43 protein-coding genes, 1 pseudogene and 2 riboswitches (1 of these 46 running past the window's edge) are annotated in these 57,671 nt (G+C 63.9%); of the genes and pseudogenes, 14 read left to right on the top strand and 30 right to left on the bottom strand.

What is annotated here, in order from left to right; translation table 11 throughout:
* The 3 genes in view from ACYVL5_RS12080 to ACYVL5_RS12070 are tightly spaced (at most 11 nt apart) and all read right to left on the bottom strand, a layout consistent with a single transcriptional unit that may run on beyond the window.
* Positions 1 to 915 carry the 5' portion of a caspase family protein gene (locus tag ACYVL5_RS12080; protein ID WP_460595829.1) on the bottom strand. The gene continues 252 nt to the left of window position 1, outside the view, so only the first 915 of its 1,167 coding nucleotides appear in the window; the start codon lies at positions 913 to 915; its stop codon lies off the left edge, out of view.
* A 9-nt stretch (positions 916 to 924) separates the two neighbouring features.
* Positions 925 to 1,992, bottom strand: coding sequence for a formylglycine-generating enzyme family protein (locus ACYVL5_RS12075; protein WP_460595828.1), 1,068 nt, complete (start codon positions 1,990 to 1,992; stop codon positions 925 to 927).
* 11 nt (positions 1,993 to 2,003) lie between these two features.
* Positions 2,004 to 2,378: a hypothetical protein gene (locus tag ACYVL5_RS12070; RefSeq protein WP_460595827.1), complete on the bottom strand. Its 375-nt coding sequence runs from the start codon at positions 2,376 to 2,378 to the stop codon at positions 2,004 to 2,006.
* 711 nt (positions 2,379 to 3,089) lie between these two features.
* Between ACYVL5_RS12070 and ACYVL5_RS12065 the strand changes: the two genes are divergently transcribed.
* Positions 3,090 to 3,911 carry a hypothetical protein gene (locus ACYVL5_RS12065; protein ID WP_460595826.1) on the top strand — a complete coding sequence of 274 codons (822 nt, stop codon included), beginning with the start codon at positions 3,090 to 3,092 and terminating at the stop codon, positions 3,909 to 3,911.
* Positions 3,912 to 4,064: 153 nt separating this feature from the next.
* Here the strand turns inward: ACYVL5_RS12065 and ACYVL5_RS12060 are convergent, their stop codons facing one another.
* The 5 genes from ACYVL5_RS12060 to ACYVL5_RS12040 form a co-directional block, all read right to left on the bottom strand.
* Positions 4,065 to 4,691 (bottom strand): response regulator, encoded by a 627-nt coding sequence (locus ACYVL5_RS12060; RefSeq protein ID WP_460595825.1) that lies wholly within the window; start codon positions 4,689 to 4,691, stop codon positions 4,065 to 4,067.
* 7 nt (positions 4,692 to 4,698) lie between these two features.
* Positions 4,699 to 8,637, bottom strand: a complete 3,939-nt coding sequence (locus tag ACYVL5_RS12055; RefSeq protein ID WP_460595824.1) for an ATP-binding protein — start codon at positions 8,635 to 8,637, stop codon at positions 4,699 to 4,701.
* A gap of 309 nt (positions 8,638 to 8,946) precedes the next feature.
* Entirely contained in the window at positions 8,947 to 9,558 is a 612-nt protein-coding gene (locus tag ACYVL5_RS12050; protein ID WP_460595823.1) for a TetR/AcrR family transcriptional regulator, read from the bottom strand.
* Positions 9,558 to 10,916, bottom strand: coding sequence for a B12-binding domain-containing radical SAM protein (locus ACYVL5_RS12045; RefSeq protein ID WP_460595822.1), 1,359 nt, complete (start codon positions 10,914 to 10,916; stop codon positions 9,558 to 9,560). The genes ACYVL5_RS12050 and ACYVL5_RS12045 overlap by 1 nt, the downstream gene beginning before the upstream one ends.
* A 132-nt stretch (positions 10,917 to 11,048) precedes the next feature.
* The gene (locus ACYVL5_RS12040) at positions 11,049 to 12,008 is read right to left on the bottom strand and encodes an HD-GYP domain-containing protein (RefSeq protein WP_460595821.1); all 960 of its coding nucleotides are present in this window, start codon (positions 12,006 to 12,008) and stop codon (positions 11,049 to 11,051) included.
* 265 nt (positions 12,009 to 12,273) lie between these two features.
* On the opposite strand from ACYVL5_RS12040, the gene ACYVL5_RS12035 reads away from it, so the two are divergent.
* Together ACYVL5_RS12035 and ACYVL5_RS12030 are read left to right on the top strand one after the other, a co-directional pair.
* Positions 12,274 to 13,755 (top strand): tetratricopeptide repeat protein, encoded by a 1,482-nt coding sequence (locus ACYVL5_RS12035; RefSeq protein WP_460595820.1) that lies wholly within the window; start codon positions 12,274 to 12,276, stop codon positions 13,753 to 13,755.
* Between the two features lie 184 nt (positions 13,756 to 13,939).
* On the top strand, positions 13,940 to 15,568 hold the full coding sequence (locus ACYVL5_RS12030; protein ID WP_460595819.1) for a methyl-accepting chemotaxis protein: 1,629 nt from the start codon (positions 13,940 to 13,942) through the stop codon (positions 15,566 to 15,568).
* 235 nt (positions 15,569 to 15,803) lie between these two features.
* Here ACYVL5_RS12030 and ACYVL5_RS12025 read toward each other — a convergent pair whose 3' ends face one another.
* The 3 genes from ACYVL5_RS12025 to ACYVL5_RS12015 all read right to left on the bottom strand — a co-directional run bounded on the left by ACYVL5_RS12025 (position 15,804) and on the right by ACYVL5_RS12015 (position 18,028).
* Positions 15,804 to 16,121 carry a hypothetical protein gene (locus ACYVL5_RS12025; protein WP_460595818.1) on the bottom strand — a complete coding sequence of 106 codons (318 nt, stop codon included), beginning with the start codon at positions 16,119 to 16,121 and terminating at the stop codon, positions 15,804 to 15,806.
* Between the two features lie 235 nt (positions 16,122 to 16,356).
* Positions 16,357 to 17,610, bottom strand: coding sequence for a hypothetical protein (locus ACYVL5_RS12020; RefSeq protein WP_460595817.1), 1,254 nt, complete (start codon positions 17,608 to 17,610; stop codon positions 16,357 to 16,359).
* Positions 17,611 to 17,656: 46 nt separating this feature from the next.
* Positions 17,657 to 18,028, bottom strand: a complete 372-nt coding sequence (locus ACYVL5_RS12015) for a VOC family protein (protein ID WP_460595816.1) — start codon at positions 18,026 to 18,028, stop codon at positions 17,657 to 17,659.
* A 239-nt stretch (positions 18,029 to 18,267) separates the two neighbouring features.
* Here ACYVL5_RS12015 and mscL point away from each other — a divergent pair, with 239 nt between their 5' ends.
* Entirely contained in the window at positions 18,268 to 18,657 is a 390-nt protein-coding gene (gene mscL, locus ACYVL5_RS12010) for a large-conductance mechanosensitive channel protein MscL (RefSeq protein WP_460595889.1), read from the top strand.
* Between the two features lie 4 nt (positions 18,658 to 18,661).
* Positions 18,662 to 19,252, top strand: a complete 591-nt coding sequence (locus ACYVL5_RS12005) for an HD domain-containing protein (protein ID WP_460595815.1) — start codon at positions 18,662 to 18,664, stop codon at positions 19,250 to 19,252.
* On the opposite strand, the gene ACYVL5_RS12000 is transcribed toward ACYVL5_RS12005, so the two are convergent.
* On the bottom strand, positions 19,230 to 20,699 hold the full coding sequence (locus ACYVL5_RS12000; RefSeq protein WP_460595814.1) for a GAF domain-containing protein: 1,470 nt from the start codon (positions 20,697 to 20,699) through the stop codon (positions 19,230 to 19,232). The genes ACYVL5_RS12005 and ACYVL5_RS12000 overlap by 23 nt on opposite strands.
* A gap of 317 nt (positions 20,700 to 21,016) precedes the next feature.
* Here ACYVL5_RS12000 and ACYVL5_RS11995 point away from each other — a divergent pair, with 317 nt between their 5' ends.
* Positions 21,017 to 21,952 carry a GGDEF domain-containing protein gene (locus tag ACYVL5_RS11995; protein WP_460595813.1) on the top strand — a complete coding sequence of 312 codons (936 nt, stop codon included), beginning with the start codon at positions 21,017 to 21,019 and terminating at the stop codon, positions 21,950 to 21,952.
* On the opposite strand, the gene ACYVL5_RS11990 is transcribed toward ACYVL5_RS11995, so the two are convergent.
* Positions 21,937 to 22,872, bottom strand: coding sequence for an HhH-GPD family protein (locus ACYVL5_RS11990; protein WP_460595812.1), 936 nt, complete (start codon positions 22,870 to 22,872; stop codon positions 21,937 to 21,939). The genes ACYVL5_RS11995 and ACYVL5_RS11990 overlap by 16 nt on opposite strands.
* A 210-nt stretch (positions 22,873 to 23,082) precedes the next feature.
* Here ACYVL5_RS11990 and ACYVL5_RS11985 point away from each other — a divergent pair, with 210 nt between their 5' ends.
* On the top strand, positions 23,083 to 24,951 hold the full coding sequence (locus tag ACYVL5_RS11985) for a PAS domain-containing sensor histidine kinase (RefSeq protein WP_460595811.1): 1,869 nt from the start codon (positions 23,083 to 23,085) through the stop codon (positions 24,949 to 24,951).
* 59 nt (positions 24,952 to 25,010) lie between these two features.
* On the opposite strand, the gene ACYVL5_RS11980 is transcribed toward ACYVL5_RS11985, so the two are convergent.
* The 4 genes from ACYVL5_RS11980 to ACYVL5_RS11965 form a co-directional block, all read right to left on the bottom strand.
* Complete coding sequence (locus tag ACYVL5_RS11980; protein ID WP_460595810.1) at positions 25,011 to 25,484, bottom strand: hypothetical protein; 474 nt, start codon at positions 25,482 to 25,484, stop codon at positions 25,011 to 25,013.
* Between the two features lie 120 nt (positions 25,485 to 25,604).
* Positions 25,605 to 28,196 (bottom strand): ATP-binding protein, encoded by a 2,592-nt coding sequence (locus ACYVL5_RS11975; RefSeq protein WP_460595809.1) that lies wholly within the window; start codon positions 28,194 to 28,196, stop codon positions 25,605 to 25,607.
* Positions 28,197 to 28,202: 6 nt separating this feature from the next.
* The gene (locus tag ACYVL5_RS11970) at positions 28,203 to 29,063 is read right to left on the bottom strand and encodes a phosphate/phosphite/phosphonate ABC transporter substrate-binding protein (RefSeq protein ID WP_460595808.1); all 861 of its coding nucleotides are present in this window, start codon (positions 29,061 to 29,063) and stop codon (positions 28,203 to 28,205) included.
* 146 nt (positions 29,064 to 29,209) lie between these two features.
* Entirely contained in the window at positions 29,210 to 30,427 is a 1,218-nt protein-coding gene (locus ACYVL5_RS11965) for a PDC sensor domain-containing protein (protein WP_460595807.1), read from the bottom strand.
* Positions 30,428 to 30,998: 571 nt separating this feature from the next.
* On the opposite strand from ACYVL5_RS11965, the gene ACYVL5_RS11960 reads away from it, so the two are divergent.
* The gene (locus ACYVL5_RS11960) at positions 30,999 to 31,637 is read left to right on the top strand and encodes a hypothetical protein (protein WP_460595806.1); all 639 of its coding nucleotides are present in this window, start codon (positions 30,999 to 31,001) and stop codon (positions 31,635 to 31,637) included.
* A 97-nt stretch (positions 31,638 to 31,734) separates the two neighbouring features.
* On the opposite strand, the gene ACYVL5_RS11955 is transcribed toward ACYVL5_RS11960, so the two are convergent.
* A complete protein-coding gene (locus ACYVL5_RS11955; RefSeq protein ID WP_460595805.1) occupies positions 31,735 to 32,346 on the bottom strand; it encodes an OmpW/AlkL family protein in 612 nt (203 codons plus the stop codon).
* Between the two features lie 364 nt (positions 32,347 to 32,710).
* A riboswitch (cyclic di-GMP riboswitch) is annotated at positions 32,711 to 32,844 on the top strand.
* Positions 32,845 to 32,945: 101 nt separating this feature from the next.
* Here ACYVL5_RS11955 and ACYVL5_RS11950 point away from each other — a divergent pair.
* Both ACYVL5_RS11950 and ACYVL5_RS11945 read left to right on the top strand, forming a co-directional pair.
* Positions 32,946 to 35,384 (top strand): Ig-like domain-containing protein, encoded by a 2,439-nt coding sequence (locus ACYVL5_RS11950; RefSeq protein WP_460595804.1) that lies wholly within the window; start codon positions 32,946 to 32,948, stop codon positions 35,382 to 35,384.
* A gap of 322 nt (positions 35,385 to 35,706) precedes the next feature.
* Entirely contained in the window at positions 35,707 to 38,961 is a 3,255-nt protein-coding gene (locus ACYVL5_RS11945) for a cache domain-containing protein (RefSeq protein WP_460595803.1), read from the top strand.
* Positions 38,962 to 39,094: 133 nt separating this feature from the next.
* Here ACYVL5_RS11945 and ACYVL5_RS11940 read toward each other — a convergent pair whose 3' ends face one another.
* From ACYVL5_RS11940 to ACYVL5_RS11915, 6 genes are all read right to left on the bottom strand, one after another.
* Complete coding sequence (locus ACYVL5_RS11940) at positions 39,095 to 39,859, bottom strand: glycosyltransferase family 2 protein (RefSeq protein WP_460595802.1); 765 nt, start codon at positions 39,857 to 39,859, stop codon at positions 39,095 to 39,097.
* Positions 39,860 to 40,173: 314 nt separating this feature from the next.
* The gene (locus ACYVL5_RS11935; RefSeq protein WP_460595801.1) at positions 40,174 to 40,488 is read right to left on the bottom strand and encodes a hypothetical protein; all 315 of its coding nucleotides are present in this window, start codon (positions 40,486 to 40,488) and stop codon (positions 40,174 to 40,176) included.
* A gap of 18 nt (positions 40,489 to 40,506) precedes the next feature.
* Positions 40,507 to 41,097, bottom strand: coding sequence for an outer membrane beta-barrel protein (locus ACYVL5_RS11930; RefSeq protein ID WP_460595800.1), 591 nt, complete (start codon positions 41,095 to 41,097; stop codon positions 40,507 to 40,509).
* 126 nt (positions 41,098 to 41,223) lie between these two features.
* A riboswitch (cyclic di-GMP riboswitch) is annotated at positions 41,224 to 41,300 on the bottom strand.
* Positions 41,301 to 41,406: 106 nt separating this feature from the next.
* Entirely contained in the window at positions 41,407 to 41,745 is a 339-nt protein-coding gene (locus ACYVL5_RS11925; protein WP_460595799.1) for a tRNA-binding protein, read from the bottom strand.
* Entirely contained in the window at positions 41,742 to 42,674 is a 933-nt protein-coding gene (yddG, locus tag ACYVL5_RS11920) for a DMT family transporter (RefSeq protein WP_460595798.1), read from the bottom strand. Before yddG ends, ACYVL5_RS11925 begins: the two co-directional genes overlap by 4 nt.
* Before the next feature lie 65 nt (positions 42,675 to 42,739).
* Complete coding sequence (locus tag ACYVL5_RS11915) at positions 42,740 to 43,564, bottom strand: AraC family transcriptional regulator (protein ID WP_460595797.1); 825 nt, start codon at positions 43,562 to 43,564, stop codon at positions 42,740 to 42,742.
* Positions 43,565 to 44,023: 459 nt separating this feature from the next.
* On the opposite strand from ACYVL5_RS11915, the gene pdxR reads away from it, so the two are divergent.
* The gene (gene pdxR / locus ACYVL5_RS11910) at positions 44,024 to 45,424 is read left to right on the top strand and encodes an aminotransferase-like domain-containing protein (protein ID WP_460595796.1); all 1,401 of its coding nucleotides are present in this window, start codon (positions 44,024 to 44,026) and stop codon (positions 45,422 to 45,424) included.
* A gap of 23 nt (positions 45,425 to 45,447) precedes the next feature.
* Here pdxR and ACYVL5_RS11905 read toward each other — a convergent pair whose 3' ends face one another.
* Positions 45,448 to 46,656, bottom strand: a complete 1,209-nt coding sequence (locus ACYVL5_RS11905) for a hypothetical protein (RefSeq protein WP_460595795.1) — start codon at positions 46,654 to 46,656, stop codon at positions 45,448 to 45,450.
* 415 nt (positions 46,657 to 47,071) lie between these two features.
* On the opposite strand from ACYVL5_RS11905, the gene ACYVL5_RS11900 reads away from it, so the two are divergent.
* Positions 47,072 to 49,549 (top strand): M6 family metalloprotease domain-containing protein, encoded by a 2,478-nt coding sequence (locus ACYVL5_RS11900; protein WP_460595794.1) that lies wholly within the window; start codon positions 47,072 to 47,074, stop codon positions 49,547 to 49,549.
* Positions 49,550 to 49,606: 57 nt separating this feature from the next.
* Positions 49,607 to 51,589, top strand: coding sequence for an alpha-amylase family glycosyl hydrolase (locus ACYVL5_RS11895; protein ID WP_460595793.1), 1,983 nt, complete (start codon positions 49,607 to 49,609; stop codon positions 51,587 to 51,589).
* A 49-nt stretch (positions 51,590 to 51,638) separates the two neighbouring features.
* Here the strand turns inward: ACYVL5_RS11895 and ACYVL5_RS11890 are convergent, their stop codons facing one another.
* From ACYVL5_RS11890 to ACYVL5_RS11880, 3 genes are all read right to left on the bottom strand, one after another.
* A complete protein-coding gene (locus ACYVL5_RS11890; protein WP_460595792.1) occupies positions 51,639 to 51,908 on the bottom strand; it encodes a DUF2917 domain-containing protein in 270 nt (89 codons plus the stop codon).
* Positions 51,905 to 52,921 carry a GlxA family transcriptional regulator gene (locus ACYVL5_RS11885; protein ID WP_460595791.1) on the bottom strand — a complete coding sequence of 339 codons (1,017 nt, stop codon included), beginning with the start codon at positions 52,919 to 52,921 and terminating at the stop codon, positions 51,905 to 51,907. The genes ACYVL5_RS11890 and ACYVL5_RS11885 overlap by 4 nt, the downstream gene beginning before the upstream one ends.
* Positions 52,922 to 53,326: 405 nt before the next feature.
* Complete coding sequence (locus tag ACYVL5_RS11880; RefSeq protein WP_460595790.1) at positions 53,327 to 54,811, bottom strand: PAS domain S-box protein; 1,485 nt, start codon at positions 54,809 to 54,811, stop codon at positions 53,327 to 53,329.
* Between the two features lie 491 nt (positions 54,812 to 55,302).
* On the opposite strand from ACYVL5_RS11880, the gene ACYVL5_RS11875 reads away from it, so the two are divergent.
* Positions 55,303 to 56,808: a B12-binding domain-containing radical SAM protein gene (locus tag ACYVL5_RS11875; RefSeq protein ID WP_460595789.1), complete on the top strand. Its 1,506-nt coding sequence runs from the start codon at positions 55,303 to 55,305 to the stop codon at positions 56,806 to 56,808.
* Between the two features lie 160 nt (positions 56,809 to 56,968).
* Here ACYVL5_RS11875 and ACYVL5_RS11870 read toward each other — a convergent pair whose 3' ends face one another.
* Together ACYVL5_RS11870 and ACYVL5_RS11865 are read right to left on the bottom strand one after the other, a co-directional pair.
* A complete protein-coding gene (locus ACYVL5_RS11870) occupies positions 56,969 to 57,532 on the bottom strand; it encodes an AI-2E family transporter (protein WP_460595888.1) in 564 nt (187 codons plus the stop codon).
* A 16-nt stretch (positions 57,533 to 57,548) separates the two neighbouring features.
* Positions 57,549 to 57,671 (bottom strand): annotated as a pseudogene (locus ACYVL5_RS11865) (IS1595 family transposase); the annotation flags it as partial.

Genomic DNA, 57,671 nt, shown 5'->3' with positions numbered 1-57,671 from the left:
CCGGTGGGACATCAGCCGCTTCAGGTAACCCTCCCGGTTCCCCCCCTCGGCCGCCAGCGACGGCTCGAACGCGCGGCTGATGGTGCCCGAGTAGCAGGAATCCGCCACCACCAGGACCTGGCGGGCCGGGGCGCGTTTCAGCTGGTCGGTGACCGTCTTGGCCTCCAGCCAGTTGCTGGGATCCCCCTTGTCGGCATCGACCGGGAGCCAGTAGGAGGTCTCGGTCTCCTTGTCCAGGAATCCGTGCCCGGCATAGTAGACCAGCAGGCTGTCGCCCGGATTGACCCGGTTCTTCAGGGCGTTGAGCTCCTTGATGATGGCGGCGCGGGTGGCCTTCTCATCCAAAAGCACGGTGGTCTGGAAGCCGTACTCCTCCTCCAGCACCTTGGCGACCTCTTTGGCGTCCCCGGCTGCCGTCCGCAGTTGGGGGATCTGGCGGTAGGCGTTGATCCCGATCACCAGGGCGTACCTTTTGCCGTTTGCCGCCTCGTCGGTCCCGGCGGCCACCGCGGGCGCCACCTCGTCTCCCTGCCTGCTCATGGTGAACTTCTCGAATCCCTCGTTGCCGGCGGTATCGACCGCCACCACGACGATGTCGTTGCTCCCGGGCTTGAGGAGGATGTCGGCGGAGAAATCCCCCTTGTCGTTGAGGCGGGCGGCGACGCCGTTGACGGTCACCGTGGAGACACCTTTCGGATGGGTGGCGCGGCCGGTCACCGTCAGCTTGGCCTCCCGGGTGACCACCTTGACTCCGCGGGTCACCTGCGGGGAGCTGAGGACGATGACCGGGGCGACCGGGTCGGCCTGCCCCGACTGGGGAACGATCAGCAGCCTCGAGGTGGAGCGGACCGCTTCCGACCGGGTGGCGGTGACGGCAAGGAGGATGACGACGGCGAAAAGTAGTGAGCGAAGCATCTCTTTCTCCTATTTCCCGTCCGGTTCGTCGGGGAGGAGCACCCGGAAACCGATGGTGCTGGACTTGACCGAAGGGTTCAGTTCGCTGCGTGCGCTGGTGCGGAGCTCCCCGGCCGGGCTCAGCCAGGAGCCGCCGCGGAGCACCCGGCTTCTCCCGCTCTCGGGCCCCTTGGGGGCGTTCTGGGGGGCGGCCTGGTAGTCGTCCTTGAAGTCCTGTACCCATTCGGCGACGTTGCCGGACAGGTCGTGGATGCCGAAGACGTTGGGCTTTTTCAGCCCCGCCGGGTGGACCTTCCCCCCGGAGTTGGTCATCTCCCAGGCGAGCTCGGAAGGGCGGGTGCCGGAGCCCGGATAGGTGGTGTGGCGCTCGCCGCCCCCGGCCGCGTATTCCCACTCGGCCTCGGTCGGGAGCCGGTACCTTTTCCCGGTCCTCTTGTTGAGCTTCTCCAGGAAGGACTGGATGTCGTTCCAGGAGACGCTCTCCACCGGGCAGTTCTTGCCGCACTGCTTGAAATAGGAGGGATTGTTCCCCATCACCGTGTGCCACTGTGCCTGGGTGACCTCGAACTTGCCGAGGTGGAAGGGGTCGAGGCAGACCTGGTGGACCGGTTTTTCGTCGCCGTCACCGTCCCCCGAGCCGTCCCCCATGGTGAAGCAGCCGCCGGGAACCGGGAGCAGGGTGATGCCGGTCCAGGGGTCGGTGATCTCCCCCGCTATTCCCGGGGAGGCGGGCGCCCTGGGCGCTACCGCGTCGACGTCCCAGGTGACCTCGCCGTCGAACCCGGCCGGCATGTCCTTGAGGAGATCCCATTCGATCCTCCTCCCGACCCCGACCTTGACCCCCTTGCCGAGGTCCCCCCGCAGGGTGAGCCGGTCGGAGGTGTACTTCTCGCCTCCCACCTCGATGACGACCTTCACCTCCGCGTCGAGCTCCCCCGGTTTGCCGGCCAGGTCGTAGACGGCGAAGGCCTTGTTCCCCTGCTGGCCGCTGCGGAGATTCTTCACCTCGGCGGCCCGGGCCGGCACGGCCAGAGACAGGGCGGCCGCCGCTATTAAAAAGATCCTGGAATGAGTCATAAGCTGCGCCTTCATTGACATTGGAGCCCGATGGAGACCGTCGCCTCCTGGCAGACGAAGCAGGCCCCCTTGGTCGGCTCGCTGCACTTTTTACCGCATCCCCAGCTGGCGTTTTTCAGCCAGGAGCCGAAGCAGATCTCTTTGCCGGCTTCGCAGGAGAGAGTGGTGCTCAAGGGCTCGTTGTAGTACTTGAGCCAGAAGGTGCCCCAGTAGCGGCTGGGATTCTCCTTCAGGTAGAAGTCGATCTCCGGGCTGTAGCCGTCGTCGCAGGCGTCCACGAACTCGAAGGTCATCTTGACCATGCGCCCGCGCTCGGCCGCCTGCGCGGGAGTGCCGGCGAACAGCAGCAACGAGAGGACCAGTAGTAGAGCTGATGCTTTACCCATAGCTGTTTTTCTTCCTGGCGTGGAATGGTTGCTTCAAGGGGGGACGATACCTTCCATTAGACGGACACAATCTGCGGACCCCTCACCGGTGAGGCCCGGTTTGCCCGGTGGCGTGATGAGGAGCCCGTCATTTTCCGTAGAAGAGGACCTTGCTTGCTTTGATCCCTCCGAAGGTTCCTTTGTCGGAACTTCCGGTGCAGCTCTTGATCCCTTCTTTGTCTTTCTTGACGAACTCGAAACCGTCCACCGTGGAGATATTCGTGCCCCAAACTATCCCTTGACTGTGGTTACTTCATCAAGCCGCAAAAACTAGCATGAAGGAAGTGACGATACAAGCCAATTAATGTGTCTTATCTCAGCTCTTGTGGCGGCGCTCATGCCAGATACTGGAGCCTCACCGCGTATATTTTCGTACTCTGTGCAGAATGAAGCGCGGCAAGTACGGTGGATCCTTCACCAACGCCCTGTCGGTTGCCGAAACGGTCAGCGCGCGGATCACCGGGAACTTCTCTGTCAGGAAGAACGAGAGGTCGAATGGGAGGTCATTACGAAGGCGAGCGAGGAGTTACTCGATGGATTATGTCATGGGCATCTTTCTCTCTTAATATGGTTGCCTCGCCAGACACTTTTCTGGTAATTTCTGCTAATTATGGCAGTGATAAACCTGTTGTGTCAGCAGGTAAGGCTGCATTTCCATGTAGGAGGGTCTGTATGAAAGCAAAAATCGCGGTGGTTATGACCGCACTGGTACTGTCTGCCGGATGTGCTACTACCGAGCAGAAGGTCCAGGAAGGGACCGTTGCCCCCGCTGAGAGTGTGCACCAGCAGGAAGTGAAGAGCTCGAAGGAAATGGTGCAGTCTTTCGTCGGGGCTCACGAGAAGGTGATGGTGGGAGCCGACGAGGTCAAGGCCGGCACCGCCCAGGTCGCCAGCGACATCAAGAACGCCAGCCAGCAGACCATGGCCGAGCTGGGTGACATCAAGAAAACGACCCGCGACATCCAGGGCCAGCTCGGTGAGGTGAAGGACACCACCCGCCAGACCCGGAGCGACGTCGCCGACATTAAGGCGACCGAGCGTCAGCTCCTGGAGACCGCCCAGCGCACCCTCCAGGCCATCGAGGAGGCCTCCAAGCGGCAGGGGACCGGGGAGATCACCATCTTCTACCCGATGGGCTCCGCCACGCTGGTGCCGAACTCCCTCGAGTTCCAGCGCCTGGTCCAGTACGTCGACTACCTTTCCCGGGAGGCAAAGGGGCGCAAGATCATCTTCCTCTCCATCGGGAGCGCCTCGTCTCTGGGCAACAAGAAAAAGAACCTGAGCCTCGCCAAGAAGCGCTCCGAAGCGCCCCTCGAGGTGCTCGACAAGTACCTGGTGAACGTTCCCCACGAGTTCCACAAGGTGTACGGGACCGGGGACCTCTACAGCCCGAAGGGAATCACCTGGAAGGAGCACCAGCGTTACCAGAACACCCGCATCATCGCCCTCTTCGACACCGCCCAGGCTCCCGCCGTCAATCAAGAGGTCAAGTAGGGGATAGCCCCGTGGCCGAAGGCGCTCGATAGCTTACCCTCGCCCCTTTAGGGGAGAGGGTTGATAGAGGAAACCCCGCCCCTGTAAAGGGCGGGGGGAGATAGGGGGGCCGCCGGGGACGCGGCGCGAGTCATCGCCATGCCCCGCTTCTCCTCACTGGCGCCCGCTGCGGGCGGCGAGGGAGCTTGCCAGTTCCTCCTTCATCCTGGCCCCGCATTCCGGGCAGTAGCCGTGGCTGAAGAGCGCCTCCGAGTGCTGGCTTATGTAGGTCTCCAGCTGGGTCCAGCTCCCGTCGTCGCTCCTGATCTTCTTGCAGTTCATGCAGATCGGCAAAAGCCCGGAGAGCACCTTGATCCGGTCCAGTGCTTCCTTGAGCTCGCGGTTCGCCGCCTCGAGCTGGTTCCTCTTCTGCTGCAGCTCCAGGTGGGTCGCCACCCGGCGCCTGACCACCACCGCCTTGAACGGCTTGACGATGAAGTCCACCGCCCCCATCTCGAACCCCTTCACCTCGTCCGCCTCCTCGTGCAGCGCGGTCAAAAAGATCACCGGTATCTCCCTTAGCCGGTCGTCGCGCTTGAGCGCCTCGCAGACCTGGTAGCCGTCCATCTCCGGCATCATGATGTCCAAAAGGATCAGGTCCGGGAGGAGGGTCCCCGTCAGCCGGAGTGCTTCGCTCCCCGAGGTCGCCGAGAAGATCTCGTACTCCCCCTTCAGGGTCTGATAGAGAAGCTGCAGGTTTTCGGGTGCATCGTCCACCAGGAGAAGCTTCTTGTCTGCCATCTCGTCCTCACTCGCCAAAGGGGATGCCGTACCTCCGGTACACCCCCCCGAGCTGTCGCAGCGCCGAGGCAAAATCGCACCGCTTCACCGACCGCTTGAACCGGTCCCATTCCGAAGACGGGTACAGTGAACCGTTCAGCTCGGCAAGCAGGTCGATCACCTGCATGTTGCTGGTTTCCAGGAGCGAACCGATCCGCGCGAGGTACGAGGCGACCTTCTCGGTGTCGATGACCGCTTCCTCCCGGGGGGCACCGGTTTCCTCGGCCGCGACAGCGAAGAACCGCCCTATCGCCTCCGCGAGCTCCTGCTGCCGGACCGGCTTGGTCACCACGGCGTCGAATCCCTCCTCCCGCAGCCGGTCGATCCTCTCCTGGAGGGCGTGGGCGGTGACCGCCACCACCGGGATATGCCTCCCGGTCTCCCGTTCCCGCTCGCGGATCACCCGGGTCGCCTGCACGCCGTCCATCCCCGGCATGCTGACGTCCATCAGGATCAGGTCGAATTCCCCGCGCTCCCACATCTCCACCGCCTCCCGCCCGTCGCCCGCCACCTCGACCAGGTGGTTCATCCGGGTCAGCATCCCCTCCTCGACCTTCACGTTGATCAGGTCGTCCTCGGCCAGGAGCACCCGCAGTTTCCGCTGCTCCACGGGGGGCGGTGGCTCCTCCCCCTCCTTCTCCGATGCGGTGTCGCGCAAAAGCGGAACCTGCACGGTGAAGGTGCTCCCCACCCCTTCCCGGCTCTCGACCGTGATGGTCCCTCTCATCAGGCGGGCAAGCTTTCCACAGATGGCGAGGCCGAGCCCCGATCCGCCGTACTTGCGGGTGGTGGAGCTGTCCGCCTGGCTGAAGGGATCGAAGATGCGGGAGAGGTCCTCAGGGTTGATCCCGATCCCGGTGTCGGAGACGGAAATCTTCACCGTCAGCTCCTGGTTCCCCTCGGCAGCGTCAGGGTTAACCCCATCCTCACCCCGCCCCTCCCCTTGAAGGGGAGGGAGTGTTGGGGCCGGGAGGGGGACGGCGGGCGCGGCGGCCACCGTGGCGGAGACGGTGATCGCCCCGGCGTGGGTGAACTTGACGGCATTGGAGAGGAAGTTGAGGACGATCTGCTTGAGCCTCAGTTGGTCCCCCGCCACCCGTTCCGGCACCTCGTCGGCGATCTCGATCGAGATCGTGAGCCCTTTCTGCTGGATGAGCGACAGCTGGTTGTTCACCACGTCCCGGATGCTGTCGCGGAAGCTGAAGGGGTGGGTTTCTACCTCCATGTGGCCGGACTCGATCTTGGAGAGGTCGAGGATGTCGTTCAGCAGGGCCATCAGGTTGGTGGCCGCCGAATCGACGGTGTCGAGGCAATCCTTCTGCTGGTCGTCGAGCCTGGTCGACCTGAGGAGCTGGGCCATCCCCAGGATCCCGTTCATCGGGGTGCGGATCTCGTGGCTCATGTTTGCGAGGAACTCGCTCTTGGCCCGGTTCGCCTTCTCGGCCGCCTCCTTGGCCACCACCAGCTCGCTCTCGATCTTCTTGAGATTGCTGATGTCGAGGTGCTGGACCACCACGTTGGTCACCACCCCGTCGCTGATCACCGGCGACATGGTGACCTCCAGCACCTTCCGGGTCGGCACGTGCACCTCGACCCCGCTGCGGGTGGTGTCGTAGCTGATGGTGAAGCGGACCGTCTCCCCCCTGGTGAACACCTCCCTCACCAGCGGCAGGAATCCCTGCTCCCTGACCTGGGGGTCGGTCAGGATGTTGTAGCGGCCGACGATCTCCTCGTCGGTCACCTTGAGGCACTCCTTCAGGGCCTCGTTGGCCCGCAGAAGCGTCCCGTTGGGGTCCGAGATCCACATGTTCACCGGGCTCTTCTCGATGATCCCTTCGAGAAAGGCCTGCGAGCTTTTGATCGCCTGCTCGGCCCGGACCCGTTCGGTGAGGTCGTGCATCATCACCAGGAACTCCCCGGCGAACTCGTCACCCAGGGGAGCTGCGGTGGCCACCACGGTCTTGACCGTCCCGTCCTTGCAGCGGACCAGGAGTTCGATCGGCTCGAACGGCTCGCGCAGCTCCCTCGCCTTTTGCAGGTTGGCCGTCCACTGGGCGGAAACCTTTTCGCGATAGGCGGGATCCGGGTAGGCCCTCTCCCGCCATGCATCGACGGTGGGGATCTCGTCGAGGAAGTAGCCGAAGGTGCTGATAAAGGAGTCGTTGATGAAGGTGATCCGGTTCTTGCCGTCGTTGAGGGCGTAGGGGACCGGGGTGACGTCGATGATGGTGCGGAGCTTGTGCTCGCTCTTCAGCAGTTCGCGGGTCCGTTCCTCGACCTTGGCCTCCAGGCTCGCGTTGAGTTTGTTGATCTCCTCGAAGCGCTGCCGGAGGGCGTCGGACATGTCCCGGAAGTTCTCCATCAGGAGGTTGGCCTCCTCGATGATGCTCCGGTCCCAGCGGAGCGTTTCCCGCTGGCCGATCTTGGCCGGGAGGTCGGCGGTGACCGAGCGCAGATGCTGGAAGGAGGATATGAGCCGGTTGCTGAAGATGTGGGCGAGCCCCATGGCCAGAAGGAGGACCACCAGCAGGTCGGTGAGCGATCGGGAGTAGTCGGTGAACATCTGCTGCTGGAACGGCCCGACCGGGACCTCCAGGATGAGGCGCCATTCCGAGAGCATCCCCACCCCGGTCTCGGCGACGTAGACCGCGTTCTTCCACTGATCGGCCACCGAGATGTTCTTTCTCGCCTGCGGCATCCACTGGTGGAACCCCTCCTGGAGCCTGATCAGGGTCCCCGGCTTGCGCCGGAACGGCTTCATGGTCTGCAGCTCGGGGACGTTGGAGATCACCACCTTGTTGTTCTTGTCGACCAGGATGTAACGGAGGTTGGGGAGGTTCTGGTTCTTGATGTCGATCTCTATGAAACTCCGCAGGGTGGCGAGGTCGACGATCCCGGAGATGTACCCGTCGTAGCTGCCGTCTTTGATGACCGGTGCCAGCAGCGGGACCATCGGCTTGGGACGCCCGATCCTGGCCATCACCACCTCGCCGACCAAGGGTTTCATCCGCTTCTTGAGGAGGGGAAGGTACGGCCGGTCGGCGAAGCTCCTGCCGATGTTGGACTGTCCCAGCTCGTCCACCGCCGGGGCAAAGGCGACCGAGATGGCGTTGCGGTCCTGCAGCCCCACGCGGAGGAACTCGTTGTTGGAGGCCAGTGTCTCTTCCAGGGACTGCTGGATCTTGGCGACCGGGTGGCGGGTGGCCAACTCGGCCAGGAAGGTCACCTCCGTCATGGCGCTGTTGAGCCAGTGCTCGAGGTGAGAAACGGTGCGGAGGCTGCTGACGAGGGTGGCCTGGCGGATCCGGCGGTCGATCTCGGCCTGGTCCCTCCTGCTGTTGAAGGCCATGATGACCAGGAAGGGAAGGAGTACGAACAGGACCAGGGTATTGAAGATCATCTCCCGCATCGGGAAGAAGGAGCGGCGGGAGCAGTAGGAGATGGCGATGAAGGCGAAGCGGGAGAGGAGGGCGTTGGTGACGCCGTTGACCGCCTGCTTGAGCGCGGTGACCTCCACGGTGCCGGACGGCAGCTGCATCACCACGGAGTAGAAGAGGAAAACCAGCGGGATGCCGATCACGCTCCAGAAGAGGCCGTCGGCGATCACGAAGTGCAGTCTGCGGCCGGAGGTGAGGAAGGAGACGGCCCCGGCCTCGAGGACCAGGATGAAGGTGGCGTAGGGGTGGTTCCAGAGGACGTAGGTATAGCTCCCGGCGACGAAGGCGGCGATCACCCCGGCCCGCCCCCCCAGCATCTGCAGGGCGAGCATGGTGAAGATGCTGCCGAACAGGAAGTCCATGCCGTAGAAGATCGGGTAGCGAAAATAGTTACCGGCGATCCCGAGGATGGTCAGGAGAACGAGTCTGCCGGCATCCTTCAGCCTGGTAGAATCCGACAATTCTCCCACGTACGCCTCCGGATTTCCGTGCAATCTGTATGTTCCAACATCCTCACTTATAACAGTGTCTGAATGAACTTCAAGTAATCCAATGTGAGAGATTTTCTTATAGGGATCGACGATTTATCCTGAGAGTGCCGCGGCGAGGCTATGTCAGTAAGTGCTTTCCTGATACCCTCGCCCCTTGAGGCGAGAGAGCGGCCGAACTATACCCTCGCCCCCTTGGGGGAGAGGGTGGCCGAAGCACTCTACTATCCCCTCTCCCCTAAAGGGGCGAGGGGAGATAGGGAAGGGGAGCATGCCGGGTGAGGGTGGATTTTAAACGGGGGAGGGGGGAGTGGCGAGGTAGGGGAGGAGCATGTTCCTGAGGATCTCGCTGCCGCGCTTGAGCGCCGCCTCGTCGACCTCTTCGCCCCCCACCTCCAGGTAGTTAAGCCAGAAAAGGGCCATCATCCAGATCTGTTCGGCCAAAAGGTCCCGCTGCTCCTGCGGCATCTCCCGCAAGAACCCCTGGGCCATGCTGAGATCGAGCGCCCCCCGCACCACCGTCAGGTTGAGCCGGTGCGAGACCACGAACATCTCCTTAAGCTCGGGATCGCTCTGCACGAGGGCGGCCAGCTCCCTCTTGAAGAAGCGGTAGCGCCAGTTGAAGCGCTGGATCATCAGGAAGGTCTCCTCCATGGAGGCCGCCGTCCCGGGGCCGGGACCGTCGTTGATCTCCTGGTACTCCCGGAGCCCTACCTCGTGCATCTGGGCGAAGATGGCCCGGATGATCTCATCCTTGTTCCGGAAGTGGTAGTAGAGGTTCCCCGGGCTGATCCCCATGGCCGCGGCGATGTGGTTGGTGGTGACCGCCTTGGTCCCCTTCTCGTTGAAGAGCCCGATGGCCGTCTCGAGGATCCGGGCCTTGGTCTTTTCCGCTTTGGTCATCAGTACTCCAGGTGGAACTGTCGCACCCTCTTGAGGAAGGTCCCGAAGAGCCTGATCCTCAAGAGCATGCCGTGGAGCCCGAACTTCATGAGGGCCGGAAGCGAACGGTACAACGGAACCGCCTCCGTGTAAAGCTTTGCCATCTCCTCGTAGAAGTCGGCCAGCGGGAGCCGGGTGGGGACGAGGGCATGGAGCATGTCGTACATCTCCGGGCGCTCGGTCAAAAGGCGCCCCTTCACCGACTCGTGAAGCTCGGTCCCCGGCAGCGGGGTCATCACGGTGAAGGTGGCGTACTTGAGCTTGAGCTTTCTCACGTACGCCTTGAGGGAGACGAAGTCTTCCCTGCCGTAGTCGGGGTCCACCATGAAGGATGCGTACATCAGCACCCCGAGGCGGTCGAGGATCGCCGCCGCCTTCGCCTGCTGGGCCACGGTCACCCCCTTCTTCATCGCCTTGAGACGGGCGTCCGAGAAGTCCTCCATCCCCACGAAGACCTGTGCCAGGCCGATCCGGGCCCATTTCTCGAAGAGCTCCGGGTGGTCGACGATGGTGTCGACCCGGGCGTAGAGGAAGTACTTCTTCCTGATCCCCGCCTCCTCGATCAATCCGGCCAGGCGCTCCATCCGGCGCGTGTCGCACATCGACTCGTCGTCGCAGAAGAAGACGTTCTCCTCGGCGATCCCCTTCAGCTCCCGCACCACGAGCTCCGGGTCGCGGCGGAGGTACTTGCCGCCGGTAAGCCCCCAGAGCGCGCAGAAGCTGCAGCGGGCGGTGCACCCGAGCGAGGTCCTGATCGAGGCGAGCGGCTTGAACCATTCGCTGAAATAGTGGTCGCGGTACCGCGCGGTGAGCGTACGGTCCGGGAAGGGGAGCTCGTCGAGCGGCGTGTACGGCTTCGGCTGGGTGAAGAGCATCCCGTCCGTCGACGGTATGCCGAGCCCGGCGATCGCGCTGAGCGGCCTCCCGCCGGCGAGGGCGGAGAGGGTCTCGCGCAGGGTCCCGACCCCTTCCCCGATCACCACCAGGTCGATCTCCGGCACGTTTAAATCGGCGGGGCGCACGGTGGCGTGGTGACCGCCGACGATGACGGTGGCCTGCGGGGCGTGTTCGCGCGCCTGCCGGGCGATCTCCTTCACGATGTTGAGGTGGCTCGTGAAACCGGTGATGCCGACGATGTCGGGATGGAAGGAGGCGAGGGTCTCCTCGATGGTGCGCTCGATGCGGGCGTCGAGCAGGAGGACCGTGTGGCCGTCCGCGCGGGCCCCGGCCCCGAGGTACTCGAGTGCCAACGGCTCGAAAAGGTAAACCCGGTCCATCAGCTCCGACGAACTGTACGGCTGGATCAAGAGCACTTTCATCGCGTCCCCTCCCTGACGAATTTAGTGTTGCAGCTCTATTTAGACTCTTTGCACTAAAACGTCAAGGGGGAAAAACGGGTGAGGGAGATTTTGATCCGTTGCCGGAAGTGGCGTGTGCCGCAGGAGGCGCCCTCAGTCGTCCAGGACTTTCAATAGCTTCCCGACCAGGAAGGGGTCGAGGTTGCTGCCGGACATGGAGCGGATGATGGCCTTGGCATCGTGGAGGGTGAATCCCTTGCGGTAGGGGCGGTCCATGGTGAGGGCGTCGCAGATATCGGCGGCGGAGACGATCTGGGCCTCGATCGGGATCGCCTTCGACAGCAGCCCCGCCGGGTATCCCTTGCCGTCGAAGCGCTCGTGGTGGTAGAGCACGATCTCCTGGACGGTCCTGGAGAGGTTGGCCTTCTTGACCACGTCGCATCCCCATTCGGGGTGCTTGCGGATGATGGTCTGTTCCTCGTCGGTGAGGCTCCGCTCCGCGTTGAGGATGTGCTCGGGGACGCCGATCTTGCCGCAGTCATGGAGCCAGCTCCCGTACCTGATCTGGCGGCGGACGTCGTCCGGGATCCCGAGGGCCTCGGAGAGCTTCAGCGCCAGGGTGGCGACCCGGTCGCAGTGCCCCTTGGTGCTGGCGTCCTTCAACTCGATGGTCTGGGCGAGCGAGTGGAGGATGAACTCGTCCTCGCGCTTCAGGGACTGCTGGACCCGGAACCTCCTGAGCCCCTCCTTCACCGCGCGCAGCATATCCCCCTTCTTCCATGGCTTGAGGACGAAGCGGAAGACCTCGCCGCTGTTGATGGCGGCCAGGGCGGTGGCGAGGCTCGCGTGGCCGGTCACCATGATCTTCACGGTATCGGGGGAGAGCTTCTTGATCTCCGCCAGCAGCTCGACCCCCTGCATCCCGGGCATCTCGTTGTCAGAGACCACCACCGCCACCTGGTGCGCCCGGATGAGGTCGAGCGCCTCCAGCGCGGAGGAGGCCGTCAGCACATCGATCCCCCTGCCGGAGAAGAGGTCGCTCGTGTAGGTCAGGTAGCTCTTTTCGTCGTCTACGAACAGTACCGAATCAAGTTTTCTCTCAGGAAATGTCACAGAGCCTCCTGTCACGCAGGAGGTCGGCGGATCGACTCTGCTGCGTGGCTCACTGGGAGCCGGATACTCCTATCGGCACATCTTCGGGAAATCTTGAATCAGTTTCAAATATCCATGCCAAGGCACTGCGAAGGGAGGAGTGACTTTGGCCTTGCTTCGGACACCATTTTCCATTAATAACGGCTGCATGACAGTTTGAGTGATTACGGGGCGAGGTGCTCGATACATGGAGAGGGGAACGACGGTTTCAGTGTTGGGAGCCTGCTTGTTGTTGGCTATGGCCTCCCGTTCACTGGCCGAGATCTACGTCTGGGAGGACGAGCGCGGCTCCCACGCGGTGACCGATCCCCGCGAGGTCCCTCCCGCGGTGCTGCAGAAGTACGGAGTGGTGGCGGGGGAGGGGACCCCCGGCGACACCGCCTCCCCCCCGGCCTCCTTCTCGGCGCCGGCGGCCGCCGACGATACCGCCACCGTGATCGCCCGGGAGAAGTTCCAAGAGGCCCTTCCGTACCTGAAGGCCAAGGCCCCCCACCGGGACCTCAAGAAGGCCATGGAGCTCCTCCTTGCCTCCGCCACCGGAGGCAACCCCGAGGGGCAGTTCTACCTCGCTGCCCTCCACTACCTCGGGCTCGCCGCCCCCCGCAACGTTGGCGAAGCCTTCCGCTGGTTCAAGCAGGCGGCCGACCAGGGGAACCCCGGCGGCCAGTGCGGGCTGGCACTCCTCTACGAAAGCGGTGAAGGGGGCGTCACCCGGGACCCCTCCGAGGCGATACGGTTCTACCGGCTGGCGGGAGAACAGCAGCCGTCCCGCGAGCTGAAGCCCTACGCCCAGGTCATCCGGTACTCGGTGCTGCGGTACTACACCCTGACCGCCGAGCGGGGGAGGGTCTCCTCCCAGCTCTACCTGGGGAGCTTCCTCCTGCTCTGCAAAAGATACGAGGACGCCTACCGCTACCTCCACCTGGCCGCCGACCAGGGTGACGGCCGCGCGCAGCGGCTTCTCGGCCTCATGTTCCTCAAAGGGACCGGGGTCGGTATGAACCCGAGGGAGGCCGCCGCCTGGTTCCAGTTGAGCGCCCGCCAGAACGATCCCCTGGCCCAGAGGAACCTCGCCCTGCTCTACCGCACCGGCTCGGGTGTGCCCCGCAGTCCCCAGGACGCCTTCCGCTGGTACCTCGCCGCCGCGGAAAACGGCGACGTCGATTCCTTCCCGGAGGTGGCGCTCATGTACCTGGAGGGAACCGGGGTCGGCAAGGACACCACCCTGGGGCTCAAGTGGGTGAACCGGGCGGCGGATTACGGCTACGACCATGCCCAGGTCTGGCTGGGCGTCTTCTACTCCCGGGGCCGCTACGTGGAGCGTAACGACGTCGAGGCGCTCAAGTGGTTCACCATCGCGGCGGCCAAGGGGAACGCCACCGCGGCCAAGCTGAAGGGGGAGATGGAGTCGACGCTCAACTCGGTCGAGGTCGAGGAGGCGAGGGCGCTGGCCGCCCAGTGGGTGGCGCTGCCGAGGCCGTCGGGGGGGAGGGAGGCCGAGTTGCGCGAAGAGGCGGACCTCGGGCTGAACCTGGCCGAGACCCCGGAGACCGTCGCCCTCCTGAATGAGACCTTGCCTCCGCTGGACCTCTATGGCGCCGGTCCCGCCCTCTCACCCAAACCGCAGTCTCGGGTTGCCACACCAACCGGACGGCCGGCCATCGACCGCAAGGTTCCGGCGGTGAGCGTCCCCTCCCAGCTCCGCTAGCCGATCTGTCATAGCATCACCTTCCCGCCTCCTTTTTTCTCTTAAGGTTGCCATATCCCATACCGATAACTGTCAAAGAAGAGCAGACGAGTGACATATCAACTCATCTGCCCTGTGTCGGCGAATCCTTGCACGAAGTACTGCCACAATAAGCAGGACCTTTTCGGTATAAAGGAGTACGGCCATGTCGATCTTTTTGAATCTCCGCCTTTTCTCAAAGTTCTCGGTCTTCGCCGCCCTTGTTTCAGCCATCATGCTGGTACTTCTGGGGATCTCCTACAGCGGACTGAAAGGGAGCGAGCGGCGGTTTTCCGAGTACACCGAGAGGTACCAGGGGGTGGGGCAGGCCCTCTTCAAGATCCAGGCCCAGGGGCTCCAGGCCGAGCAGGCGGTCCGCAACATCGTGCTCAATCCCGTGGACGACAAGGCGATGGCCAACTACCAGAAGGCGGTGGCGGACCTCCAGGCCCTGGAGGCGGACACCGTGAAGCTCTCGGTGGGGATGGAGGGGATCCCGGCGCTCATGGAGAAGCTGCAGGGACAGTTTGAGCAGCATACCGCGATGCAGAAGTCCATCATCGCCCTGGCGCGGGGGGGACAGGTGCCGGCGGCGGTGGAGGAGCTGAAGAGCAAGGAGACCCCGAGCTGGCGCGGGATAAAGGACATCATCCAGGCGCTGCAGGACACCTCCAAGCAGAACCTCCAGAAACAGAAGACGGCCCTCAACCAGTTCACCCGTTCCAACTTCACCGTCACCGTGGTGGCGCTCGTGCTCTCGCTGCTGGTCGCCAACCTGCTCCTCTTCATCCTCATGAAGGTCATCGAGAAGCCGATGAAGCAGCTCCTCTCCCGGCTGCGTGACATCTCCTCCGGCGAGGGGGACCTGAGCAAGAGGCTCACGGTGGAGGGCTCCGACGAGTTCGCCGATACCGCCGCCGCCCTCAACGAGTTCATCGAGAAGATCGCCCGTACCGTGTCGGCGGTGCAGGAGACCACCGCGTCGCTCACCCAGGCCGCCCACCAGCTCAACAACGCCTCCGAAAAGGTGGCGGGGAGCTCGGAGCAGGTGGCCGGGGAGGCCACCAGCGTGGCCAACGCCAGCGAGGAGATGGCCGCCACCAGCATGGAGATCGCCAACAACTGCCACCTGGCGGCCACCAGCGCCAGGGAGGCCGCCTCGCTCACCGAGAGGGGATTCGATACCGTGCGCCACACGGTGGAAGGGATCAAGGCGCGGGGCGGGTTGACCAGGAAGAGCGCGGAGGCGATCGCCTCCCTGGGGGAGCGTTCCGACAAGATCGGCGACATCGTCTCCACCATCGAGGACATCGCCGACCAGACCAACCTTTTGGCGCTCAACGCCGCCATCGAGGCGGCCCGGGCCGGAGAGCAGGGACGGGGGTTCGCCGTGGTGGCCGACGAGGTGCGGGCCTTGGCGGAGAGGACCACCCGCGCCACCCGCGAGATCGGGGAGATGATCAAGGGGATCCAGCAGGAGACCCGCTCGGCCATCGCCTCCATGGAGGAAGGGGTGCGCGGCACCGAACAGGAGGCGGCCGAGGCGGAGCTTCTCGAGCGCAGCCTGAAAGACATCATGGACAAGGTCCAGGCGGTGACCGGGCAGGTGAACCAGATAGCCTGCGCGATCGAGGAACAGACCGCCACCACCAACGACATATCGGGGAACATCCTCCGCATCTCGGAGGCGACCCAGGAGACCTCCCGCGGCGCGCAGGACACCGCCGGCGCCTCCGCGACCCTGACCCGCCTGAGCGACGACATGAAGGGGCTCATGGTGCACTTCAAACTGTAGGGTGGGCACGCCGTGCCCACGCGGGTTGGAAGGACGATGGGGGCTTGCCCCCGCCCCGGCAAGGCAACCCGCTCACTTCCCGCCTGAAAAACGAGACGGCGGGTCGAACCTCTCAAAGGCCCGACCCGCCGTCTCCGTCTCACCGTATGTTCCCACAAAAAGGGGGGGCTGATTGGCAAGCCCCCCGCGTCCACAATCCCCTCAATCAGGGGCAGACAACTCTAGGCGCGGCCGCTTAGGCTCCCCCTTCGGTCATGTTGTTGAACATGTCGGTGTCTTCCCTGAGCTCCTGTTTGAGGTAGTTCAGTTCCGCCGGGGTGTACACCGCGGTCCCCTTGTTGATCTCGCGTTGCAGCTTTTCGATCCGCTGCGGCAGGTCATAGACGGTGCCGTTGCAGTTATGGGCTACCAGCAGGCATTCGTTCTTCTGGACCTGATTGCCACTGGTCCCCGTGTCCGTCCCCGACCATCCCATGTCACCGGCAAAGGCCGGCAAGGCAGAGAGGAGCGTCGTGACGGTGAAAATGGCTATTTTCTTGGATATGCTTTTCATGGGGTGACCTCCATTGTGTCAATAGGAAGTGGTATCGGCATACTAGAAGTATAGTCCCTCTGCACTTTGATGCAAGTGAAAATTATTATCATAGAGATATCCTATGCAGATTAGCCTGTTGTGCATGTTTTGAGAGAGGTTTTTGTGCCCGCCTTAACGTTGTGAGGGAAGGTTTGCGCCTTTTGAGTGTGGGAGGATGTTGCCGAGTCTTGCCGGGGGAGGGCTATGACAGAGGTCAGAACGACTTCGACCACAGGACGAGGGCGCTTCCTCCGCTGGTTCCGTGCCTGAGCATCCCCGAGTCGTAGGAGTACTCGAGGTAGATCTCGGACTGAAAGAGGAAACCGCTGGTGATGCCGACCGAGAGGGCGTCCCCTTCCCCCTCGTCGAAGTTGCGCGAGGGGTCGGAGAAGAGCTCGCGCCGGACCCAGGCGTGGGTGCCGCGCAGGTGGAGATAGAGGAAGGAGAAGATCTCCCGCCGGTACTCGAGGGCCCCCATCAGGTAGTCCGAGGCGGGGTACTGGCCGAAGACCGCTCCCGGGTAGACGAGCCGGTCGAGGTCGTCGGCCTCGGAGGGGATGGGGCCGCCGCCGATCCGGTAGGCGGAGAAGCGGTCGAGGGTGCCGTAGGGGGTGAAGCCGCCGTTGAAGCTCGCCAGGAGCCGGTTCTTCTCGGAGAGGAAGGGGATGCCGGTGGCGGCGAGGAGGTAGCCGGAGAGCTTCAGGTAGTGGCGGGTCTGGTTTTCGGAGAGGGTGGGGCCCCCGTAGGAGGCGTCCGACCAGCGCGCCCGCTGGGAGATCTCGGTGTCGAGCCCACCGGCTATCCCCTCGTGGGGGAGCTCCATGAGGTTTCGGCGCAGCCCGTCGTAGCGGACCCTGACCAGGGGGCCGTGCACGATGGTATCGGGGGGAAGCTTCACCCCCGGCGCTGTCTCCCCGACCCTTTGCGAGTAGAGGTAGCCGACCTGGTAGAAGAACTGCAGGCGGAGGTCGTTGTCGACCTGGGAGGGGGCCACCGGAAGGCGGAGCCCCACCCCGAACCTTCCCGCCAGGTTTCCCCACTTGAGCGCACTCCCCCCCACCTCGCCGCCGTTGTCGATCTCCTTGCGGGTGAAGGGGATGGTGGTGTTTTCGAAATGCCAGAGAAACTGCAGGTCGTCCCGGCTCTTCGCAAGGTTGATGTCGTTGACGAACCCGCTGAAGGTCCCCCTAAGGCGCGTATCGTCCCAGCGGTGCTTCCAGTAGACGGCCCCGATCGGGCTGAACTCGTGGCCTCCTAAGTCGGGGAGAAAGAGCGATCCCCCGAGCACCACCGCGCCGGTGTTGTCGCGGTCGCGGGTGGCGACCAGGTAGTGTTTCCCGAAGCACTCGATATCGCACTGCTCTCCCGCGAGCGGCGTGCGGTACGGTGCGGGATCCTCGGCGCGGGCGGCTGCGGGGGCAAGCGCCAGTACGAGCAAGAGGGTTGCCGCGGCTATTTTCCCTTCCATCGAGTCCCGCCTGAACATGCCGAGGGACCTTCGCTCACCGCCACCCCTAGGCAAGGGAGTGGAGCCCGATCATGTTTCCCTCGCTGTCATAGACGAGGGAGATGAAACCGTACTTGCCGATCGACATCTTCGGCTTCTCGACCCTCCCCCCGGCACCCGCCACCCGGCTCTCCTCCACCGCGCAGTCCTGGCAGCTGAAGTAGACGATGGTGGAGTTGCCCCCCGAGGCGACCCCGGGCATCTTCACCAGCGCTCCCCCTGCGCCGTAGCTCTCCATGTCGCTCGGGAAGGACCAGAGCTCGAGGCCGGGCATGGGGCCCAGCTGCTGAAATTCCACCTGGAAGACGGTGCCGTAGAATCTCTTGGCCCGCTCCATGTCCTGGACGTAGATCTCGAACCATCCGGCCGGATTTTTCATGGCGCACTCCTCTATCTGAAGTCGATTGAATTCCCGCTCAAAAGCATAGCCGAGATGGCCGGTGCCGCAACAGGCGCTCCAGGACGCGGCTTAACTGAAGAATAAAGAATTGTGGGGTACAATTGAGAGGTTCGCGGGGCCTTGCCGCGATAGGCTCATCCAGGCGACGCCGCGCCGCTGACTTGTACGGAGGCACCAGAAACAGTGACCATGAAGCCGTCAAAGGAGGACGTATGGGGATGATGAAGGAGTTCAAGGAATTCGCCGTCAAGGGGAACGTGGTTGACCTGGCCGTCGGTGTCATCATCGGGGCCGCCTTCGGAAAGATCGTCTCGTCGCTCGTGGCCGACGTGGTGATGCCGCCCGTCGGGGTGCTCCTCGGCGGGGTCGATTTCACCCACCTCGCGGTGGTGGTCAAGGAGGGGGTGGGGACCAAGCCGCCGGTGCTGATCAGCTACGGCAAGTTCATCAACACGATTATCGATTTCGTCATCATCGCTTTCGTGGTATTCCTGGCGGTCAAGGGGATCAACCGGCTCAGAAGGCAGGAGCCCCCCCCGCCTCCCGGCCCCACCAAGGACCAGGAGCTCCTGGCCGAGATCAGGGATCTATTGAAAGAGGGGAGATGACGGCGTGCAGCAGGTGGTCGATTTCATACTGGAGTTGGACAAGCTCAAGGGGGTGACCAGGAAGAACAAGCCCCTTGGGCTTGCGCGTTTCGAGAACTCGGCGGAGCACAGCTGGCAGATCGCCATGCTCGCCTGGTCGCTGGAGCGGTACGCGGCCGAGCCGGTCGACATCCGCCGGGTGATCGGCATGCTCCTGGTCCACGACATCGGGGAGATCGACACCGGCGACGTCATCGTCTACGCGGTGGGGGGATGGGAGGAGCGCATGGAGGCGGAAAGGCGTGCGGTGGAGCGGATCTTCGGCCTGCTCGACGAGCCGCACCGCTCCCACTTCTTAGGGCTCTGGCTCGAGTTCGACGAGGAGGCGACTCCCGAGGCGGTCTTCGCCCACGCGGCCGACCGGGCCATGCCGGCCCTTTTGAACCTGGCCCAAAACGGCCAGAGCTGGCGCGAAAACGGCATCGGATACGATCAGGTCATCAACCGGATCGGCCCCCCGATCAGGAAGGGGTGCCCGGCGCTTTGGGAGTACCTGGAGGGGCGGCTCGCGGAGGAGCGGGAAAAGGGATGGTTCACGACGCCGGGTGAAGGGTGAAGGAGAAGGTCGCCCCCTCCCCCTCGGCCCCCTCGGCCCAGATCCGGCCGCCGTGGCGCTCGATGATCCGGTGGGCGGTGGCCAGCCCGATCCCCTCCCCCTCGAACTCGGCGCCGTGCAGCCGCTCGAAGGCCTTGAAGAGGTTCGCGCGGTAGCTCATGTCGAAGCCGGCGCCGTTGTCCTTCACGTAGCAGACCGGCTCGCCGTCGAGCATCCTCCGGCCGAACTCGATGCGGGGGGACTCCGTGCGGGAGGTGTACTTCCAGGCGTTCTCCAAAAGGTTCACCAGGAGCTGGCTCAACAGGTGCTGGTCCCCCTGCACGACCACCCCCGGTTCGATGACGGTTTCCACCCTCCGGCCGGGCTCGGTCTCCCCGAGCATCCGGAGGACGTCGGCCGCCACCGCGCTCAGGTCGACCGGGACCGGCTTGAGCTCGACCCTCGCCACCCGGGAGAGCTCCAGGAGGTGATCGATGAGCGATCCCATCCGGCTGGAGGCGGCGGTGATCCGGGCCAGGTAGTCGCGAGCCCCGGCCGGGATGGCCTCCCCGAATTCCTCCATGAGGAGGGAGCCGTAACTGTTGATGTGGCGAAGCGGCGCCCTGAGGTCGTGGGAGACCGAGTAGCTGAAGGATTCCTGCTCCCGGATGGCCATCCGCAGGTCCGCCGTCCTCTCGTTTACCCGCTGCTCCAAAAGCTCGTTGGCCAGCCTCAACTCCTCCCTGCTCGCCAGTAACTCCCTCTGCATGAGCATCTGCTCGGCGATATCCCAGGTCAGATCCGCGAAGAGCGAAACGGTCCAGACGTCGGCCGCCACGTAATCGGTCGGCTTGTTGCCGGTTCCCAAAAGGGCCACGATCCTCCCGTTGCGTTTCACCGGGACCACCAGCTCCCTCACCACCGGCGCGTGCCCGGCCGGAAGTCCGCGGCGGTGCGGAAGGGTCGCGTAGTCGTTGTGGATGGAGGGGCGGCCGTTCCGCAGGCAGTCCACCCAGACCCCGGCCCGTTCCACGCCGTAGTGTCCCCCCTGGTGCTCGCTCTTGCAGAAGGTATCGGTGGTCCTGGTGGACCAGGCCTTCAGGGTGACGAAGCGGGAGGCATCGTCGAAGAAGTGGTAGAAGCCGATCTGGCTCCCGGTCAGCCGTTCCACCTCGTCGAGCGCCTCGACGAGGAGCTCCTCAAGGGTGTGGCTCGCCGCGAAGCGCATCAGCCTTATCCGGGCGAGGTGGACTTCGTTCATCTGTCTGAGCTGGGAGATGTCGTGCAGCGTGTCGGGGCCGATCTCATAACAATCGGCAGGGCGGGGGCCTTGCGCCAGGACTTGGTCCCGGCTCAGCACGAGGCTTTCGAGGGCGGCGGCGTCGACGTCGGCCACGGTGGCGCCAGAGAATGCTCCCTGGGCCATGTCGCCGAACATGACGCGGTACTTGTTGGGGGCGTCGTCCATGGCGCTGCGGTTCCTGTCTCGGGGCCGTGCAGGCGTTGAAGATCGATGGCAACGTGGATATCGGTACTGTCACAGCAGCTTCATTGGACCTTCACGCTGAGGCAAAGGCCGTCCGGGATACTAGCACAATGGTTGAGTTAAATGAAAGGATTTCCATGTGTAGTGGGTGGGATTTTCTCTGATACAGAACCAGGGAACTCCTGTCCGGTTTGATCGCGCGATTTCTCTTCAGATCGTGGCCGCTGTTGCCGAATAGATGAAGTGGCGCAAAGTGTATGAGTATCGTGCTCCTCGAACTGTCACAAGGGGGTGGGATAATGCTGAGCACCGTGTCTCCGGATATGCTTCTCGAGTGTCTCTTCGAAGGGGTCTATTTCGTCGACAAGGACCGGCAGATCGCCTACTGGAATGCCGGGGCGGAGAGGATCGCCGGCTTCTCCCGCGACGAGATGATCGGCTCGTGCTGTGCGGACAATCTCCTTTGCCACATCAACGGGGAGGGGACCGAGCTTTGCCTAAGCGGCTGTCCGCTGGCCGCCACCATGGTCGACGGGGGGCAGCGCGAGAGCCGGGTCTTTCTCCGCCACAAGCTCGGCCATCGGGTGCCGATCCTGGTCCGCACCTCGCCGGTGCGTGACGGGGAGGGGAACATCGTGGGGGCGGTCGAGGTCTTCAGCGACAACTCCACCTCGCTGCAGATACTCCAGGAGTACGAGAAGCTTAAAAAGGAAGTCTACCTCGACCAGTTGACCGGGGTGGGGAACCGCCGGTACGGCGAGATGACCCTGGTCAACCGGCTCTTCAACCTCACCACCAACGGACTCCCCTTCTCCGTCCTTTTCATGGACATCGACCACTTCAAGAGGTTCAACGACGAGTACGGCCATCGGACCGGCGACCAGTTTCTCACCATGGTGGCCCGCTCGGTCGCCCTCTGCCTGCGCAGGGTCGACGTGGTCGCCCGGTGGGGAGGCGAGGAGTTCGTGGCCATCCTGCCCGGGGCGGCCGGTGAGGTACTGGCCATGGTGGCGGAGCGGATGCGCGCGGTGGTGGAGAAGAGCTTCGTGGTGGTGAACGGCGAGCGGGTGAGCGTCACCGTCTCGATCGGGGCCACCGTGGCCCGGCCGGACGACGACCTGGAGTCGGTGGTGAACCGGGCCGACGAGCTGATGTACCGGAGCAAGCGGGGCGGGAGGAACCGGGTCACCCTGGACCAGTCCGACCAGTCCGACGGTGATCAGCAGACGCGGTAGCCGCCGTCCAGCCGGCGGATGAACCCTTCCCGCTCGAGCTGGAGCAGGTTCCGCTCCAGCGAGACCATGGCCTCCGGAACGGTGCGGCCGATCTCCGCGGCGGTGATGCCGGGGGTGGCCAGGATCGCCTTCAGGATCAGGCTCCGCTTTTCGCGGTTGGAGCCCCGGAAGGGGGACTGGCGGGTGTGGTGGGCGCTGCGGCGGCTCGGGTTCTCCCCCGTCCTCTTCAGCTGCGACCCGTAGTCCATCAGTCCGTAGTACCACCCGCGCGGATCTCCCCGGTCCAAGGTGGCCTCCACCAGCGGCAGGATGAGGGCGTCGGGAACCTTTTCCTTCCCGGGGAAGAAGTGGTGGAGATAGACGGAGCGGATGTTGGTCTCGATGAACGGGGTCGGCTCGCCGAAGGCGAAGAGGGCGACCGCCCGCGCGGTGTAGGGGCCGATCCCCGGCAGCGCCTCGAGTGCGGCGATCTCGCCCGGAAGCCTTCCCCCGCACCGCTCGACCACCGCCTCGGCGCAGAGCTTGAGCGAGATGGCCCGGCGGTTGTAGCCAAGCCCCTGCCAGAGGGAGAGGACGTCGGCCAGCGGGGCCCGGGCCAGCTCGGCGAACCCGGGGAAGGCGGCCAGAAACGCCCGGTACTTCTCCCGGACCCGGTCCACCTGGGTCTGCTGGAGCATGATCTCCGAGACCAGGATGGCGTAGGGATCGCGGGTCTCCCGCCAGGGAAGCGAACGGGCGTGGGCGCGGTAGTGGGCGCGGATCCCTTCCTGGAAGGCATGCACCTCCTCTTCGCTCAGGCCGATGGCGCTCGCGCCGTCGGCCCCCTTCCCCCGCCTTCCGCTCGTCTCCCCGGCCGCCGCCTCCGGCCCCCCGCCGTTACTTCCCCGGGCGCGGGCCCCATGACCGTTTTCCCCTCTCACCCTCATCCTCCTCCCTCTGCGCCTTTCCCCTGCCGGTGCCTCGACGGGCTCCCCTGCGAGCCGCACCGATGGTAGCCGTTTTGCCCCGGCCGGCAACAGCAAAAAGGGGCGGGGGGCGTCCTCCTAACCCGGCCTAATAACAATAAATTTTGTAAATTAGTTTATTTTATGATATTGCTTCCCCTCAGCCCATGGGGCAGGGAGGATCGGATGGGGAACGAGTGCGTCGGTGCCGAACATTGGCGGGAGATCCTGGAGGTCGCCGCGGAGGGGTTCTGGGACTGGGACCTTGAGAACGATATCGCCTACCTGAGCGACAACTTCTGCGACCTGATCGGGTACACCCCGCAGAGCACCGTCTTCAATTTCGCCTTCCTCGCCGGTACCCTCATCCATCCCGACGACCGCGGCCGGGTACTGACCAGCGTGCAGGAGCGTATTGAGGGGCTCCGCAGCGATCCGGCGATGGAGTACCGGATGATCTGCCGGGACGGCAGGACGGTCTGGGTGGAGGCGCGGGCACGGATCATTGCCCGGGACGCCCGGGGGAGGGGGACCCGTATGGTCGGGACCATCCTCGACATCACCCACCGCAAGGCGACCGAGGAGGCGCTGTGGGCCGGGCAGGTCCGCTACCGGGCCATGGTGGACGCCTTCGACGGCTACATGTACATCTGCTCCCAGGAGTGCCGGATCGAATACCTCAACGAGGCGATGAAGCGCCGCATCGGTTTCGATGCCGTCGGCCATTACTGCTACAAGGTGCTCAACGGACTCGATCACCAGTGCCCCTGGTGCCGAAACGAAGAGGTCTTCGCCGGCGACACGGTCCGGGTGGAGATGCTCAACCAGCGCGACGGCCGCTGGTACGACCTCACCAACAGCCCCATCTACAACGCCGACGGCAGCGTCTCCAAGCAGTCCCTCTTCGTGGACATCACCGACCGCAAGCAGGCCGAGAACGCGCTTCGGGAGAGCGAGAGCCGGTACCGCTCGCTGGTGGAGGGGACCCACGATGCGGTCGTCGTCCACATCGACGGGGACTTCGTCTACCTAAACAGCGCGGCCGTCACCCTGTTGGGTGCCCGCACCTGTGACGAGGTGATCGGGAAGCCGGTGCTCTCCTTCGTACACCCCGACAGCCGGGCAGCGGTCAGTAGCGGGATCCGGAACGTCTATGAGAACGGGGGAGAATCCCCGCTCACCGAGACGCAGTTGGTGAGAGCGGACGGGAGCGTGCTCGACGTGGAGTCGGTCGGGATGCCGATCATCTATGACGGGCGGCCGGCGGTGATGGCGGTGCTGCGCGACATCACCGACCGCAAGAGAGCCAAGGCGGAGCTGGCCCTTTTGAACGCGGAGCTGGAGAGCCGGGTGTTGAAGAGGACCGCGGAGCTCACCCAGGCCATCCGGGACCACGAATCGTTCAGCTACTCGGTTTCCCACGACCTCAGGGCGCCCCTTCGCCACATCAACAGCTACAGCGCCATCCTTGCCGAGGATTACCAGGACCACCTCCCCCCGGAGGCGCGCGAGTACCTGGCCAGGATCAGGAGCTCCTCGCGGGTCATGGGTAACCTCATCGATCACCTGCTGGAGCTTTCCCGGGTTGCCAGGACCGACCTCCGCCGCCAGACCCTCGACTTAAGCTCGCTGGTGGAAACGACCCTCACCATGTTCGCCGAGACCGAGCCTGCCAGGCGGGTGGATACCGAGGTGGAGCAGAGGGTGCTGGTGGACGGTGACGCTCACCTCTTGAATCTCCTGGTCCAGAACCTGGTCGGCAACGCCTGGAAGTACACCGCGCGGCAGGAGGTGGGGCGCATCCAGTTCGGGACGGAGTACGAGGGGGGGCAGCGAATCTACTTCGTCAAGGACAACGGGGTGGGGTTCGACCCCTCCTATTCCGAAAAGCTCTTCACCCCCTTCGAGCGGCTGCACGGCTCCGAGTTCGAAGGGGCCGGCATCGGCCTCGCCTCGGCCAAGAGGATCGTCGAGCGCCACGGCGGGAGAATCTGGGGCGAAGGGGCGGTCGGCGGGGGCGCCGTCTTCTTCTTCACCCTCGCCACCTACCGCTGATTCCCCTTACCCCACCCTCACGCTCTCTCTTCCCCGGCAGGCCGCCGGCTTAACCGCCGCTAGTCGTTTCCTCCGCCGTGACCCTTGCCGTGCCCTTTTCCCTTACCCTTCCCCCTGCCGGGGCCGGCGTCGCCATCCCCGCCCGGTCTCCCGGTGAAGGAGAGGTTACCCGCCTTGAGTGCGTGGAACTCGGCGGAGCCGGGCCTGATCCCGAGCTCCTTGGCGATGGCGCCCCACCCCTTCTTCCTGTTCGGCTTGTAGACCGCCAGCACCCTCTCGGGGGGCTTGGAGGCCATCTGGCCAAGCTGGAAGACCATGAAGGCGTCGGCCGGCTCGGGAACCGAGCGGATCACCGCCTGCACCTGGGGAAGGGCGACCCCGAACTGGGCGCTGATCTTGGCGGAGAAGCCGTTCATGTCGGCGCGGGCCTCGATGTTGACCCGGGAAAGGAAGTCGTCCAGGCTCGCGAAGGCCGTGAGCGGGGCGAAGAGGAAGAGGGCGATGGCGAGGGTGCCGAGGATCAACCGTTTCATGCTGCCTCCTTTAACTTGAGAATCCCTGAATAGGCCCGCGGGGGGGCGCAACGGACGCACTTTAAAACGACGGTAACGCTAAGGCAACCAATAAAACAACACACATCCCTCGACGATCGTTCACGCCGTGTCCCGGTCGAGCGTCTCGCGCACCTTCTTCAACAGGTCGAGCGGCGAAACCGGCTTGACCACCATGGGGACCTTCTCGTCGATCAGCATCTTCTGTCGCACCATGTCGGGCGCGTAGCCGCTGGAGAAAAGGACCCGGACGCCGGGGTCGATCGCCCTGATCTCGTCGTAGGCGTCCTTCCCCGTCTTCCTCGGCATCACCAGGTCGAACAGCAAGAGCGCGATCCGGTCGCGGTTCTCCCGGTAGAGTTCGACCGCCTCCTGCCCGTCGGTGGCCACGATCACCCGGTAGCCGAACTCCGCCAGCACGCTGCTGGTCAGCGCCCGTACCGTCTCGTCGTCCTCCGCGAGCAGGATGGTCTCGGTGCCGCGTACCTCGAACTGCTCGGCCTGCGGCTTCTCCTCCTCGACGGGCGCCATCAGGTACGGGAGATAGAGCCGGAAGGTGGTCCCTTCTCCCAGCTCGCTGTAGACGTTCACGAAGCCGTCGTGGTCGCGGATGATCCCGTACACGACGGCGAGCCCCAGCCCGGTCCCCTTGCCGACCTCCTTGGTGGTGAAGAAGGGATCGAAGATCTGCTCGCGCGTCTCCCGGTCCATACCGCGCCCGGTGTCGGAGACCGTCACCAGCACGTACTCTCCCGCCCGGCCGTAGCCGTGGGCGGCGACGAACTCCTCGTCGAAGTGGACCCGGCCGGTGGCGATGGTGAAGAGCCCGCCCCCCTCCATGGCATCGCGGGCGTTGGTCGCGAAGTTCATCAGCACCTGCTCGAGCTGGTGGGGATCTCCCATGACCGGGAGCGCCTCCGGGGCGAGCACGGCCCGGCACTCGATGTCCTCCCCGATCACCCGCTGCAGGAACTTTTCCGTCCCCCGGATGATGTCGTTCATGTCCACGAGCTTCTTCTCGCTCACCTGCTTGCGGCAGAAGAGGAGCAGGTCCTTGGTGAGATGGGCCGCCTTCTCGGTCGCCTCCAGCATCTGCTCGATGTCTCCTCGGCGCGGGTCTTCCGGCGCGCTCTTCATGAGGGCGATGGTGCCGTAGCCGACGATGGCGGTCAGGATGTTGTTGAAGTCGTGGGCGATGCCGCCGGCGAAGGTGCCGATCGACTCCATCTTCTGCGACTGCCTCAGCTGCTCCTCCAGCCGGTGCCGCTCGCTCACGTCGCGGAAGTACCAGACCCTCCCGAGGCTTCTCCCGTTTTGGTCCACCATGGCCGAGGAGTACTGGTCCAGGATGCGGCCGTCCTTGAGCCCCAGCTCGCAGCGGCTCTTCTCGTCCCGGTGGCTGGCCAGGTGTTCGAGGGTCGCCAGGAACAGTTCCGGCTCCTTGATCTTCCCGGTCAGGTGCCCCAGGAGGATCTCGTAGCTCCCCGCGGCCAGCACCTCGGTGGGGACGCCCCAGATCTCGGCAAACCTGCCGTTGGAGGAGATGATCCTCCCCCGCTCGTCCACCGCCAGGATGCCGTCCAGCGAGGTCTCCTGCTGGGTGGAGAGGAGGACGTTCTTGACCCGGAGCTCCTCTTCGGCCCGGGTGATCTCGGTGATGTCGTGGGCGGTGCCGCGGGACGCCATCACCTCGCCTTCGGGATCGAAGAGCTGTTCGACGTGCTCGTGGATGTGGCGGATGGCGCCGTCCGTTTGCCGCACGATCCGGTGCAGGATGTCGCAGCACCGCTTCTCCTCCACCGACTGCCGGTAGCGGGTCAAGACGCAGTCGCGGTCGTCGGGGTGGACCAGCTCCATGAATCTGTCGAGGGTGAGCGGATCCTCTCCCTGCTCCATCCCGAAGATGCGGTAGCACTCCTCCGACCAGAGGATGTGGCCGGTGGCGAAGTCGAGCTCGAAGGAGCCCAGGTGGGCCATCCGCTGGGCCTCCGCGAGGTTGCGCTCGTTTCTCATCAGCACCCGGCTCCGCTCGAGAAGCTCGGTCTGGTAACCGAGGATGGCGTCGCGCATGGCGGCGAAGCGGTCGACCAGTTCCCCCACCTCGTCCGCTTCCCCTTTTTTGAGGGGCACGTCGAAGTTGCCGCGGGCGAGCTGCTTCGCGGCCAGCGAAAGCTCCCTGACCGGGCGGATCACCACCCCCTCCAGCACCCAGGCGGCCCCGGCGATGAAAAGCCCCATGAGGGCGAGCATGACGGTCAGCAGTTCGAGGTTGCGCCGGCGAGGCTGCCGCAGGAGGGGAGCGAAGTCGACCTTGACGCTGAGCGTGCCGAGCTCGGTGCCGCCGTGGCTGATCTTCCTGGTGAGGGTGCGGAGGTCGTCGTTTTGCGGGGTGGGCAAGGGGGTGGTTTGCAGGGGATAGAGGCGGCGGCCGTCGGTGTCGGTCAACTCGATGCTGATCCAGTCGCCGTTCTTCTGTCTGAGGGCGTCAAGGTTCTCGAAGATGGTGTCGAGGTTGTGTCCCAGCATGAGGGGGATCAACCCCTCGATGACGCTGTCGAGGTGGCGCTCGGTGGCCTGCTGGTAGGTGTCCTCGATGTTCTCGAGGCTGCGAGGCAGATACGATCCCCACAGGTAACAGGCCAGGAGGAGACTGAAGACAGTGAGAGGGAGCAGGACCTTCCAACGAAGCCTCATAGGGGATCACTCCCCGGCGACCGGCTGCCAGTACCGCTCCAGTCCCCACTCTACCATCTGCAGGTACTCCGCGAGGGTGGTGGGGCCGATCTCCTTGAAGGGAACCTTGGCGAGGAGCGCCCGGCCGGCCGGGTCCTGCCCCATGGCCAGCAGGGCCTGGCGCACCTTCTCCGCATCGCCCTTGGGGACCCGGCGGTGGGCCGCCACCGGATGGGAGGGGATGGGGCGGGTGGTGTAGATGACCCGCAGGGCGTCGCGGACGGAGGGAGGCTGCTCCTTGAGCGTCTTGTCGATCCCCCCCCCCGCCGCCGCCAGCCCCTGGACCACGTGGAGATAGACCGAGCTGTGGGTCTTCACGTAGAGGGGCTCCATGGTGATATGGAAGTGCCGCTCCAGGTCGGCCCGCATCATCAGGGCGGCCCCGAGCGCGTTGGGGGAGGGAAGCGCAATGACCTTTCCCTTGAGGGGGGCGACGTCCTGGTAGGGGGAGTCCTTCTTGACCACCAGCACACCATGGATCTTGGTGCGGTCGCTCACCAGCGGGATGTACCCCTGGCTCTTCCTGGCCTGCACGATGTAGTAGGGGTTGACGTAGATGAAGTCGAAGCTCCCCTTGCTGATCTCCTTGTCGAAGTCCTGGATCTGCAGGGTGGTGACCAGCTTGAAGGTGAGGCCGGTGCGGCGCTGGAGCTCGTCGATGATCGGCCGCCAGATGGCGTGGAGCTTTCTCTGCTCGAACTGGGGAACTATGCCGAAGGTGTAGGTGGCGGCTGCCGCGGGGGTGGATAGGAGGGGAGATTCGGCTACCAGGAACAGTAACAGGAACACGGCTATGACAGTCGTAGCGAACCCGCAACCCTTGGTCATGACACCCTCCGGATTGAATGACATCTTCAACTATAGTCACAATTACTTCAATGTCCAGAGAGATGCATCTGATCCAGTGAAGTCGTCTTGGCTATACCAGAGTGACGGTGCCCGGTGCCGGAAACGATGCCTTCCGGCAAGGGAGCTCAGCTCTGCTCGGTGGTGACCTCCTTCAGGTACTGCTGTGCGCAGTCGGGGCAGAGCCCGTGGCTGAATTGGGCGTCGGAGTTCATGGTGATGTAGGTCTCCAACTGCTCCCAGGACTCCTTGTTGTTGTGGATCTTCTTGCAGTACATGCAGATCGAGATGATCCCTTCCAGCCGCTTGGTCCTCGCGAGGGTCGCCTCCAGCGCCTCGTTTTGCTGCACGAGAAGCTGTTGCGCCTCATGGCGCTTGCTCACCTCCTCCTCGTTGCGCTTCCATTCGCGGCAGATCAGGAAGACCGCCATCACGCTCATCAGCAGGAAAGAGGACATCAGCGAGCTCATGGTCTCCACCTCCCGGTACCACTCGGCGAGCGCCTCCGAGTCCGCCCGTCCCACCACGAGGTAATAGGGCTGGGGGAGGGCGAGGCGCCGGAACGAATAGGTCCTCTCCACCCCGTCCATCCTGCTGCGGGAGCGGTAGCTGCCGGTGGTCCTCCGGTCGGCGAGCAGGGCGGCGAGGACCGGGGCGCTGATGCGGTAGCCGGGTTTTTGCCCGATGGTTTCGACCTGGGGATAGCGGGCGATCAGCCGGAGGCCGTCGTCGAGCAGCGCGACCAGCCCCTTTTTGCCGTTGTCGATGCGGGAGAACTGCCGGGAGAGGTAGTCGAGCTCGAGGCCGGCGTAGACCAGGCCGCCGAAGCCCCCGTCGGGGCGGTTGATGCGGCGGGCGAGGACCACCATCCATTTCCCGGTGATCCCTCCCACGAGCGGCGCGGAGACCACCATCCCGGCCTCCGGGCGGTCCCTGAGGGACGCGAAATACTCCCGGTGGGCGACGCTGATGGTGGTCATCGGCTTGATCTGCTGGGGGCCGTAGATCGCCTCCCCCGCCGGATTGGTGGCCCTGAGCGCCACCAGTTCGGGCATCCGCCGCTGCTGGCGGATCAGGAAGGCGTTGAGCCTTGCCGGGGCGATCCCTCCCTCTTTAAGCTGGCGCTCCGCTTCGTCCGTCACCGCCTGCAGCCCGAGGTCGATCTTGGAGAAGAGACCGGAGAGGCTTTCGTCCAGGACCTGCGAGATGTTTTGGGTACCGACGACGGCGCGGTGCGTGTAATGAGCGTGGCTTCTCCAGAGCGCGTAGCAGATGGTGGCAGCAACCAGCAGGTTGAGCAGGGTCACCGCAAGGATCAGGTTTCTGAGAAAAGCCTTGTGCCTCAAAGGGAAGCCTCCGACTGACACAGTGTAGTGGTCGTCTCGGACTGTATCGATACGGGGCGCAATTCTACACGAAATGACAGATTTGTCTTCACCTTTTCGTTGGACAACCGTTACCCGTCGGTACTGTCACACCCGCCGCTCACCTCTCCCTCTCCCCTCCCACTGAACCAGTGTGAAATCCTCTCCTTCTTCACTCACTATACCCTCGCCCCTCCCGGGGAGAGGGTGGCCGAAGGCCGGGTGAGGGAGGTTCTTGCCCGTCCGAAACCGCCCCCTCACCCTGGCCCTCTCCCCCGATGGGGGCGAGGGGAGAATGAAACAGGGGGGGGATGGCCGAAGGCCGGGTGAGGGAGGTTCTGATGGGGGCGGGGGGAGCTCCCCTTCCTGAACAGCTGTGCACCCGCTGAACAGATTTTCGGGTGCTTTCTTCGTGCTGTGGTTGGCCGTCAGGCAGTGCTAACATACGATAAAACGGTACTTTACGTGCCGGGGACTCCGCCGTCCGGTCCCGGAATGAATATTGAAAATCGTTATCGCAAAGATGTTCATTCCTCCCGCCGCGGAGCTGACCATGAAAACGATAGCGATAGATCTCAAATCCCCGATCCGGGTTTCGATACAGGCAATCATGATGATGCTGGCCCTGCTGATCTCTCTCACCGGCTGCGCCGGCAACTGGAGGCTGGTGAGCTTCCAGCCCGGTCTGGGGGGCGGGGGAGGGTGGCACGTCTACACCCAGTTGGAAGAGCCCGAAGATGCCACCGAACAGGCGGCGGTGCAGGTGGCGGCCGACCGCAAGAGCCGCGAGGTCGGCAACGCCGAGGTGATGTTCATCATGCAGGACCGGTGGTTTTCCTACGTGTACGCCGTCGAGAAGGGCGAGGACGGCAACTGGCTCGGCATCCGGACCTTCACCCGTTTCGTGGTGGCGGGAGGAAAGATCGCCGCCCGCTCCGACCGGACCCGCGAGTTCCTGGTGGACGCCGATTTCGAGAGGGCGGTGCTGCGCGACGCCTCCATGGCCGGGGGGATCGACTCCGTCTTGATCTACTACGACATACTGCACCCGGTTTCCATGTCCAGCCGCCCGCTGAGCCCCTGCGCCGCCGAGGTGCGGATCTTCCAGGAAGGGGAGACCGGCGGGAGGCCGATGGCGAGGAAGGTGGTGAATTACTGCGCACTGAAAAAACTGAAGGAGCCCCACGGCTAGCCGGCAATCCCAGGCTCTGGGCAAAAAAAAACACCTGTCATCCCTTGCGGAAGGCGGGTGTTTTTTAGGTGGGTGATGTTCGTACCGCGGAGAGCGGTTAGAAGCGGTAGCCCACACCGATACCGATCAGGTTCGGGTTGAGGTCGAGCTTGTACTTGACCCCGGCGATGGTGGCCTTGGTGTCGGCGTTCAGGTACTTGTAGTCGACGTTGAAGTAGAGGTTGTTGGTCATCTTCAGGTCGAGGCCGGCCTGGAGAGCGTAGCCGACCGAGTTATCGATGGAGAAGTCGCTCACGTTGTTGACGCGGGATTTGAAGGGGAAGATGACGTTGAAGCCGGCCCCGAGGTACGGGCTGACGGTGCTGCCGGCCAGCGGGTGGTACTTGACGGTGATGGTCGGGGGGAGCAGCCAGGTGGAACCTGCGAAGGCGCCGCCGAGCTTGATGTCGTTGCGGGTCACGCCGGCGATGGCTTCGACGGAAAGGTTCTTCATGAAGAAGTACTCGAAGTCCACCTCGGGGATGATGTCGGCGCTGACTTTAGGGGTCAGCGAGCTCAACTGGCCGTCAAAATCCTCGTCGGGCAACACGTAGACCGCCCTCATGCGGATGCCGACCTTCTGGTAATCGTCAGCGGCGGCCGCGATAGCAGAAATACCGAGCGACAGAGCAAGCACCAGACCCAGAACCCCAACCATTTTTCTAACCATCTTTTTCTCCCCTGCTTTTGTATTTTGAGAGGGAAAATCCTCTCAATAGCAATAAGACCAATAGGACCATTAAGATCCATTTGGTGCCGCATAAATAACGTGATCCTTGACCTAAGTCAAGAAAATACATTTTTTGTAAGAGAAAATCTCAGAAGATGCCGGTGATATCCTGGTGGCTGAGTTACGCGGCGGCCATTCTGGGAAAGGGTGGCAGTGGGGGGCGAAAAATGCCTGCTGTGACTGCGCCGGCTGCGGCTGTGTCTTGTCTATCTTTAGCTGTGACGGCAACTTTTCCGCCGCTGTGACTTGACAGTGCTACAGGGCAAAGTAAACTTCCCTCGACAACTAACATTAGAATTTACATATCCATAAAAGCCAAACCCTGAGTGATCAGGGGACGGAAAATGACGGGACTTGATTCACCCCCAACCCTGCCGGCGGTTGTCTTTTGACTGTTGCCCCCCCGGCCGGACGGATCAAGTTGGCCGAATTGCCGGATGCGACCACCGTTACGGACGCAGCTCTGCAGTTCGGCCTTTTGTTGTCCGGTGTCCGGTACTCGGAAGTCAAACGATCGGTCGGAGGGGAGAGGCGTGACCATGAGACGCGTCGTAGCGGGGCTTGGGTGGGCTTTCTGGTTGGCGGCCTTCATGACCGCCTGCGGCGGAGGAGGCGGGGGGGCGGTGACCCGGGAGGGGGGCGGGGTCGTCTACACGGGATCGACCGCTCCGGCTGCGGTCACGACGGGGGCGGCGCGGGAGCTCTTCGCCTTGATCTGGGACGGGGGGAGCGCGCTCGGGAGCGTCTTCTCGACGGCGGCGGTCGCCAAGGTGGTGCCGGGCCGTCACGACCGGTTCGCTGTTACCCGGCGGCTGGCCCGGTGTCTCGGCAACGGGTACCGGCAGCTCCCCTCCGCCGGCGGGCGGGCCAGGACCGCTCGCGAAGCCATCGCCATCGATCAGACCATCGCCGGGGGAGTCAGCGGCACCATGACGCTGAAGGGGACCCTCGACGACGGTGCCGGCACCGGGACCATTGCCGTCGGCTTTTCCGACTACAACGACGGCGACGGCTACACCAACAACGGCACCGCCACCCTGCAGGTCTGGGCCGTCAACGCCCAGCTGGGAGTCATCACCGACTGGACCATGAGCTTCACCTCCTGGTCGATTCGCGGAGCAGGGTGCGACGTCATGCTCGACGGCTCGCTCCGGATGCGGATTTCGCTGCCGGAAAGCGCGGAAACGGTCACCATCAACCTGAACGGCCGGGACAACGCCTCCGGCGGCACCTTCCGCTTCCAGGATCTCGCCATCTGCTACCGCTTCGCATCGCCCCCCTACCTGGAGGTCGCCTACTCCGGCCGTGTCTACCTGGAAAAATCCGGGTACTTCGACATTTCCACCGACTGTCCCTATTCCTTCGCCCCCGTGGGAGGCACTCCCTGCCACGGGGGCCCCATCGTCGTCTCCGGTGACGGCAACGGCCGCGCGCTCATCACCCCCTTGAGCTACGGAGTCCGCATCGAGGTGGACCGGGACGGCGACGGGCTCCCGGAAGGGACCGAACGCTACCTCTGGGACAACCTGTCCGGTGCCCCCTTGCACTCCGTCGTCGTGTCGCCCGGCGCCGCCAACGTTCCGGTCGGCATGACCCAGCAGTTCACCGCCGCCGCCTCCCTGGCCGATCACACCACCCGGGACCTGACCGCCACGGCGGACTGGTCCTCGTCCGCCCCGTCGGTGGCGCTCGTCTCCTCCACCGACGTCGCCTACAGCGCCTGCATCGCCTGGGGATGCGCCTCCACGGTGGGGCTTGGCTCCACCACCATCACCGCCACCATCGGCGACCTTTCCGGCGCCGCGACCATGTCGGTCATCTCGGCGGCCCTGCTGTCGCTCGAGCTCGAAGGTCCCCTCGCTGCCGGGGACCCGGTCCTCGCCATGGGGATGACCGGCCAGATGAGGGCCATCGGCACCTTCTCCGACCACGTCCCGCGCGACGCCACCATGCTGGTCGCCTGGAGATCGTCGGACCAGTCGGTGGCCACCGTGAGCGACCAGCAGGGGACCAAGGGAATCGTGGCCGCCCTGGGAGGCGGCCTCACCACCATCACCGCCTCCGCCGGGTCGCTCGCCGCCTCCCTCCCCCTTGCCGTCACCCCGTGGAGCCTCGCCTACTCCTCCACCGCCGCCGATCTTTACCGGGTGGCCTGGTCAGGTTCGCGCTACGTCGCGGTCGGTGCCCGGGGGACCATCGTCACCTCCTCCGATGGAGTCGGTTTCGAGACCAGGAGCTCCGGCGTCACCGCCTCGCTCTACGACGTCGCCTGGTCCGGGAACAGTTTCGTGGCGGTGGGGGGCGAAGGTACCGTCCTTACCTCTCCGGACGGGGGGATCTGGACCCGCCAGCAGTCGGGGACCTCCCGCGACCTCTACGCGGTGGCCTGGACCGGGAACGTCTTCGTGGCGGTGGGGGGGGAAGGAACCATCGCCACCTCGCCGGACGGGGGGAACTGGACCCGCCGCCCCTCGGGAACCACGAGCCCCCTCTATGGGGTCGCCTGGTCGGGAAGCCGGCTGGTGGTCACCGGCGGCAACGGTACCGGCCTGACCTCGCCCGACGGCGCGACCTGGACCGTTGGCACCGGAGCCCCCAACGGGAGGATCGCCTGGAACGGCGCCCTCTTCGTGGCAGTTTCCGGCCTCCCCGGGGGAAGCGATCTCTACCCGAACCCGGTCCACACCTCACCCGACGGGATCACCTGGAGCGATGGCGAAACTCCCTTCGGCTCCTCCTGGCACGCCTCGGACGTCGCCTGGTGCGGCGCGAGCTTTCTGGCCGCCGGCACCGACGGCAGGGTGGCGACCTCTAAAGACGGCAGCACCTGGAGCGCGTGGCAGGTTGGTACCGCCGATTACCTCGCCTCGGTGAGCTGCACGGGTGACCGCATCCTGCTAGCCGGCCGGGCGGGGACCATCCTCTCGCTTGCCCGCTCCGCACTCCCCCGTTCTCTCGCCACCCGCCCCCGGCGCTGATCCTCTCCTCTCCCTGCGCCCCCGCCAGATCGGAGGGGGCGCGGGGAGCTGGGGCCAGCCCCCTTCTGCGGGTAGCCAGTGCCGCACCCCTGCTTCCGCATCAGTGATTCTCTTACTGTCTATCAGTATCCGCCGCATACTGTCTGGTGAATAATCTCCCCTAAAAAACCTCAATATTTCTGACTCAAATACCGATCTATTTACTCTGCCAGTGACGGAAGTTTCCTCTGCCGTGTCTGTTTCTACAGACCAACCTCCTCTTTCAGGAAGTTTGAGAGTACGTGCTGGACTAACCGAAAAAGAAGGCGCCGGAGGTCGAGACATGCGGTACGTCAGATTGAGAGATTGGAGCATTTCGGCAAAGATCATGGGGATATCCATGGTCTCCGTACTGCTGATCACCCTGCTGAATTTCCTCTACCTGCTCCCCACCTTTGAGCAGAAGGTGGTGGCCGAGCGGGAGGCGACCCTGAAGTCGGTGATCGACATACCGGTGGCCTTGGTGGCCGATTATCAGGAGCGGGTCGCCAAGGGGGAGTTCCCCCTTGCCGAGGGGCAGAAGCGGGCGCTCGAGCGGATCAGGTCGCTACGCTATGCCGGCAACGAGTACTTCTGGATCAACGATTTCAACGCCCGCATCATCATGCATCCCATCAAGCCGGAGATGGAGAACAAGGACCAGAGCGGGCTCAAAGATCCTGACGGCAAGGCGATCTTCACCGAGTTCGCCGAGGTAGGCAGGACCAAGGGGGAGGGGATCGTCGAGTACCGTTGGCCCAAGCCCGGGCAGACCGCGGCGGTCAGGAAGCTTTCCTACGTGAAGACATACCGGCCGTGGGGATGGGTCATCGGGACCGGCCTCTACGTCGATACCCTGGACAAGGAAATCATGGCGGTCCGCATCAAGATCGCCGCGGCAACCCTCGTCATCGTGGCCGCCGTCTTGATCCTCGCCTACCTGGTTTCCTCCCGCCTCGGCCGCCGGGTCAGCAGGCTCATCACGGCTGCCGACGAGCTGGCCAAGGGGAGCGTCTCCTTCGAGATCGTGGTCGATTCCGGGGATGAGACCGGAAAGCTTGCCGGTGCCATGAAAAACATGGCCGCCAACATCGTCGAGGCGGCCGGCATGGCCGAGCGGATGGCGGCGGGCGACCTCGATATCGACGTCTCCGCCAACCGCGAAAACCTCCTGATGGCGAACCTCGGCAAGACCGCCGAGGCGGTCAAGGCGGTCACCACCGATATGGAGCTCCTGACCAAGGCGGCGGTGGAGGGACGACTCACCACGCGGGCCGATGCCTCCCGCCACGAAGGGCGATTCCGCGTGGCGGTGGAGGGAATCAACCGCCTGATGGACCGGCTGGTTGGGTTGGTGGACGGCATGCCGACCCCGGCCATGATCGTCGACCGCGACTACAACGTCCTGTACATGAACGAGCTGGGGGCGAAGGTCGGGGGGAAACAGCCGTCCCAAGTGGTGGGGACTAAATGCTACGACCACTTCAATACTGCCGACTGCCGTACCGAGAAGTGCGCCTGTGGCCGTGCCATGCTCAAGGGGGTCCCGTGCCACGGTGAGACGGATGCCCATCCCGCCGCTGGGGTGGATCTCGACATCGCCTACGCCGCGGTTCCTTTGCGCGCCGACGGCGGGGAGGTGATCGGTGCCTTCGAGGTGGTCTCCGACCAGACCGCCATCGTCAAGGCGGCCAGAACGGCGCGGAAGGTCGCCGAATACCAGGAGGCGGAGACCAGGAAGGTGGTGGACGGGCTTTCCAAGCTGGCCGCCGGAGAATTGGGATTCACCATCGCGACGGCACCCGCCGACGACGATACCAAAGGGGTGCGGGAGACCTTCGAGACCATCGCCTCCGCCCTCAACAGCTGCGTCGAGGTGGTATCGTCGCTGAGCGCGGACGCGACCATGCTGTCAGCGGCGGCCACCGAGGGGCGCCTCGGTGTGCGGGCCGACGCCGCGAGGCACCAGGGGGCCTACCGGGACATCGTCCAGGGGGTGAACGTCACCATCGACCGGCTGGTGAGCCTCTTGGACAAGATGCCCGCCCCCGCCATGATCGTCGACAAGGAGTTCAACGTCCTGTACATGAACGAGCTGGGAGCGCGGGTGGGAGGGAAGACCGCCGCGCAGGTGGCGGGTACCAAGTGCTACGACCACTTCAAGACCGGCGACTGCAAGACCCCCAACTGCGCCTGCTACCGCGCGATGAATACCTCGCAGGATGCCACCAGCGAGACGGCGGCCCACCCCTCGGCGGGCCTCGACCTCGACATCGCCTATACCGGCGTCCCCATCCGCGACAGCCAAGGGACGGTGCTCGGTGCCTTCGAGGTGGTGACCGACCTGACCGCGGTGAAGCAGGCCGCCCGCAAGGCGCAGAAGGTGGCCGACTACCAGAACCACGAGACCGGCAAGCTGGTGGAAGGGCTCGAGAGGCTCGCCAGGGGGGATCTCGCCGTTGAGCTCGCCACCGAGGCGGCCGATGCCGACACCGCGGAGGTCAAGGGGACCTTCGACACGCTGGCCGCGGCAGTCAAGAGTTCGGTGGATGCCAACCGCAGGATCACCCATGCCGCCCAGCAGATTGCCCAGGGAGACCTGACCGTGCAGATCACGGAGCGCTCCCCCGAGGACGAGCTGATGCAGGCCCTGGCCGCCATGGTGGAGAAGCTGAGCAGCGTGGTGAGCGAGGTGAAATCGGCCGCCGACAACGTGGCCGCCGGGAGCCAGGAGCTTTCGGGGAGCTCGGAGACCATGTCGCAGGGGGCGAGCGAGCAGGCGGCGTCCGCCGAGGAGGCTTCCTCCTCCATGGAGGAGATGTCCTCCAACATCAGGCAAAACGCCGACAACGCGATGCAGACCGAGAAGATCGCCGCCAAGTCCTCCCAAGACGCCCAGGAGGGCGGGCGGGCGGTCCAGCAGACGGTGACCGCCATGAAGGAGATCGCCGGCAAGATCTCCATCATCGAGGAGATCTCCCGCCAGACCAACCTCCTGGCCCTCAACGCGGCGATCGAGGCGGCCCGGGCCGGGGAGCACGGCAAGGGGTTCGCGGTGGTGGCCTCCGAGGTGAGAAAGCTCGCCGAAAGGAGCCAGCGGGCGGCCGCCGAGATCTCGGAGCTCTCCGCCACCAGCGTGGACGTGGCGGAGAGGGCCGGGGAGATGCTCTCCACCATGGTCCCCAACATCCAGAAGACCGCCGAGCTGGTCCAGGAGATCAGCGCCGCCTGCCGGGAACAGGACACCGGCGCCGAGCAGATCAACAAGGCGATCCAGCAGCTCGACCAGGTGATCCAGCAGAATGCCTCGGCCGCCGAGGAGATATCCTCCACCGCGGAGGAGCTCTCGAGCCAGGCGGCCCAGCTCCAGGACACCGTGGGGTTCTTCAAGCTCGCGGAAGGGGCACAGCCGGTCCGCAAGGCCCCCGTCAGGCCCCCGGCGCCTGCCGTCAAGAAGGGGCCCAAGCGTGCGAAGACCTTCGCCGCCGCCAAGGGAGCCGGCCACAGCATCGACCTAAGCGACGAGCCCTATGTCGACGAAGCCTACGAGCGCTACTGATGCTCCGCTGCTGATCCCCTCTCACCCCAACTTTCCCTCCCCTTCAAGGGGAGGGAAAGGGTGAGGATGGGGGAAACGACAAAGGCCCCGCCTCTCGATAAGGCGGGGCCTTTTTGGGTGCGGTCCCCAACCGTTACCGGGAGGGGCCTTTTTTTGCGTTGGGGGGAAAGATCGCGCTGACGGAGAGCCCCATCCTGCAGAGCCTGAATTCGACGGCCGTCTTGAGCACGCCCAGGCCGTAGATCACGCTGCGGCGGAAGTTGATGGAGGAGGCTTCCTCGAAGTACTTGGTCGGGCAGGAGACCTCGCCGATCCGGTAGCCTCCCCACACCATCTGGGCGATCATCTGGTTGTCGAAGACGAAGTCCTCGGAGTTGCGGTCCAGCGGGAGGTTTTCCAGCAGCTCGCGGGAGAAGGCGCGATAGCCGGTGTGGTACTCGGAGAGCTTTTGCCCGAGCAGCAGGTTTTCCACCAGGGTGAGGAAGCGGTTGGCGACGTACTTGTAGAGCGGCATCCCTCCCTTGAGCGCCCCGACGCCGAGGATGCGGGAGGCGAGCACGGCGTCGAATTCGCCGTAGGCGATCATGGCGCACATGGCGACGATCAGTTTGGGCGTGTACTGGTAGTCGGGGTGCAGCATGACCACGATGTCGGCGCCGAGCCCCAGGGCGGTCTCATAACAGGTCTTCTGGTTTCCGCCGTAGCCGCGGTTTTGGGGATGGATGACGGTGTGAATGGCGAGTTTTTGGGCGAGCTCCGCGGTGTTGTCGCGGCTGGCGTCATCGACGAGGACCACGTCATCGACGAACTCGAAGGGGATTTCCCGGTAGGTCATCTCCAGGGTCTTCTCCGCGTTATAGGCGGGAAGAACGACCACAACTTTCTTGCCGTTGATCATAACATTCCACTTTCATTGCAGTTTGAAGGGAGGGTTCCCAGGGGGAGTCCTTCCTTGCCGCGGCCATGGCACCCGCTTCTTGGCAAAGCCGGGTAAGCCGTCGCAGCTGCCCAATCTAGATTAATTCTCCTCCAGTGGCAAGGCCATTTCGCGCCAGGCCGCAACGACGTGGGCGGTGAGGAACTCCGCCCAGGGGAACGGCGGTGGTAGCCGGAGTCGAGGGCGGCGGAAGGTTTCTGGAGAACGAACATACGAAAGGCCCTTGGAAGCGCCAAGGGCCTTTCTTGTTCTCAGAGGTGGAAGCGGGGAGTCGGTCAGCGCTTGTGATGCCCGTGCTCACCGTGCTCGCCGCGCTCGTCGCGGTCCCGGTCGTGGTCGCGGTGCCCGTAGGCGTGGCCGTGCTTCTTCTTGTGGTGGCGCTCCTTGTACCGCTCATCCCTCTCCAGGTAGACGACCCTGCCGTGCTCCCGGTAGTAGGGACGGCCGTCCTGCACCAGGACGGTCACGCCGGGAGGGGCGGGGAGGTAGCCGTTGAGGTTGATGTTGACCGAGGCGGAGGCCAGGGCGTTGGAAGCGGCAAGCGTGAGCGCCAGCACGGTCAGGCCGATCGAGATGGTGGTTTTCTTCATGAACATCCTCGTGATGGGTTAGTTGAAGAAGTAGCGGAGGCCGAAGGTGCCGGAGAAGCTCGACGGATCGAAGTTGCCGACGTGGGTTCCGAAGCGGTCGTTGATGTCCGTGTCGGGAGCCAGCACACCCTTGAGCTCGGCGGTGAAAGCCAGCTGCCTCTGGATGAAGTAATCGAGGCCGCCGGAGAGGTGAACGCCGACCGTGGTGTCGACGTCACGGGTCCCGCCTCCGTAGGGGTAGTAATCGCTTAAAAGGATGTCGAGCCCGGCCCCGAGGTAGGGGACGAACCTGCGGTCGAGGTTGGCGAAGCGGTACTGCCCGCCGAACGAGACGTCGGTGACCCCGAAGTCCCCGGTCTCGGAACCGAAGCCGCTGCGGGTGACTTCCGCTTCCACGGCGAAACGGCTGTCGATGCCGTAGATGATGCCGCCTCCGCCGACGATACCGGTGTCAGTGCTGTTGTGGAAAAAATCGGACTCGTTGTCGGCCGGAACCTGGAACCCGACGCGGCCGGTGAGGCCAACCCTGCCGCTGATGCTTTCCGCTCCTGCCGTGGCTGCCGTCAAGGATAGGGTGGCCGCGAGGCATGCGATGATCAGCTTCTTCATGTCTTCCTCCTTCTGATAGTAGGGCTCAGTGGTGATGGCTGTATGGCCGCCTCCACTGGCAGTCGCGGGACTTCAGGTAAGTCCCTGGACGCAAAAAAGCCGGGGCTTCAATATCCAAATTGATATTTCGGCGACCCGGCTGTCTCGGTGAGACCCTGTAGGCTTTCCGTCCCATCCTCGCGGATGGTTTAGTATTGTCGTCTATCGATGCTGCTTCAGTTATAGGGGGCTTAATAGCTCACGGGCGATGACATGTCAAGATGAAAAACCCTGTGCAGCTGTCTCAGGGGGCATCTCCACCGCGGGGAGCTACCCCAGCTTGGCTCCGTCGGGCACCGCCTGCTCCGGCACGGCCAGCACGACCGCACCGTCCTCCCGGTAGAAGCCGCAGACGAGAAACTCCGACTTCATCGGCCCGATCTGCTTGGCGGGGAAGTTCACCACCCCGATGATCTGGCGGCCGATGAGCTCCTCCTTTCCGTAGAGATCGGTCACCTGGGCGCTGGACCGCCTGGTGCCGATCTCGGGGCCGAAGTCGGCGGTAATCTTGTAGGCCGGCTTGCGCGCCTGCGGGAAATCTTCCACCTCGATGATGGTGCCTGCCCGTAACTCCACCTGTTCGAAATCGTTCCACGTGATGGTTTTCATAGTTTCTCCTCGATGATGGCTGGGGTGGCCCGCCGGGCGCGGAGCATGTCTCCCGATGCCAGCACGGATCCCCCGACGATAAGCACGCACGCCCCGCCGAGCGCCCAGGTCGGCTCGGCCTTCCCCAAGACGAGAAGGAGCAGCGTGGATAGCAGTGGGGCGGCGTAGGAGAGCGCCCCCAGGACCCTGATGTTGCCGGTTTTGATCCCGACGTCCCAGGTATAGAAAGCCCCTCCCACCGGGCCGAGCCCCAGGCCGAAAACGGCGGCCCAACCAAAACCCTCGGGCATCACACTCGGCTCGAAAAGGAGGTGGCAGCCAAGGGCCAACAGGGCGGTCACCGCACAAAACCCCGAGAGGCAATGGCTGGGGACCGCCTTGAAGAGACGGGAGAGCACCGAATAGGCCGACCAGGTGAAGGCACAGAGGATGGCGAATCCGTAGCCGGGGAGATGCTCGGGACTCAGCGTGACCGACCTTCCGCCGGTGGCGATCAGACCGGCACCGAGAAGCCCGGCAAGGGTGCCGCCCACGTGGTACCAGCGGAGCCTCTCCCCGGGGAGCAGCGCGGAGAAGAGCACGATGAGAAGCGGCCACAGGTACGAGATGAGGCTCGCCTGGACGACCGGTGCCTCCCTTAGAGCCATGAAGTAGAAGAAGTGGAAGCCGAAAAGGCCGAAAACTCCCAAGGCCCAGGCGGCAGCGGGAAGGCGGAACAGCTCTCCCATGCGGTGCCCCTGCCGTCTCATCCAGACGAGCCCGATCCCGGTGGCCACGGTGAACGCCATGGCGGTCAATTGGAAGGGGGGGATCTCCTTGCAAAACGAGGTCAGTGTCGCCAAGGCTCCCCACATGAGGATGGCGGTGGACCCGGTCAGGGTGCCCCGCACCTCGTTTTGCCGCGTCGCGGTGTAGCCGGTATCGTGCATGAAAGCGTCCTCCATGGGGGGAGGATAGCGCCGGGACCGTGGGGGCGTCTTGAACGAAATTGACCTTAGGAGAGGCCGAGCATCTGCTGCCGGAAACCTCCCGGCGTGATGCCGTAGTTGGTCTTGAAGTGGCGGGTCAGGTGACTTTGGTCGGCGAAGCCTGCCTGCAGCGCTACCTCGACGAGGGGGAGTCCCTGGCGGATCAGTTCGCGCGCCTTCTCGAGGCGCAGGCGCAAAAGGTAGGCATGCGGAGAGAGCCCGCACTCCTTCTTGAAGGAGCGGATCAGGTGGTAGGGGGTGCAGCAGAGCCCTTGGGCGATCTCGCCGAGGGTGATGCTCTCCCCCAGGCGGTCCCTAAAGAGGCGGACCGTCTCGCGGATCCGCCTGCTGTCGCCGGCCCGGTAGGAGGCGTGGGGGCGGACCAGGCCGTGGCGCCCTGCCAGCAGGGCGAATACCTCCAGAAAGGCGCTCTCTTTTTCGATCACCGAGGGGGAGGTGGAAAGGACGCTGAAGAGCCTGGCCAAGAGGCCGAAGCATTCGGGGTCGTGATAGAAGCCGCTGTTAAAGAGGGTTTCGGATTTTCCACCCGTCTCGCTCAGCAGCGGCCGGATCTGCGCTTCCTGGACGTAGAAGGTGAGCAAGCGGCGGCCGGAGTCGCTGATGGCTCGATTGGCGTGGACGTCCCCCGGTGCCACGATGCCGAAGCTCCCCGGATTAAGGATGTCGGTGGTTCCTCGTTGCGAGTAAAGCTCCGCCCCGTCGGTGTTGAGCCATATGCAGTACGCCTCGTGGAAATGGGGGGCGAAGTTGAAGCCGGAGTCGGGGCAGAAAAGAAGCTCCACTCCCTCCAAACCCGCCGGCGAAAGGTACTGAATGGTCGATTGCCGCATCTGCCGACTCCATCTGCCGTTAAGCCACCAGCGGGACGCCCATGCGTTCATGCGTTTCCCTGTGCTTCCATGCTCCGCCCGGCAATCTACCACGTGTCGCGTCGAGGTTTCCAGAGAAATGGGCGCTTGGCCGGGAGTCCGCCTCGGTATCGGGCGAGGGCCACTAGGGGACGCCCATGCGGTTCATGCGTTTCCCTGGGCCACTAGCGGGACGCCCATGCGATTCATGCGTTTCCCTGTGCTCCCATGCTCCGCCCGGCAATCTACCACGTGTCGCGCCGAGGTTTCCAGAGAAATGGGCAGTTGGCCGGGAGTCCGCCTCGCTATCGGGCGAGGACCGGGAGCCCCCGTCTGCCCCTTCGTTTTGGGAGCAAATGGTCTGCAGCAATAGGGGCAGTTTACCTTTGACGCTGGCGCGGCGGATGGGGTACCATTCGGTAACTTCGACAAGGGGGTGCCATGTTCGTCCTCGATCACGCCGGTCCGGTCCCGCTGTACACCCAACTCTATAACGCCATCAAAGACGACATTCTCTCCGGGAAGCTCCCTTCCGATACGAAATTGCCCTCGGTCAGGGACCTCGCTTCCGAACTCTCCATCAGCCGCAACACGGTCGACACCGCCTACCAGGAGCTCTTCTCGGAAGGGTACATCTACAGCCGGCCGCGCAGCGGGTATTTCGCGTCGGCGCTCGCCCCGGATGGTGTCCTCTCCCCCATACCTCCCAAGGAGCGGGTGGCCGGCCCTCTCCCGGCGGTGGCGCCCCCCTGCGAAATCGACTTCCACCCCGCACGGCTTGACCGCAACGCCTTTCCGGTGCCGCTATGGCGCAAGTGCCTCTTGGAGTGCCTGCGGAGAAACGCCGGCGAACTCCTCGACTATCGAGACCCCCAGGGCGAATGGGGATTGCGTTGCCACATCCAGCAGTACCTCGAACGCTCGCGCGGGGTGATCTGCCAGCCGGAACAGGTCGTCATCTGCTCCGGCCTCCAAAACGGCCTCGACATCGTCGCCCAGCTTATGAGGGAGCGCCGGCCGGTGGTCGCGGTCGAGAGCCCCGGCTACCACCTGCCGAGGTCCGTTTTCCGGAACCACTCCTTCGAGCTCTCCCCTATCCCGGTCAATGCCACCGGGATGGACCTGGACCTCCTGGCCGCCAGCCGCTCTACCATCGCCTACGTCACGCCGTCGCACCAGTTTCCCCTGGGATGCGTGATGCCAATCGCCAACCGGCTAAAGTTGATCGAGTGGGCGAAGTCGGAAGGGAGGCTGATCGTCGAGGATGACTACGACAGCGAGCTCCGCTACCACGGCAAACCGATCCCTTCCCTGCAGGGGCTTCATCCCGACGGCAACATCGTCTACTCGGGCACCTTTTCCAAGGTGTTGTCGCCGGCTCTGCGCGTGAGCTACCTGATTCTGCCGCACTCGCTGCTGGACGCTTATCGGAGGGTGTTCCGGGATTACTTTTCCTCGGTATCCCTGCTGGAGCAGAGGACCCTGGCGGAGTTCATGGAACAGGGGCATTGGGACCGCCACATCCGGAGGATGCGGGCCCTCTACAAGAAGAAACATGACGCCGTGCTGCAGTCGGTGGAGCGCCATTTCGGCGCCCGCGCCGCCGTACTCGGGCAGGGGGCGGGATTGCATGTCGTGTTGCAGCTCAAGGATCATTCCCTGAACGAAGGTGAGCTGATCGATCGGGCACTGGGGGCGGGAGTCAGGCTCCTTCCATTCTCGGCGACCCACGCCGGCGGCGAAGCTGATTCGTTGAAATTCCTGCTCGGCTTTGGCGGGGTGGGGATCGGCGACATCGAGAAGGGAATCGAGCTTCTCTGCAAGGCCTGGTACTGCGGATAGGGCAGTACCAGGCCTTTTCGGGCTTACTTGGTCGTGATGGCGAGGGTAGCGCTGGTTATCTCCGACTCACCCTCTTTGAGCGGCTTCTCCTGGAAGCGGTCGATGGTGTAGAGTAACTCCGCCTTCACCGTGTAGTCACCCGGCGGCAGGGCCGGTTCCCAGGAAAGCACCCGCTCCTCACCTGCGCGCAGCGACGATTCGTGCGGCCCCTGGGCGTCCGCGCGGGCAGCTGCGTCGTTGGAATGTTTCTTGTCCTCCTCCACGAACGCCTTGTCGTCCGGGCGGTCGCCGTAACTCGGTGCAAACATCCACTCCTTCCGGGCCTTGCCGGCCCCCTTCTTATCCAGCACCTCAACCCGCAAAAACACGGCCCGGGAAGGCTCGCCGGTCGGTATCGAGTGCGCTGCTCCGACGTTGGCAACCTCGAAATTGAGCAGGCGCTTCGCTGCGTCCGGCTGGATGACGGTGAGGCTCAGGGAGCCTAAGTGACGCTGCCTGGAGTGCGCACCGGTCCAGAGATGGCGCGCCACCGCGCGGGGCGGGACATCGAAATCCTCCGCGGTCTTGCGCAGGGTCCGCGGCATGTGGCAGTCCTGGCATTGCTGCTTGCCGAGGCCGGTCTTGTAGTAATCCTCCTGCCACTCCAGGAAGGTCTGGAACATCTTGCCGACCACCCGCTTTTCAGGTGCCGCGTACCCGTGGCAGTGCCCGCACATGGTCGAACTCTGGAGGGCGGATTCCACCACGGTCCGGTGCGGGGCTTTGACGGCGTGGGATGCGCGGATCGAGCCCTCCGGCGTCAGGTGGCAACTGGCGCAGGTCAGTCCGCCGTTGGCGCCCGCCGCCGTCTTGGGCTCGACCTTCGGGTTGGCTCCGCCGTTCTTGAGGTCGAAGGGATCGGGGAAATGGCAGCTGCTGCAGTGGAAGTCCTTGACGTTGACGCCGCGGCTTTCGGTTAGCGCGGTGGCGTGGGCGGTCGGCGAGGAACTGACCTTGGCGGGGAGCGCAATGGCGGAGCCGTCCTTGCCACGGGCGTGCGCACTATGGGTGTCGCTCCCCACCCCCAGCAGGTACTCCCGGTAGATGGCTCCGTGACACTCTCCGCAGGTCTCGGACGGCGTTGCCGATCCTTGCGGGAAGGTAAGATCTTCGGCAAAGGCGAGGGGGCTCATGGAAACGAGCACCATAAACGAGGAAAAGCACGCCACCCTTAATTTCAATTGTTCAAGCACTTGATTCTCCTTTTCTTTGAGAACAACCACCCTGCGTATACCGCAGCACCCCTTCTTTTACCATCTCTACTCTCCGCCGGTCGGATGATCCGAAGCATAGGCGCCGACTGCCTCCCTGTACAGGTGCAGTTTTCATTATCTTCGGGGGGGCAGATTGGTTGCCGCCATCTTCCCGTCAATCCTCTCTTGCCTTGACCTTGTTTGGTGTTAGGCTTTTCTAATTTGATCGCCAGGCCACCCCCTGCCGGTTCACCCTTCGGGACACCACCTCCCGAAAGAGGCGCTGCGGGGGGGATTCGCGTCCGCAATCCCTGGCCGGGGAGGGGGCGCAACGTCAGCAGCTCTACCACCAAAAGGAGGTGATCAGGAGAGCCGTAACAACTGCAGATCAATACCAATTATCAAAGGAGACGCTATGAGCATTCCATTCGCGAACAGGGCTTTCACCCTCAGTAATCCCGACGGGACCAGCATCGATGTCCAGGGCTGGGGGGACCAGAACTTCGCCATCTTCGAATACGACGGCTATTCCGTCGTCCGCAATCCGGAAACCGGCTATTACGACTACGCGATCTTGGCCCAGGACCAGGCTTCCCTGGTCCCGTCGGGTATCCGGGCCGGGAGTGCGGATCCCCAAAGCCTGGGGCTCCACCCGGGGCTGCGGCCGACTCCGCACGCCATCCGGGGTCTGGCGCTGGCTGCACAGCAGTCCCTGGGTACCAAAAGGCGCTGGGAGATCCGCCGGGAAAAGAGGCGGGCCGGGCTGCAGCAGGCGCTGAAGCTCGCCGGTCCCTTGACCGCTCCTCCCTCCGAGACCCGTACTGGCACCTACGTAGGCCTCTGTCTGCTGGTCAGGTTCCCCGACGTCCCGGATACCATTCCGCAGCAGGAGGTCACCGACTTCTGCAACAAGCGGGGCTACAGCAACTATGGCAATCAAGGCTCCGTCTATGACTACTACTTCGACAACTCCGCCGGCCGCCTCCAATACACCAACATCGTCACCTCCTACTACACCACCAAGCACCCGCGCGCCTACTACACCGATCCGGCGGTTTCCTGCGGGGTGCGGGCACAGGAGCTGATCCGGGAGGCGCTCGACGACCTGAAGGCGAAGCAGTTCGATTTCAGCCGGTTAAGCAGCGACGAGGACGGGTACGTCTACGCCCTCAACGTCTTCTACGCCGGTAACGTGGTCAACAACTGGGCGGAAGGGTTGTGGCCGCATTCCTCGGCCATGGGCGCTTACTCGGCGGGAAGCGGCAAGATCTTCTCGGACTACCAGATCACCGACATGGGAAGCGAGCTTTCGATCGGGACCTTCTGCCACGAAAACGGCCACATGCTCTGCGATTTCCCCGATCTCTACGACTATGGCTACGAGTCGTGCGGCAACGGCCGGTACTGCCTGATGGCCTACGGAGGCACGCCGAAGAACCCGACGAGCGTCTGCGCTTACCTCAAGTACAAGGCGGGGTGGGCGACCGAGGTGACCAGGATCACCGAGGGGATGACCGCCTCGGCGCCGGCGGGACAGAACCGGTTCTTCCTCTACGCGGTCCCCAACCGGCCGACCGAATACTTCATCCTGGAAAACCTGCAGCAGAGCGGGCGAAATGAGGGGCTCCCCGATGCGGGGCTGGCGATCTGGCACGTGGACGAGCTGGGAAGCAACAACTGGGAGCAGATGAGCCCCTCGCAGCATTACGAATGCTCCCTCGAGCAGGCGGACAACCAGTACCACCTGGAGCACCTCACCAACTACGGAGACGGCAACGATCTCTTTGCGGCGCCGGCGGCGACCCAGTTCACCTGTGCGACCGCGCCGAGCTCGACTTGGTGGGACGGTTCCCCCTCCGGCCTCAATATCGTGCAGATCTCCCCTCCGGCGCCGGTGATGACCTTCAAGCAGGCGGATCCCGCAGCGGTGTTCGCCACCCAGCTCTGCCAGGTCAACAACGCCGACGGCCGCCTCGAGGTCTTCTCGGTCGGCACCAACACCGTCCTCTACCACAACTGGCAGGTGGTCCCCAACGGCGGCTGGCACGGCGCGGTCGCCATCGGGGGGATGGCCCGGCAGGTGGTCGCCGGACGCAACCAGGACGGCAGGTGCGAGATATTCTACGTCGGCACCGACAACCACATCTATCACAGCTGGCAGGTGGCCCCCAACGGCGGCTGGGTGGTCGACCAGCCGATGGGAGGGGCGGCCAAGCAGATCGCGGTCGCCAGCAACGCCGACGGGCGCCTGGAGATCTTCTACATCGGAACCAACAACCAGCTCTACCATAACTGGCAGACCAGACCGAACAACGGCTGGAGCGGCGAATCCCCGATGAGGGGTGCCGCCAAGCAGCTCACGGTCGGCCGCAACGCCGACGGCCGCCTGGAGATCTTCTACGTCGGCACCAACGACCGCATCTACCACAACTGGCAGACGGCCCCCAACGGCGGGTGGAGCGGTGAGGGGGCGCTCGGGGGGCTGGCGAAGCAGATCGTGGGCGGCCGCAACGCGGACGGTCGCCTGGAAATCTTCTACGTCGGCACCAACGACCGGATCTACCACAAGTGGCAGACCGCACCGAATAACGGCTGGAGCGGCGAGGCGGCCTTGGGCGGCCTGGCGAAGAACCTCACCGTGGGAAGCAATGCCGACGGGCGCCTGGAGCTCTTCTACGTGGGGACCAACAACCGGATCTACCACAACTGGCAGACCAGGCCGAACGACGGCTGGAGCGGCGAGAACCCGATGCTGGGGCTGGCGAAGCAGATCACCGTCGGCCGCAACGCCGACGGGAGGCTGGAGATCTTCTACGTCGGGACCAACGACCGTATCTATCACAACTGGCAGACGGCACCGAATAACGGCTGGAGCGGTGAGCAGCCGCTGTAAACAGAGGGCCTGCCCGGCCGCAGGCAGGCGGCCGGCGCAGGCGTCAACGGAGGAGACATGGCATTGACTACTGAAGGACAAGGGCTTTACGCGTCGGAGTACCGGATGCAGGATCTCGGCGCCGTCCGTGTCGAGGAGGGCGTGCGGTTCCGGGCGTGGCTTCCTTTTGCGGGGGACGTGAGGCTCGTCGTTTACGACGACAACCGAAACGAGCGGAGCTACCCGATGCTCAACGAGTGGAACGACTGCTGGTCGGTGACGGTCGCCGACGTGAAGGAGGGGGAACAGTACCTCTACCGCGTGGACGGCAAGGACAAGAGCGATCCGCGGGCGCAGCTGATGGTCGGTGCGGCGGACAACTCCATCGTCTACCTTGGGGGGTACGACTGGAAGGTCAACGACTTCCGGATGGCCCCCTGGAACGAGCTGGTGATCTACCAGATGCACACCGGGACCTACCCCGACAAGAGCGTGGAGGGCTCCGAGCTTTTGAAGGGGGTCCTGGACGATCTCTGGTACCTGCAAAAGCTCGGGGTGAACGCGATCCAGCTCCTCCCCACCTCGGAGTTCCCCACCGAAAGATCCTGGGGCTACAACCCGGCGGGGCTTTTCGCCGTCGAGGCGGATTACGGCGGGCCGGCCGCGCTCAAGCAGTTCGTTGATGCCGCCCACGCCCGGGGGATCGCGGTGCTCCTCGACGTGGTGTACAACCACCTAAATCCCGAAGGTCCCAAGTCGCTCTGGCAGATCACCCCGTGGCAGCAGCCGTTTTCCGTCGATGGCGGTCCCCTCCAGGATGGGGGCGGCGTCTACTTCTATAATGACCCGCGTGCCGCCACCCCCTGGGGCTCCCGTCCCGATTACGGCAGGCCCCAGGTCCGCGACTACCTGCGCGACAACCTGATGATGTGGCTTTTGGAGTACCGGATCGACGGGGTGCGCTTCGATTCGGTGGTGAACATACGCAACGCCAAGGGGAACAACAACGATCCCGCCCACGACCTCCCCGACGGCTGGCGCCTGCTGCAGGAGATGAACAACTGCGTCCGGGCCGAGCACGGCAAACGCAACCTCCTCACCATCGCCGAGGACCTCCAGGGGAACGAATGGATCACCAAGGATACCGGAGCCGGAGGGGCCGGTTTCGGCGCGCAGTGGGACGCGGCCTTCATCGGCGTGAGCCGCGACCAGCTGGCGAAGAGCTGGGACGGCGACCGGAACATGGATGAGATCCGCAGGATAGTCGAGGGGAGCTACGGCCCCGACCGCTACCAGCGGGTGGTCGCCATCGAGACCCACGACCAGGCCGCGCACTCGCGGCTCACCGACTGCATCGACTTCGCCCGGGTCGACGAAAGCTGGCTGGTCCGCAAGCGGATCGGTCTGGGAACCGCCCTGATGATGGCCTCGCCGGGGATGCCGATGTTCCTCCAGGGGCAGGAGCTTTTGGAGTGGCGGAAGTTCGGGGACAACCGCGCGGTGAACGGCGTGGATTGGAGCCGCTTCTGCGATGTCGATACCGATTGCCGGAGCTGCCTCACCAGCCGGCTCAAATGCCTCTCCGCGGCCGGAGGGCCGTGCGAGAAGTCGATCTCCTGCAGCGACTGCCCCGAGCTGCCGGAGCGCTGCGCTCCGCAAGGGAAATTCAGCGGGATCTACCAGCTCTACCAGGACCTGATCCGGCTGCGGAGGAACTGGTACAACAACACCCGGGGACTGCGGGGGCAAAACGTCAACGTCTTCCACGTCAACAACAGCGACAAGCTCGTTGCCTTCCACCGCTGGGAGGCGGGTGGCGGAGGCGACGACGTGGTGGTGATCCTCAACTTCGCCAACCGTTCCTACGACAGCTATCTCCTCGGGCTCCCGAGGGGAGGGAAGTGGGAGGTCCGCTTCAACAGCGACTCCCGGGCTTACGACCCGGGCTTCGGCAACTTCGGAAGCTTCGCCACCGAGGCGCGGCCGGCCAGCCGGGACGGGCTCTCCTTCGAGGCGAACATCTCGATCGCCCCCTACAGCGCACTGATCCTCTCCCAGTAATTCCTTCCCGTAGCTGGCAGAAAAAAGGCCCTTGGCGCTTGCCAAGGGCCTAGCCGTGCGGCTGGCACGTGAGTGACAGGATGACCCGCGCCGCAGGCGAGGCCGGCTGCTCCATGACGACGGCCAGCGAGACCTCCTCCAGCGCCTCGATCACCAGGTGTCCCGCCTGCGGAGAGGGGAGGCACATCCCCGCTTCCAGGCAGTAATCCGCCGGGTCGCCGTCCCGGGTAATCCAGACCCGCCCTGACAGCACCCGGACCGCCACCGCCTGGCTCGCCAGCACCGTCACCACTTCCCCTTTCCTGAACTGATAATTCATGGCCGCTCCCCGCGGGAAAACCGCTTGCGATAGCCGACCGGGCTGATCCCGGCCTGCCGGATAAAGGCGCGCCTGAGCTGCTCCGGGCAGGTGAAGCCGCAATCCTTGGCCACCTGGGCGACCGGGAGGGTGCTCTCCTCCAGCATGCCGACCGCCTTCTCGAGACGCAGCTGATCGAGGTACCTGGCGGGCGTGGTGCCGGTTTCCTTGCGGAAGACCCGGGCGAAGTTGCGCGGGCTCATGGCGCAGAGATCGGCCAGACCCTCGACGGTGTACCTCTCCGTCGGGTTCTCCTTCAGCCTTGAAAGGAGCGGCGCCAGGGGGCCGCCGTCCACCATCTGGGCCCGCAATTGTGTGCTGAATTGGGCCTGCCCTCCGGGGCGCTTGAGATAGACGACCAGGCGGCGTGCCACGGCCAAGGCGGTTTGGCGGCCGAAATCCTCCTCGACCAGAGCCAGGGCAAGATCGAGCCCGGCGGTCACGCCCGCCGAGGTGGCAATGTTCCCCTGCCGCACGTAGATGGCGTCCCTCTCGACGGTCAGCTGCGGATAGCAGGCCGCCAGCCGGTCCAGGTCCATCCAGTGGGTGGTCACCTGCCTGCCGTCCAGGAGCCCCGCTTCCGCCAGCAGGAAGGCACCGGTGCAGACCGAGACCACCCGGCGGGCCTTCCGGTCGGCCCCCTTCAGCCAACCGATCAGCCGGTCGTTTTTCAGCGCCCGATCCAAGGCATCGTCGGGGCTCCCCGGCACGACGATGGTATCGATGCCGTCCGGGTGGTCCTCCCACGCGGCGTCCGCCACCAGGCGAACCCCAGGGGATGAGGAAAAGGGGCCCGGAGCCTCGGCGAGCAGCACGATCCGGTAACCCGCCTGGTCGTCCAGGCAGCGGTTGAGCATGGAGAAGACTTCGATCGGCCCGGTGATGTCGAGCAGTTCGGCCCCTTGGTAGGCCGCGACGGCAACCGTGCGCCAAATCGCCCTCTTTTTCGAACTCTCGTCAGCGGTAGTTTTCATGGCGGCATCATTGCACACGGTCGCTGCGAGTTCAATGACAACAAACAAGCAGATCCTGCCATCGGACCAGGAGGCGGCTGAGGTGAGGTTCCTACAGTTTCGCCGCCAGGCAATAGAAGAAATCCTTCCCGTCGGCCCCCACGAGGGCGCAACTTGAGGTCTTTTGGAGGGTAGTGCTTAAGTTTTTTGGAAAAGGACGTACCGTGCGGCAATCAGCGCAGATATTTGTGAGGAAGAATATGGCGGAGACGAGGACTGGATTTTAGAGGCAAACAGACGGTTTTTTAGTGACTTGGGGATGATCCGACAGTGCAGGAATAATTGCTGCTGCACCTTTCCAAGCGGAGCCGAGTTCTTGGGCTCCATGCAGGGGTCGAACTGAGGGGTAATTGCCGTGAAGGCAGGTCAGGCCGTTTTCGCCGAGAGGGTGAAGTAGAAGGTCGCTCCCTTGCCCGGGGCCCCCTCGGCCCATATCTTGCCGCCATGACGCCGGATGATCCTTTCCGCAGTGGCCAGACCGATGCCGAAACCCCGGTATCCCTCTGCGCCGGGGAGGCGCCGGAAGGGGATGAAGAGTTGGGCGGCACCTTCCTGATCGAATCCGGTGCCGTTGTCCCTCACGTAGTAAGTGGATACCCCTTCGGTTTCGGTAACGCCGAACTCGACGACCGCCCCCTCCTTAATGCCGCTGTGTTTCCAGGCGTTATTGAAGAGGTTTTCCAGGACGATCCGCAGCATGTCCGCATCCGCCTCGGCGTGAACTCCGTCGGCGATCCGGAGAGCCACCCGCCTCTCGGGCTCGGCACCTTTCAAACGGTCGGTAACCTCACGCGCCATTGCCGACAGATCGATCATTTCTCTGCGCGGTTCAGTGAGGGCGATCCGCGAGAAGTTAAGCAGGGCCTCGATGGTGTCGTGCATGCGTACGGCGCTTTGGCAGGCCTCCTGGAGATAACCGGCGCACTCCCCGTTTATCTGGTCGCCGCACTTCATCTGAACCGCCTGGCAGTGAGTGCTGATAAGGTGCAACGGCTGGCACAGGTCATGGGCGAGCATAAAATTAAAAGCCTCCAGCTCCCGGTTGGCAGCCTCCAGTTCGGCAGCCCGCGACGTCAGGTCGCCGTTGAGTCTGGCGATCTCCTCTTCGGCCCGCCTGCGGTCGGTGATGTCCCGGATATTGCACTGGATCATTCTTGTGCCATTAATCGAATAGACGTTGCTGATGAACTCGGCATCGACCTGCCGGCCGTCCTTGGTTATCAAAGGGAGATTCTCATAGCGGATAACCTCATTCTGTTGCAAAGCCGAGAAGTTGTCTTTGCTTGCCGCAAAGTCCGCCAACAGCCCGATCTCCCACAGCTTCTTCGCCAACAACTCTTCGCGGCTGTAGCCGAGTAGCTCCATCAGGAAAGGGTTCACCTCGATGATCTGCCCCGTGTCCGCGTCGAGGATCAAAATCCCTTCCTTGGCCGTTTCGAAGAGACGGCGAAAGCGGGTCTCGGAATTTTTCATCGCCTCCTCCGCCCGCTGCAGATCGGTCAGGTCCTGACAGAGGAGCAACACGTTGAGCGTGCCGTCCAGGTCATAAACCGCCCGTGCTATTTCATCCACCCACAGAAGTTCACCGTCTTTGCGAATGGTGCGGAACTGCCAGTGATGCACCTGGCCGGGTTTATTCAGGCACCACTTCAACTGTTCCGTCAGCGCAGCCCGATCCCCTTCGTGGAACAGCCTCAGCACCGACCGACCGGCCAGTTCGTCTGCCGTGTAGCCCAGTCGGTTCGCGCAGAATGGATTGACGGAGAGCACGTTTCCGTCGGAATCGGCGGTAACGATCATGGTCGGATTTTCCTGGAACAGGGCCAGGTAACGTTCCTCGCTGAAGCGCAAAGCCTCCTCGATGTTTCTGTATCCGGACCTATGGGATGTCATAAGCTTTCTCCAGAGGGTAATTGGGTGTGCCACTGCGGGAACCAACACGCCGAACTCTTCAACGTATCTGGAATATCCCTATGGCGGCGATGGCAACATCCGGACGCGGTTGAAAGAGGCGCCCGGGCCTGCGGCAAAGCCTAAGACGAGCCTACCCCGGAATTATATCGGCAGGAAAAGTTGTGACAAACCGAAATCCAGCTTCCCTATGCCCGTCCGTGCTTTCCACCCCCGTGCGGCAAGCACAGCCTGCAAATTGACAGGAGGAGAGATCGGGTTAGAATGGCCTAAGTGTTATCTTCCCCTGGATGGCTCACATCTAAAAAAGACCACCGCTAGTTACACCCATCGCGACCGCCGGTGGTACGAAAGCGAGAAACTCTTTAAACCCCTTTACATCAAGCGCAGGCTCCGCGATTGCCAAAGTCTGACAGACTCAAGAGGCGGAAATGAAGATTCTGCTCGTCTATCCGAAGTGCCCTGATACGTATTGGAGCTTCCGTTATGCCATGCCGTTTATCGGTAAGAAGGCGGCGTTTCCTCCCCTGGGCATCCTCACCGTCGCGGCGATGCTTCCGGAATGCTGGGAACTCAGGCTGATAGATCTGAATGTGGATCGGCTTTCCGATGGTGACCTCCTGTGGGCCGACTATGTGTTCATCAGCGCCATGACCGTCCAGAGGGAGTCCGTACAGGAAATTCTGGGGCGATGTCACGAACTGCGGATCAAGACCGTGGGGGGCGGGCCGCTTTTCACCACCTGCCATGACGAATTCCCTCAGGTGAACCACCTGGTGCTCGGCGAGGCCGAGGTGACCTTGCCCCGTTTTCTGGAAGACCTCGAAAAAAATACCCCCCAGCGGCTCTACGTTCCCGACCGCCGTCCCGACCTCGCCCTCACACCGATTCCGCGCTGGTCGCTCATCGACATGGGTAAGTATGCCTCCATGAACATCCAGTATTCACGGGGATGTCCCTTCGACTGCGAGTTCTGCGACATCACCCAGCTCTTCGGTCACCGGCCGAGAACTAAAAGCTCCGGCCAGGTGCTTGCCGAGCTCGAGGCGCTTTATTCCAAGGGGTGGCGGGGAGGGGTCTTCTTCGTAGACGACAACTTCATCGGCGACAAGGGGAAGCTGGAAAAGGAAGTTCTCCCGTCCATGTTGTCGTGGATGAGGGAGCGTAGGCACCCGTTCTTTTTCTACACCGAGGCCTCCATCAATCTCGCCGATGAGTCGCTGCTCATGAAACTGATGGTCGCCGCCGGGTTCCAGGAGGTCTTCATCGGCATCGAGAGCCCGGATGAGGGTTCGCTTAAGGAAACGGGGAAGGTGCAAAACCGCAACCGCGATCTCGTCGCCTCGGTCCAGCGCATCCAGCAGGCCGGGCTCCAGGTGCAGGGGGGGTTCATCGTCGGTTTCGACAGCGACTCTCCGGCCATCTTCGACAAGCAGTTCCGCTTCATTCAGGAAAGCGGCATCGTTACCGCCATGGTGGGAATCCTGATGGTCCTGCGGGGGACAAGGTTGCACAGCCGGCTCTCCCGCGAGGGAAGAATCCTCGGCACCGCCAACGGGAACAACACGGATACCACCCTCACCTACGTCCCGAAGATGAACCCGCAGGCACTGGTCGACGGCTACCAGCGCCTGGTGACGACCATCTATTCCCCCGATTACTTCTACGCACGCCTGATGACCTTCCTGAAACAGTACCGGCTGTCGGGACCATCCCCGTTTTCCACGATACAGCGGCGTGATATCAGGGCATTCTTTCGATCCATCCTTTTCATCGGATTTTTGGGGAAGGAGCGGCTGCACTATTGGAAGGCCTTCTTCTGGACACTCCTCAGGAAGCCCCGGCTACTCCCGGTGACCATAACGCTCACCATCTATGGTCTCCATTTCCGCACCGTCGCCGAACAGGTGCGCACCGCGCCCCACGACGACCTGTAGCGCTTTCCTCAAGGAGGCGGGCGGGAAACCTGCCTTTGGCCTGGCCGCGCACGGCGCGCGCCAACGCCGGCGGAACATCCGTTGCCAAGAAGCTCTCGCGCGTGGCCTTTTGGGGGGCGCTTGCCGCGGGGGCTCTGCCGATGCCAGGGAAGCTTGGCCATCAGCCGGAAGGTTCCACGGGCGTTACGGCCGGTTCCGGCGACCGCTCGCCTCCCGTCACATCCCCCCAAAGCGTGATGAGACTCGCGAAGATAACGGGTCCCACGATGAGTCCGAGAACCCCCAGCTCGAAAACTCCCGCGACCGCTCCGAGCACGATGGCGGGCACCGGGATGTCGCTCTTGGCGCCAATGGCCAGCGGGCGTATCGCGTTGTCGGCAAGGCCCACGAAGACGAGGCACCAAAGCGCCAGGAGGCCTGCCTTAAGATAGGCGCCGTTGATGGCGATCAGGGCCACCAGCGGCACCCAGACGATGCCGGTGCCGACCACGGGCACGAGCGCCGCCAGCGCCGTCAGCGCACCGCAAAGGACAGGGGCGGGGACTCCGGCGACGAAATACCCGAGCCCGGCCGTTGCCCCCTGCACCAGACAGGTCAGGATCGTTCCGACGGTCACTGCCGTAGTCGTGATGCGAATCTCGGAAAAGTAGTGGCGGGCCTTGTCGGGATTGCTGGCAAACCGGGCGATACCAGCGGATAGAACCCGTTCCCCGTCGCGGTAGATGAAAAAGAGTACCTGATTAGCGCCAATCTTCCGCTAGGCGTAACCACCGCTCTGGTCGGCTGCCAGTCCGGGCAGCGGCAGCAGCGAGGCGGGGAAGCATAGCAGCAAGATCGAAACGACGGTTAAAGCGGTACTGATA

This window comes from Geomonas sp. Red276 (assembly GCF_054784495.1).
This window is presented reverse-complemented; position numbering and strand designations above follow the sequence as displayed.

Coding starts and splice junctions, on each gene's coding strand:
- ACYVL5_RS12075 (WP_460595828.1), bottom strand. CDS start 1,992: ATGACTCATTCCAGGATCTTTTTAATAGCGGCGGCCGCCCTGTCTCTG.
- ACYVL5_RS12070 (WP_460595827.1), bottom strand. CDS start 2,378: ATGGGTAAAGCATCAGCTCTACTACTGGTCCTCTCGTTGCTGCTGTTC.
- ACYVL5_RS12065 (WP_460595826.1), top strand. CDS start 3,090: ATGAAAGCAAAAATCGCGGTGGTTATGACCGCACTGGTACTGTCTGCC.
- ACYVL5_RS12060 (WP_460595825.1), bottom strand. CDS start 4,691: ATGGCAGACAAGAAGCTTCTCCTGGTGGACGATGCACCCGAAAACCTG.
- ACYVL5_RS12050 (WP_460595823.1), bottom strand. CDS start 9,558: ATGACCAAAGCGGAAAAGACCAAGGCCCGGATCCTCGAGACGGCCATC.
- ACYVL5_RS12045 (WP_460595822.1), bottom strand. CDS start 10,916: ATGAAAGTGCTCTTGATCCAGCCGTACAGTTCGTCGGAGCTGATGGAC.
- ACYVL5_RS12030 (WP_460595819.1), top strand. CDS start 13,940: ATGTCGATCTTTTTGAATCTCCGCCTTTTCTCAAAGTTCTCGGTCTTC.
- ACYVL5_RS12025 (WP_460595818.1), bottom strand. CDS start 16,121: ATGAAAAGCATATCCAAGAAAATAGCCATTTTCACCGTCACGACGCTC.
- ACYVL5_RS12020 (WP_460595817.1), bottom strand. CDS start 17,610: ATGGAAGGGAAAATAGCCGCGGCAACCCTCTTGCTCGTACTGGCGCTT.
- ACYVL5_RS12015 (WP_460595816.1), bottom strand. CDS start 18,028: ATGAAAAATCCGGCCGGATGGTTCGAGATCTACGTCCAGGACATGGAG.
- mscL (WP_460595889.1), top strand. CDS start 18,268: ATGATGAAGGAGTTCAAGGAATTCGCCGTCAAGGGGAACGTGGTTGAC.
- ACYVL5_RS12000 (WP_460595814.1), bottom strand. CDS start 20,699: ATGGACGACGCCCCCAACAAGTACCGCGTCATGTTCGGCGACATGGCC.
- ACYVL5_RS11995 (WP_460595813.1), top strand. CDS start 21,017: ATGCTGAGCACCGTGTCTCCGGATATGCTTCTCGAGTGTCTCTTCGAA.
- ACYVL5_RS11985 (WP_460595811.1), top strand. CDS start 23,083: ATGGGGAACGAGTGCGTCGGTGCCGAACATTGGCGGGAGATCCTGGAG.
- ACYVL5_RS11980 (WP_460595810.1), bottom strand. CDS start 25,484: ATGAAACGGTTGATCCTCGGCACCCTCGCCATCGCCCTCTTCCTCTTC.
- ACYVL5_RS11975 (WP_460595809.1), bottom strand. CDS start 28,196: ATGAGGCTTCGTTGGAAGGTCCTGCTCCCTCTCACTGTCTTCAGTCTC.
- ACYVL5_RS11970 (WP_460595808.1), bottom strand. CDS start 29,063: ATGACCAAGGGTTGCGGGTTCGCTACGACTGTCATAGCCGTGTTCCTG.
- ACYVL5_RS11960 (WP_460595806.1), top strand. CDS start 30,999: ATGAAAACGATAGCGATAGATCTCAAATCCCCGATCCGGGTTTCGATA.
- ACYVL5_RS11955 (WP_460595805.1), bottom strand. CDS start 32,346: ATGGTTAGAAAAATGGTTGGGGTTCTGGGTCTGGTGCTTGCTCTGTCG.
- ACYVL5_RS11950 (WP_460595804.1), top strand. CDS start 32,946: ATGAGACGCGTCGTAGCGGGGCTTGGGTGGGCTTTCTGGTTGGCGGCC.
- ACYVL5_RS11945 (WP_460595803.1), top strand. CDS start 35,707: ATGCGGTACGTCAGATTGAGAGATTGGAGCATTTCGGCAAAGATCATG.
- ACYVL5_RS11940 (WP_460595802.1), bottom strand. CDS start 39,859: ATGATCAACGGCAAGAAAGTTGTGGTCGTTCTTCCCGCCTATAACGCG.
- ACYVL5_RS11935 (WP_460595801.1), bottom strand. CDS start 40,488: ATGAAGAAAACCACCATCTCGATCGGCCTGACCGTGCTGGCGCTCACG.
- ACYVL5_RS11930 (WP_460595800.1), bottom strand. CDS start 41,097: ATGAAGAAGCTGATCATCGCATGCCTCGCGGCCACCCTATCCTTGACG.
- ACYVL5_RS11925 (WP_460595799.1), bottom strand. CDS start 41,745: ATGAAAACCATCACGTGGAACGATTTCGAACAGGTGGAGTTACGGGCA.
- yddG (WP_460595798.1), bottom strand. CDS start 42,674: ATGCACGATACCGGCTACACCGCGACGCGGCAAAACGAGGTGCGGGGC.
- ACYVL5_RS11915 (WP_460595797.1), bottom strand. CDS start 43,564: ATGCGGCAATCGACCATTCAGTACCTTTCGCCGGCGGGTTTGGAGGGA.
- pdxR (WP_460595796.1), top strand. CDS start 44,024: ATGTTCGTCCTCGATCACGCCGGTCCGGTCCCGCTGTACACCCAACTC.
- ACYVL5_RS11900 (WP_460595794.1), top strand. CDS start 47,072: ATGAGCATTCCATTCGCGAACAGGGCTTTCACCCTCAGTAATCCCGAC.
- ACYVL5_RS11895 (WP_460595793.1), top strand. CDS start 49,607: ATGGCATTGACTACTGAAGGACAAGGGCTTTACGCGTCGGAGTACCGG.
- ACYVL5_RS11890 (WP_460595792.1), bottom strand. CDS start 51,908: ATGAATTATCAGTTCAGGAAAGGGGAAGTGGTGACGGTGCTGGCGAGC.
- ACYVL5_RS11885 (WP_460595791.1), bottom strand. CDS start 52,921: ATGAAAACTACCGCTGACGAGAGTTCGAAAAAGAGGGCGATTTGGCGC.
- ACYVL5_RS11875 (WP_460595789.1), top strand. CDS start 55,303: ATGAAGATTCTGCTCGTCTATCCGAAGTGCCCTGATACGTATTGGAGC.